The following is a 47596-nucleotide window of genomic DNA, read 5'->3' as shown; positions in this document are numbered from 1 at the left end:
ACAAAATAATTTACAGGCTCTTCTAGGATCATACTCATGCTTTATGTGTACTTAAAATTTATTTTAATTCTGTTTTTATAACGCCCCCATATGATGCAACTAAGTTCCCCCATATGATGCAACTAAGTTCATAGATGAACTAAAATATCACTATCCGAGCAACATTAATGCCACAATAGAATTCGAACCGATTCTCCCGCAATGGCTATTGTCGTTGCTTCCATTTCAATGCGGTAATCCTCCTGTTTTTTCAGCACACATCAACCAAAGTTAAAAGTAAAGTGTACGCCATTTGAGGTGGCTTCCTTTGTTTGCTTGGTATAGTCTTTCATGGTAACAATGAATTTGCTGGAGGCAACTCACACATCAACGGTATTGAATCATTCTGGTCTTATGTCAAAAAAGACTGAGAAAGTTTAATGGCATCGCTTTAGTATCATGTTTGAAGAGCGTGTAACCAAGTATTTTTAAAACGGTATTTACACAGAATTATTTACACTCTCGTTTCTTCATTTGAAAATTATGTTGCTGAAGAAGATACTAGGAATAGTTTTGTGCAACAAAGCTTATCTATTTATTTAACCCTACGTAAATCCGTTTTGCCCATCCTTCTAAGTCATCAATAGCAACTTGTTGTCCTTCATCAATACGTGGGTGATTGAATCTAGCCTGACGACTTGCTACTTCTTTAATGAAACTAATTGGCCAGTTAAGAGTATTTTGAACTATATATTTGCGAATTTTTTCATAATTTTTTTCCCAACAATTCATATCTTTTATTGTTAACAATTGTGTTGACAGACGATTTGCATTATCGGATGTATCAACTTCGAGTAAAATGAAATGCTGACCTTGATGCAGAAAATGTACTTCAGCAATACAGCGTGGATTATTATCGGACTTTAGATGTTTAGTAAACCCCTGTACTGTAGGCAAAATTTTTGAAGTCAATGAATATTGTATTCCATACTTTTCCTCAAGTTTATAAAGCATCTGCATAAAAGCGGAGAAACGGTCTAGATATAAATGGGCATCATCAGTTTGATCCTTCGCACCCTCAAAATCACCAGCTTTAACTGTACCGCCAATTCCTGGTTCATCGGCATTTACATCACCAATTAATTCATCAATATACTCTTTAGCATCATCCACGATAATAGCGTTTTTTGAGCCCGTTTTATCTGCGATTTTTCTAGTTTCAAATGGATCATCAAAATCAAATAAAGTAGCTGGACTATCTATAATAGTGGGTCTATTGCTAGGCGTTGCTTCATCCTCATCATTGAGTTTGGGTTCTGCATGATTCGGCTTTGATGGTATGGTACTGGTATTACTTGATTTTTTTGAGGCATTAGAAAATTTATCGTGATAAAAATAAACTGGCTTATCAATATGGGTAGATAGCCCAGAAAAGCCAATGATTTCATTAACCTTAAATGTATTGGTTAACTTATCATAGTAGCCATATGCTTCAATGTTCATGCCTGTTAAATTAGGCGGGATGAAACTAAAGTTCCATGTTCTTACTGTATTATTAATTCTTTCAAAAGCTTGACACTGTTGAGCGATGCTTTCATATGAAGCTCTTATGTTTTTATTTAGGAGTAAATATCCAAGAAATCGACGAAACCCAGGTTTATTGAAATGAGAAAGTGCAAGTGAACCCTCACATGAGGGAAGAACATTAATTAAGTAATGATCATTGTTGTTCTGAATAGGCTTTGTTGCACAAAGATTTAAAAGATAACACTCTGCTCATTTGAACAGAATTCAAGTGACAACTTGGGTATGAGGGCGACCTAGCTCTGTGAATTTATTCAAGACTGCTATGCGTACATGAATCTCATTCACCTGACTAGGCAAACTCCTTGCTGTTAATTTATCCCCTAATAATTTGATGCAATGCATCTTGGTTTCCACCAAACTTCGCCGATGATAGCCTGACCATTTTTTCCATAGTGTTCTGCCTAAACGTTTAACTGTTCGAAGTAATTCATTTCGCTCCTGAGAATGTGATTTTGTATCTTTTCAAGGTCTTGCATTTTTTCTAGGAGGAATCACTGCATGCGCTTGTCGATCTGCAATGACCTGACGGCATTGCTTGGTGTCATAAGCTCCATCGGTATAAACAGAGTCAATCTGCTCATCTTGTGGAATCTGATCAAGTAAATCACCAAGCACCTGTGAATCACTGACATTATTGGTTGTAAGCTGAACTGCTCGTATTTGTAGGGTTTTAGCATCTATACCAATATGAAGTTTACGCCATTGGCGACGATATTCAGGTCCATGTTTCTTGCGCTTCCATTCGCCCTCACCTAGAAACTTCATGCCTGTAGAGTCCATGAGTAGATGCAGCCCATCGCTACTTTTTTGGTAGTTGATTACAATATCAATATGCTTTTGTCTTCTACAAAGCGTGGTGTAATCTGGTGCGGTCCAATTTAATCCGCAAAGTTTAATCAGACTTTGCACAAAGCCAGTGACTATACGTAAAGATAGACGGAATAAGGATTTAATCATTAAACAGCATTGAATAGCCGTATCGGCGTAAGTTTGATTTCGACCTTGCTTGTTTTGTGGTTGTGCATACCACTGAGTGTTTGGATCAAACCAAATGGAAATGTTGCCCCGATTAATGAGAGCGCGATTATAGGAAGACCAGTTGGTTGTGCGGTAGATTTTGTGTGTAGGCTTCTTCATTTGAAAATTATATCGCTGAAAAAGCCTTTACAGATAGGTTTGTGCAACAAAGCCCTCTGGAAATAAAGTCACACTTTGAATGTGTATTATTTAATTAAAACCAGTATAAAATCTTTCAATCAACTGCCGTGTCTTGACCAGCAAGTTAGTGAAGACATTATCCCGTTCAAAAAGTTTTACTTTATAGTTTGGCAAGTCTTTCAATTCTTCTTTACGTGGAAAACGGTTCGTATATTCATAGTGTTCAAGAACTTCTTTCATCACTTCAGGCTTTAGATTTTCCTGTTCACAAAGCTGCTGGTAAGCCCGTTCTTTTTCGATATCCCAAAAATGTGCAAAGGCATCTTGAACGCTCTGTCCATTGATCATCTTCGGTATGTTTTCTTCAATGAATTTTTGAATGAGGTCTTGCTTATCGTGCAAACTAATATCGCTACTGATTAAATCGTAAATTTGCGCTTGGTACTTCTGACGCTTGTCCTCTGAGTCTGTATCCACGACTAGTTGTAGGAGGTTGATGATATAACCAACATTAATGCGATCACTATGCAGTAAATCCAGTTGAAAATCGACAACATCCAGTACCGATACTTTGTCTCTCTTGGTGGTCTTTCTAACGGCACGACATAGGTCAGCATACTTAGAGGCAAAATTCGCAAAGTGCTGTTTATCGAGTTGTGTTTGGTCTTGATCGTATTCAATAAAAGTTTGTAATTGCGCGTTATAGCGCATCACTTCACGGAAAGCTTTAATAAATTCGAGTTGCTGTTCTTCAGTGACAAGATCATCGACTGATTGGTAATTGGGCGTTAAGGCAAACAATTTGCTCACCGCTGCTTGGTAATCCTGTTCGATTTCCGCATAGCTGGGAACAAGTACAATCTTGGTCGTTTCTTTATTGGAAAATAGCGCCAGTGCTTCATCTGTTGCACGTTTTAGGTTGCGGAAACAGATGATATTGCCAAATGGTTTTTTATCGTTATAGACACGGTTGGTGCGTGAGAATGCTTGAATCAAGCCATGATATTTTAGGTTTTTATCGACATACAAGGTATTTAACGGCTTAGAGTCAAAGCCCGTGAGGAACATATTGACCACGATTAGAATATCAATCTGTCTGTTTTTTACGCGCTGTGCAATGTCGCGGTAGTACGCATAAAATTGATCACCAGAATTGTAGTTGGTTTTAAACTGTCGATTGTAATTCGCAATGTAGCAATCCAGCTTATCCCGACTGGATGAATTGACCTGACTTGGAATATCTGCGGCTTCTTCGTGAATCAAGCCAGTTAAGTCATCAGTCGGTACAGCCTCATTTGCCGCATAGGAAAAAATGGTTGCAATAGTCAACGGTTTAAATATCCGACCTTGTGCTTCATCTTCAATTTGCTTTTCAGCCTGCACCTTTTCAAAGAGGTCGTAATATTGGGTCAGTGTTTCGACCGAACTGACACAGAACATTGCGGTAAATTCACGATTACGGGTTTTGGTATCGTGAATATTGACAATGTAACGGGCAATCATTTCTAGGCGTTGTGGGTTGTCATACAGTTCTTTGGTATCGATGCCTTCTACATCTTCCTCATAACTTTCATTGGTCGCCATGCCTTTGGCGGTGTATTTGCCCCGATAATCAATTTGGAACTGCAATACGTTACGGTCGCGGATAGCATCGACAATCACGTATTTATGCAAACATTCATTAAACAGGTAATCTGTTGTCAGTTTTAAACCTGCTTTGCTTTGGCTGTTCTTTTCAAAAATAGGCGTACCGGTAAAACCAAACATTTGTGCATTGCTGAAGAATTTTTTGATGTTCTGATGGGTCTCACCAAATTGACTGCGATGACATTCATCAAAAATAAAGACCACTTTTTTATTTTTAAGATAATCAATCGATTCTAAATAACGTTCAGTGCTGATGGCCCGATTGAGCTTTTGGATGGTGGTCACAATCAGTTTGTCATGACGTTGATCGAGCTGTTTTACCAAGGTCGATGTGTTATCGGTGCTGTCCACGCTGTCGGCTTTAAAAGCATTAAATTCGCGTGAGGTTTGCGTATCGAGGTCGTTACGATCGACCACAAACAGAACTTTTTCCACATCAGGCATTTGCATGATGATCTGACTGGCTTTAAATGAAGTCAGGGTTTTGCCTGAACCTGTAGTGTGCCAGATATAGCCGTTCTGATTGGAGTTTTGCACATGCTCTACAATTTTCTGTACTGCATAAGTCTGATAGGGACGCAGCACCATCAGGCTTTTGGTGGTTTCTAGCAGCACCATGTACTGAGTCAGCATTTGGGTCAGATGCTGCTGATTGAAAAAAGCTTCGGCAAAGTCGACAATTTCATTGATGTGTTTGTTGCTGACATCGGCCCATGGAAAGGCAAACTCGATGCCTGTGGTGCCGTTGGAGTAATAGCGGGTATTGGCCCCATTACTAATCACAAACAGCTGGATAAAGCCAAATAGCCCTTGCCCAGCCCAATAGGCTTCACGAATATAGCGTTGCGTTTGATTGAAAGCTTCGGCAATTTCCATGCCGCGTTTTTTCAGCTCGATCTGTACCAAAGGCAGGCCATTGACTAATAGGGTTACATCAAAACGGCTGGTGCGGCCATTATAATCACGGTGGTCAATGGTGATCTGGTTGGTGACCTGATAGATGTTCTTGCTTGGATCATCCGACAGAAAAAAGATGTGCTTGCTGGTTCCATCATCAAATTTGACTGGGAACAGATCACGCAGATTCTTGGCTCGCTCAAACACTGTGCCTGTGTTTAAAAAACTGATGACCTGCTTCCATTCCGTTTCTGACAGGGATGCTAGTCCATTGGCTCGTTCAATCTGGGTTTTGAGGTTAGACAGTAGTTGGCTTTCGTCCTTGATGGTCACCGCAGCATATCCCAATTGCTTGAGCTGGCTCATCAGTTCATTTTCAAGTTGGTATTCGCTTTGTACTGTCATTTCCTTTCCCTCTAAAATCTTAAATTATTCACTTCAATGTTTGTTTAATTAAACTCAAGATATATTCTAAATTTTCTGTATCTGACACGATCACCTCACAATCGCCATTGCCCCAATGTCCAATATTGGTAACATCTTTCGCGAGCTGTTTCGGGTCATCCAGTTGATTAAAAGGCATATTCAGCCATATACGAATTTGCTTTGTCCCAATACTCATATAGACATAGTTACGCTTACCCTTACGGAAGGCTATGTACATTTTCTTGGGATGAACTTCTAAGTCGGTGGTTAAGCCCAGAATTGAGTCCCTGAATTGCTCATATAGCTCTTTGATGTCATCGGACTTATCCGCCAAGTGATAGGCTTCATCATATTGCTGGATTTCTTTAGCAATTTTTTGAATATCTTCAGAGTCAACCTTTTGCACTTGCTTGATTGAAGGGGCTGATTTGGCTTTCTGCAATGGATTGACTGAAACAATTCCACCTTGATAGCGTTTGATTTCCCACAGCTCAATGCCCAAATCTTTAAAATTAGTAGACTGCTTTTGAAAGTCGGTAAAGCTCGGTGAAACAAAGATGATTCGACTTTGTGACCAGTCGACATCCTGACGTTTAAGCTGTTTACTCTGGTTCTCGTTGTACTCAACGATGAAATCTGCCTTATAGTCGAGCATCAGATTCAGATAAGAAACGCCTTGGTCGATCACGCTATAATTGCGTTCACGCTTGTATTCGATAATTACAAACGCCTGACTTTCGGGATCGAAAGCTAAAGTATCGATACGATTATTTTTAATCGTAAACTCAGATTTAATAAATTCCAGACCTGTAAAACTGTAAAGATTGCTTTCAAACAGGCTTTGAATCTCTCTTTCCAAACGAAAAGGATCTTCGGTGAGTTCTAGTAATGTCTGTGCTTGGGTTTGATAAAGTTGCATTCGGTTCCCCTACACAAACATCTGCTGCAACAAGCCTTTTTTCCACTGTTTGGCCTGTTCAATTTGCTGTGCCACGACTTCAATTTTTTGGTCGATACTTGATAAGAAATTAGCGATTTTGGTTTGTTCAGCTAATTGTGGCTTATGAATTGATAATGAACGAATTTGTCCCAAAGCCAAAAACTTTTGCGTGTTTCCTGCATTAAGCAAAGCTACTTGTTTAGCAAAAAAACTACTATTTAGATAATGGATTAGATAAATATTTAAAAGTTCATCTTTCTCTTTTATGAGTGCTACATTTTTTATAGCAAAACCATCTGAGTTTAAAAGTACTGGATTACCTATTGTTCCAATCATCCCAAAAATAATATCACCAATATTTACTGCTGAACGTTTATTAATATTTAAATAATCATCTTCAGAAATTAAATTGATATCAGTTAAATCAAGCTTCCCATTCTTAAGATTTTTTGAAGTAATGAGTGGATAACCGTCTTTAACATACGACGGAGAATCATGTGTTCCATCCCGAACATCAGAAACCTTACTTAAAGCAACCTCCTCCCACTCCCCAAACTCACTGCCATCATCCGCTTTAAAACGAATTTGCTGACTAAACAACTTTTGCATCATGCCTTGTTTATATTGGCTCAGCAGCTCATGTTTTTGCGTGAGTTGGCTAATCTTTTCATCCACGGTAGAAAGAAAAGATGCGATTTTGGTTTGCTCAAGTAACGACGGAGTATAAAGCTCAGTAGAAAAGTAATCTTGATTTCTAATATGCACTTGGGTACTGCCAACCATGATAGATTGCATATGTAGTCTAAATTTAGAAGTATTTGAGAACTGGATTAAAAAATCTCTATTAAGATCATTTTTTATTCTGAATCCATAAACACCTTGAGCTAAAATATATTTCTTATTACTTTCATATTTAACGATATAACCAATACTTGGACCACTAGGCACAAGATCTCGTAGAGTTGTAATTAAATATTCACTATCTACAATATAATTTTGATTTGAATTAAAAAATTCAAGAGTGCAAAAAGTTGGAACAACTTTATCCAATTGAAGTAATCCACCAGAAGATATAGCTTTTTTAGGAATAACTTCGCAATCTGAATATTCTACAAAATCTGCTGGTGTTAGAGATGCACCACCTTTGTAATTTAATACAAAATTACCAATAGTATTTTTGTTCCAATCCCCATCAAACTCTTTAAACCTTAATTTTGGCGCAGCCATTACTTCACCTCCGCAAACGGTGAAGCAATACCTAGCTCTTTGCAGAAATCTGCAATAATGGCATCAGTATTTTGGCTGTCTTGTTCCAAAGCTTGAAGCTGTTTTGCAATCGCATCTAAATCAATCTCGGCTTCCGCTTCAAAGGTATCCACATAACGCGGAATATTCAGGTTGTAATCGTTATCTTTCACTTCTTGCAAGGTCGCGACATGCGCATATTTTTCAATATTTTCACGCTTTTCAAATGCCGCAACAATCTTATCCAAATGCTCAGGCAATAACTTGTTTTGGTTCTTCTGCTTTTCAAAATCATTGCTGGCATCAATAAACAGAATGTTGCTGCTATTCTCACGGTTTTTCTTCAACACCAAAATACAGGTCGGAATCGAGGTGCCATAGAAAATATTGGCGGGTAGACCAATAATCGTATCCACCACATTCAACTGCTCAATCAAGTACTGACGAATCACGCCCTCACTTGAACCACGGAACAATACGCCATGCGGTAACACCACCGCCATGGTGCCATTGTCATCCAGTTGATACAGCATGTGCTGTACAAAAGCCATATCGGCTTTAGAACTTGGCGCCAATTTGCCATAAGCAGCAAAGCGTTCATCTTGTAAAAATAACGGATCGGCTGACCATTTTGCAGAAAATGGCGGATTCGCCACCACCGCATCAAACTTTTTATCTAAATGCTGCGGACGGGTTAAAGTATTTTCCTGCTTGATGTCGAACTTTGCAAAATGCACATCATGCAAAATCATGTTCATGCGCGCCAAGTTGTAGGTGGTACGGTTCATTTCCTGACCGTAAATCATATCGACATCTTTAACTTCACGTTTTACCCGTAGCAACAACGAACCTGAACCGCAGGTCGGGTCATAGACTGAACGTAAACGGTCTTTGCCTTGCGTGACAATCTTCGCCAGTAGAGTCGATACCGTTTGCGGGGTATAGAATTCCCCCGCTTTTTTGCCCGCGCCTGAGGCAAACTCACCAATCAGGTATTCGTAAGCATCCCCCAGTACATCGGCTTCGGTATTGGAAATATCAAAATCAATGTCATCTAAATGACTCAGGACTTTCGCCACCAGTGCATTACGGTCACTGGCATTATTGCCAAGCTTGGTCGAGTTTAGATCTAAATCTTCAAACAGGTTGGCAAAGTCATCGGCAGAGTCGGTGCCTAACGTGCTTTGTTCAATTGATTTTAAGGTTGCAGTTAAATCATCCAAAATGAATTCGCCCTGACGACCACGCTCGGCTAAGGTATGGAATAGCTGTTTTGGAGTGAGCGCATAACCCACTTCGGCAATGGCATTCTTTTTAATTTCTTCGATGTATGGCACATGCTCAGGATTATTTTCATCTAACTCTAAAAAACTGAGGTCTTCGCCATCGAGCAATTCGTTGGCAAAGTTCACCGATTTTTCTGATAAATATTTAAAGAAAATAAAACCCAGAATGTAATCACGGAATTCATCGGCGCCCATGGTGCCGCGCAAAGTATTGGCAATATTCCAAAGTTGTTTTTGTAATTGTTGCAGTTGTACTTGGGTCATTGTTATGCATGTCCGATGAAATGAATAAAACATGACTAGTTTACCGAAAATTAAAGTTTTTTCAGCAAAATTGGAAATAGAAAGACAAAATTTGTCGCACTAAATGCATATCAATAATATTGATATACAAGGTTTTATTTGGATTTTAAAAGATTAACAGGTTCAAGTATCATAATTTAAATTAAGGCCCATATCAAAATTACAGATGCTTAGAAAAATATTTATAAGCAAAATAAATAAAAAGGCGGTTTGTTAAAGTTGGTCATATTCAGCATCAATATACGCATTAATTAATGTCCAATGGCTTTGTTGCACAAAGATTTAAAAGATAACACTCTGCTCATTTGAACAGAATTCAAGTGACAACTTGGGTATGAGGACGACCTAATTCGTTTTAGGAGTAGGTTTATTCATTTTGAAATTATAGGACTGAATAAACCTTATAGGCTAGGTTTGTGCAACAAAGCCAGTGTTGAGTGAATAGTAAATGTAATTATCTGGAAATATATAGTAAGCGCTAACTAATAATATGGATTCTATCTACTGTTTTATATTTTTAAAAGAGTATAACAATATTTATAAGTAAGCGCTTATATATAAGCAGTGCTATTTTGCGTTGTAAAGCGCTAGATTTAATTTTATTTTCAGCGTGAGTGTTTCTTTATAAAAATTTTTTTAACGTAATTAGCGCGCAAATTAGAAGCAGGAAAATAGTGTTTTTGACATAGGCAAAAATAAAGGGAGTTTGACACTCCCTTTTTACCGCTTTTTTCTATTACTTTTCACTTGGAAAGAGATCAGCTTTCATCTTGGCTAAAATTAGCGACTGCTCATTTGGAATTAGCTTATTTCCTTCTTTTGTTGCAATTTTCAATAGGGGGAACATTTGGAGCATCTGTCCCGCCTGCGCTCGCGCTGTACCTTCTGAGTAATGTGCATTCAACAGGTTGTTATATAGATTGCCACCTTTACCAGTTGTAATATAACCATCTGTAATAATCGTCTCAAATGCGATTCTCATGACCTTATTTAAGTTTCCACCGTTCTTGAAATAGGTGAACAAGATAATGACCTTCTCAGCTACTTTCTTTTGAACTGTCTCAACATTACCTCGTGTACCAATTACCGTCGGTTGGTTGTTCAGGATACGTAACAGGTTTTCTTGTTTTTCTTTAAGCTTGTCATTTGGTAAATCAATATCACTCGCTTCAAGAAGAATCATGTCTGCACTACCGCCTAGACGGTCTAAGAGAACTTCTGACTTCTTGGAGTTGTAGTGTGTCACACGTTGCTGTGTAGATTTAGGTTTCTCTTTTGCAGCTTTATTTTCTGTTGTCACTTTCTGAGGTGCGCTATTTTGCTTTTCTGGAACAATTGGCTGTTTTGTTTCTTCTGCTTCAAGATTTAAATCAAGTTCTTCCTCGTTAATCAGATCGTCAAACGCGCCATTATTTAAGTTGTCCAATAACTCAACATCATGCAACTCTTCATCGACTAGCTTTTCATCTTGAACAGCAGCAGATTCGGCTGTTGGCTCTAAAGCCATGTCGAGTTCTGATTCATCAATATCTAGCAGGATCAAACCAAATGGCAATATTTCCACGATTAATGAGAGCTCGGTTATATGAAGACCAATTGGTTGTGCGATAAATTTTAGGTGTCGACTTATTCATTTGAAAATTATATTGTGGAATAAGCCTTTAGAGATAGGTTTGTGCAACAAAGCCATTTCGAAGTGCTGAGCAACCGCTCGAATAGATTGGCCTTCTTCAAGCTTGGCTAATATTTTCTTTCTAAAATGTATTGTATTGGTATCGGTATTGTATTGGTTTTTTTGCGTGCTTACTATACGTTGTCTGGGGCAACGGAAGTGTTTCGACCCGACTCTGGAACGCGATCCGCAGCGACGACTAGGCAATTCCGCACGTTGGCCTGATCAGGTCGCCCCGCTGCACCTTGTCTGAGCAGTCGACCTGCATCAATGGGGCGGGAGATCGCTGTACATTGAATGTTGATATTCTTTCCTGATAAGCGCAGTATCTTACAAAGTCTTGCAAGGATTTCCTTGGCCGGAACCGCAAAGCGACGCGATTGGAGAGGGCGAAATGAAAGCGCACCTACAGGTGATTTTCACGCTCGATGAATTGGCAGCGTACTTGAAAGTCGGCAAGCGGAGTGAGCGAGAGTCTTCAATTTTTCTTCTGGAGGTGTGACATGGACATTGATTTCAAGAAATTGGCTCCCTGGAACTGGTTCAAAAAGGAGCAGGAAGAACAACAGAGCACTGCCTCGCTGCCGGTGCAGCGCAATGACCTGCAGGTGTCGGGTGGGCCCGTCAGTCCCATCCTGCAATTGCATCGCGAGATCGACCGCCTGTTCGACGACGCGTTTCGAGGCTTCGGTTTCCCGACGCTGGCCATGCCACGCTGGCCGTCGGACTGGCCGGGCATGCTGAAGCCGGCGCTGGACATCCAGGAGACCGACAAGCAGTACAAGATCGCCCTGGAAGTACCCGGCGTCGACGAAAAAGACATCCAGATCACGCTCGACAACGACGTGCTGCTGGTGCGCGGTGAAAAGCGTCAGGAGCAGGAAACGAAAGACGGCGGTTTCCACCGGGTGGAGCGCTCCTACGGTAGCTTTCAGCGCGCTCTGAACCTGCCGGCCGATGCCAACCAGGACACGATCAAGGCCGCTTTCAAGAACGGCGTGCTCACGATCACGATGGAAAAGCGCGAGGCCAGTACGCCCAAGCAGGGGCGCTCGATCCCGATCAACGGCTGACGCGGGGCAGCGCGTTTTTCTCAAAAACCAAAAAGAAATGAGGCACCGTGATCGGCGGTGCCTCTTCAGATCAATCTTTACAGGAGTATCAGCATGGACAGAAAACAATGCCAGGTCTGCGGCCAACCCGCCACCGTGCGGGTGGAAGCCAATCTCAACGGTCGTCACAGCACCATGCTGTTGTGTGACGACCATTACCGTCAACTGGTGCGCCAGCAAAAGCGCACCGTCTCGCCGCTGGAAGCCTTGTTCGGCTCGCGCAGCGGCCTATTCGAGGACTTCCTCGGCAGTGACTTCTTCCGCATCGGCGACGACGCGACGCCGATGGCCGCCGATACCGATGACGTGGTCGATGCCTCGTTCGGCGAGCCCGCCGCCGCAGGTTCGGGTGCGCCGCGCCGTCGCGGCAGTGGTTTGGCCAGCCGCATCAGCGAACAGTCGGAAGCCCTGCTGCAGGAGGCCGCCAAACACGCTGCCGAATTTGGCCGCGCCGAGGTGGATACCGAACATCTGCTGCTGGCGCTGGCCGACAGCGACGTGGTCAAGACCATCCTGGGTCAGTTCAAGATCAAGGTCGATGACCTCAAGCGGCAGATCGAGTCCGAGGCCAAGCGCGGGGACAAGCCGTTCGAGGGCGAGATCGGCGTGTCGCCGCGCGTGAAGGATGCGCTCAGCCGCGCTTTCGTGACCTCCAATGAACTCGGCCATTCCTATGTCGGTCCGGAGCACTTCCTGGTCGGTCTGGCCGAGGAAGGCGAAGGGCTGGCCGCCAACCTGCTGCGCCGTTACGGCCTGACGCCGCAGGCGCTGCGCCAACAGGTCAGCAAGGTGGTCGGCAAGGGCGCCGAGGATGGCCGCGCCGAGACGCCGACCAACACGCCGGAACTCGACAAGTACTCACGTGACCTGACCAAGATGGCGCATGACGGCAAGCTCGACCCGGTGATCGGCCGTGCGCAGGAGATCGAGACCACCATCGAGGTGCTGGCCCGGCGCAAGAAGAACAACCCGGTGCTGATCGGCGAGCCGGGCGTGGGCAAGACCGCCATCGTCGAGGGGCTGGCGCAGCGCATGGTGGCCGGTGAAGTGCCCGAGACCTTGCGCGACAAGCGCCTGGTGGAACTCAATATCAACGCCATGGTGGCCGGCGCCAAGTATCGCGGCGAGTTCGAGGAGCGCGTGCAAAAGGTGCTGAAGGAGATCTCCGAGCACCAGGGCGAGCTGATTCTGTTCATCGACGAGGTGCACACCATCGTCGGTGCCGGCCAGGGCGGTGGCGAAGGCGGGCTGGACGTGGCCAACGTCTTCAAGCCGATGATGGCGCGCGGCGAGCTGAACCTGATCGGCGCCACCACGCTCAACGAGTACCAGAAATACATCGAGAAGGATGCCGCGCTGGAGCGGCGCTTCCAGCCGGTGACGGTGCCCGAGCCGACAGTGGCACAGGCCATCATGATTCTGCGCGGCCTGCGCGACACCTTCGAGGCGCACCACAAGGTCAGCATCTCTGAGGACGCGATCATCGCGGCGGCTGAGTTGTCCGACCGCTACATCACCGCCCGCTTTTTGCCCGACAAGGCCATCGACCTGCTCGACCAGGCGGCCGCGCGCGTGAAGCTGTCGGCCACGGCCCGGCCGGTGGCCGTGCAGGAGCTGGAGTCCGAACTGCACCAGCTGCGGCGTGAACAGGATTACGTGGCCGCGCGCAAGCAGTACGACAAGGCCGCCGAGCTCGGCAAGCGCATCGAGGCCAAGGAGGCCGAGCTCAAGAAGCTGATCGAGGGCTGGGAGCGGGAGCGGGCCTCTGGCAGTGCCGAAGTCAAGGCAGAACACGTGGCCCAGATCGTTTCGCGCCTGACCGGCATCCCAGTCAACGAGTTGACGGTGGAAGAGCGCGAAAAGCTGCTGCACCTGGAACAACGGCTGCACGAGCGCCTAGTGGGACAAGACGAGGCGGTCCGTGCCGTGGCCGATGCCGTGCGGCTGTCTCGCGCGGGCTTACGCGAAGGTAGCAAACCGGTGGCTACCTTCCTGTTCCTGGGCCCGACCGGGGTGGGCAAGACCGAGCTCGCCAAGGCGCTGGCCGAGTCCATCTATGGCGATGAAGGTGCGCTGCTGCGCATCGACATGTCCGAGTACGGGGAACGCCATACCGTGGCACGTCTGGTGGGGGCGCCTCCAGGTTACATCGGTTACGACGAAGGCGGTCAGCTCACCGAGAAGGTGCGGCGCAAGCCCTACAGCGTGTTGCTGCTGGACGAAATCGAGAAGGCTCACCCCGACGTCTACAACATCCTACTGCAGGTGTTCGACGACGGGCGGCTCACCGACGGCAAGGGCCGGGTGGTGGATTTCACCAATACCATCATCATCGCCACCTCGAACTTGGGCTCGGACATCATCCAGCGTCGGCTGAAGGCCCGTGACGCCGCCGGCGAGGAATACGAGAAGACCAAGTTCGAGGTGATGGACGTGCTGCGCGGACACTTCCGCCCCGAGTTCCTCAACCGCATCGACGAGATCATCGTCTTCCATGCGCTGGGCAAGGAGGAGATCCGCCATATCGTCGGCCTGCAGCTCGATCGTGTGGCCCGCAACGCCGCCAGCCAGGGCGTGACGCTCACCTTCGATCAGACGCTGATCGACCATTTCGCGGAAGAAGGCTACAAGCCGGAGTTCGGTGCGCGTGAACTCAAGCGCCTGATCCGCAGCGAACTGGAAACGACGCTGGCGCGCGAGATGCTCGGCGGCGGCATTGGCAAGGGCGATCACGCCAGCGCCCGCTGGGACGACAAGGCCGAACGGGTGGTCTGCGAGCGCCAGGAGCCACCCGCGAAGCCGGCCGAGCCTGAGAAGCCCGATGCCGCGAAGCCGGCCGAGACGCCGCCGAGCGACGCGAGCAAGCCTGCGCGCAAGAAGAAGTCAGCGGGCGGCGAATCTTGAGCGATGGGGGCTGTCGTGTCCGACCCCAACGGGCTGACATGGGCAGCCACCCTCGTGCCGCTGGCGGTCACTATCCCCACAGCGGGGCACACGGTCATCTTCAAGCGTGACCCTCGATCGGCCACGCTGTGGGTGCTGCTGATCGCGCTGTTGCCGCTGGGCGGTTCGCTGCTGTATGGGCTGTTCTGCATCAACCGTTACCAGCGGCGGGCGCGGCGGCTGTTTCCGGGGGCAGATCCTGCTGTTCGGCAGGACCTCACGCCTACGATGCCCCAGACCGTATCGGCGCCGTTTGCCGGCCTGGCGCACCTGGTGGGACGTGCCACCGGCCAGTCGCTGACCAGCGGCAAGATCGACAACGCCAAAGCGGAACTCGCCCGAGCACTGAACACCCTGGTGGTGACCTCGGTCGCCTTTCCTCTGACCGTGCTACGGGCCGAAGCCGCGATCGCAAAAGCTGAAAAGCTGGCCGAGACCGACAAGCGCGATGCCAAGCAGAACGAGGAGCTCAGCACCTTGCTGTCGTCCGTGTGCACGGAGATCGAGATGGCGCAGATCCTGGGTTATGGCAAGAAGGCAGACTTCAAACCCATCTTCGATCAGGTGAAGTTCATTGAGCAAAAGTCGGCTGGTGGCAAAAGCGGCAAGGGATGGTTCGACGAGTTGAAGACGCGCATCCAAAAGCTGTTTTGAGGTGATGAAGGGGCTGACTGCTCTGTCGGTCAGTCTCGCGATGTTCGCATTCAGCCCCAATAGATTCGCCTATTTTCACTATCTCATACGAGGTATATCACCATGAATGAGCAAACACCGAATCCCAATGCGACGAACGAAGGAATAAACGAACAGGCCGCGGTAAGCAGCCTTCCTGTCAGTCCAGAGGCCAAGCCTGAAGTCGTCACGGAGGTACAGCCTGAGGTTCAGAAGGAAACGGACTCGCAGGCGGCAGACAAACGTAAACAAGTCCTCGATGAGGCCGTCTCGGCCTTGTCGCTGACCAAATCAGCGCTGGCCGCACTTGACGGCAAGGACACTGCACGCGCATTGGCAACGCTGGCCGAAGTGACGGGAAAGCTGGAGCTGATCGTCGCGCGCGAACCCACGCTCGCCCTGGCCGGCGTTGATGTGCGCACCATCGTGCACGACTTGTTCGCCAACACGGAAACCATTGAGGCGATGACCGACGAGGCGCTGGATGCCCTCAAACATGGCGAGGTGCAACGGGCTCGCCACGTGCTGGCTTTGCTGGCCAGTGAAATCGTGATCACAGTCACCAACATCCCTTTGGCGTCCTATCCCGCAGCCGTGAAGGCAGTCGTGCCGCTGATCGATCAGGGCAAGATCGAAGAAGCCAAAGCCGCGCTGCAGTCAGCGCTCAGCACGCTGGTCGAGGAGCGCAGCGTGCTTCCGCTGCCCGTCCTGCGTGCGAAGCTGCTCCTGAAGCGCGCAGAGCCCCTGGTAGAAGATGGTCAGCGCAGCGAAGCATCCAATGAGCGCCTGGAGACATTGTTGAACGAAGCCCGGCAGCAGTTGGAAATGGCAGAACTGCTGGGCTATGGTAAAAGGAAGGACTTTGAGCCCCTATACGCTGAACTCAAGAAAATCAAGGAAAAGACGGGAGGGGGAGGCTGCGGAAAAGGCTGGCTCGATGAAGTCAAGGCAAAACTGTCCAAGTTGTTCTGAAACCGCTGGAGAGGGGGCGCATAGCGCCCCCTCTCTTGTCCCATGAGTGTTTGATTTTTTATTTTGTATAGATCTTTAGGAGATATTGCATGAACACAGATACCATCGCCAATTCCAATGCGGATGACCCCACCAAAGCACTGTGTTCGCTGAGCCAAAATTGGTGGCTTTTTGTGCTGCGCGGTGTCTTGGCATTGATTTTTGCAGCCCTCGCGTTCTGGATGCCACAATCGGCTCTGTTGGCCATGACCATCATGTTCGGCGCATTTTCCTTGGTCAATGGCGCGTTCAACTTGTTTGCAGCGGTGCGCCATATCCAGAAAAAAGAGCGCTGGGGCTGGCTGCTGTTCAGCGGCATTGTCGGCATACTTACGGGCGTCGTCGTCCTGGTTGCTCCTTGGGTCGCCACGATAGTCTTGGCTTCTTTTTTATGGGCTAGCGTGGGCTTCTGGGCGATTTTCACCGGTGTGCTGGAGATATCCGCCGCCGTTCGGCTGCGTCGGGAAATCAAGGGTGAAATCTGGCTTGCCCTCAGTGGACTGCTCTCGATTATACTTGGCGCTATCGTCTTGTGGATATTTTTTACCCGTCCGGTCGAGTCATTCGTGGCCGCAGGCTGGCTGTTGGGTTTCCATGCGGCAGTCTATGGCGTCACGCTTTTGTTCTTTAGTTGGAGTCTTCGCAAAACGCGCCTGGGGTAAGAGCGTGCCAAACCAAAATCTATGGATATGAGCATCCTCGATTCATACCTCCATAGAAATGACATCGAAGGAGTCATACATGCAGATGCAATATAGCTATCGAGCTATCGACAAAGAGTTTCATGAACCTTGGCAGAGAGCTTTGGGAAATGTGATCGAGCACGCCCTCAAGCCATTGCTCGACAAACACACTAAAGATTCAGCGCAACTTCAAATCATCCTTGATCGCGACAAGATCAAGCGGCAATTTCTGGCCAGTGGCTATATGCACCTGCCCGGCAAAAAGATTGTCAGCGTTACTGCATCACATGACGAGCTGACGCCCCTCGCGCAGATGCTCGCAAAGTCGTTGTTCCGTCAGGCCAAGAAGCATTTTGACCGACTGCATGCTCAGGATCAAATCAAGCGCAAAGCACGACGCGAGCGCTTGCGCGAGCTCAAGGTGCGGATTGCCGCAAAACCCGCATCAGCCGCCCATAAGGCCGAGGTGACCCGAATGCCTCTACTGTCGAAACTTGAGGCTGTCGCAAGGCGTGAGCTGGCTTATCTGCGGGCCGTCGGCGATTTACCGCGCGATTATCCGACGCTACGCGACGTGGTGGATGAAGCGATTGTCCGAGCTGAGGTGGAATGGCAATCCGTGCCGGGGGAAAAAAAGGCTTACACCGGTCTTTTGAAGCATCTGTTCGCCGTCCTGGATAACGAAGTGGCAAGCAGCCGGCAATTTGGCGAATTCGTTTCTCTGGACGCGCCGGTCGAACCGGATGCCCAAGACGTGGCCGAGGCCATGGTGGAAGAGGAAATCTTCGAATTTTATCAGCCCGATGACACACTCAAGCTGGCCGATATCTTCGCTGGCAGTCAGCATCCCGATGTCGCAACGATCGCGGAACAGGAGGAGCTGATTGATCGGTCGAGCGAGTTCGCTTTTGCATTTGACCTGCTGAAGGACATGCCGCGTTTGTGGCGGCGCATTTTTCTGCTTATCCGTGTGGACGGGCTGAATGCCAGCAGCGTCTCTGAAATCCTGCTGATTCCTAATAAGGAAGATGCTGTCCGAAGGTGGCTCATGCAGGCCGAAGCATTCATCGCTGCTCATCTGGAAGAGGCCGGAGTAAGCAAAAACGGGAACGATTGGCTCCAAGGCGTTGATTGGTCGGCATTGTCTGTGACCCGAAGCGAGGCAGCCTCACTGTGGTCCAAGGAGGCGAACCATGAAGAATGATCTTCACCTCGTCTGCCCGCATTGCCAGTCCATCAACCGCGTACCGACTGCGAAGCTATCGGAACATCCCAACTGTGGCCGCTACCAGCAGCCCTTGTTCACGGGCGAGCCCATCGAGTTGACCACGGCGACGTTCTCGCGCCACGTGGAGCGCAGCGATCTGCCGCTGCTGGTCGATTTCTGGGCGCCATGGTGCGGGCCGTGCAAGATGATGGCGCCACAGTTCCAGCAAGCGGCGAACCAGCTCGAACCGAGGATCTGGCTGGCGAAGGTGAATACCGAGGCTGAGCCCCACCTGGCCGCGCAGTTCGGTATCCGCAGCATCCCGACGCTCGCCCTGTTCCAGAGTGGGCGGGAGATCGCCCGTCAGGCCGGCGCGATGGGCACGCAGGACATCGTGCGCTGGACGTCGACGCAAGTGGGACGCTGACCGATGCAGGGCTTGCTTGGTGCTACGTTAATCCTGCTGGCGGCTTGCAGCCTGGCGGCGATGGCGACGGCGGCGTTCAGAGTGCCCGCCTTGCTGGGGTATCTCTCTGTCGGCGTTGTACTGGGCCCCTCAGTCATCGGCGTGATCGCGCCGGGGGAGACGCTGAGCTTTCTGTCCGAGCTGGGCGTGGCGCTGCTGTTGTTCATGGTCGGACTGGAATTTTCCCTCGGACACTTCTGGCTCGCCCGCAGGACAGTGCTGATGGCGGGCGCTCTGCAGATGATCGCCGTGGCCCCGCCGCTGATCCTGCTATTGATGTGGCTGGGGCAGCCCGGCCAGAGCGCCGTGCTGCTCGGCACTGCGGCGGCCATGTCGTCCACGGCGCTGGTCAGCCGACAACTGGCCGACCAAGGCGAGCTCACCACCCGCCACGGCCGCAGTGCCATCGCCGTGCTGGTCTTTCAGGACCTGGCCAGCGTGCCCCTGTTGGCCTTGCTGGCGATCTGGGCGCGCGGCGAGTCGCCGAAGATCGAGCATGTGCTGCTCGAAGTATTCGGTGTGCTGCTGCTGTTCGCGGCAGCGGCCCTCGCCTCGCGCCGTCTGTTGCATGGTCTGCTGGGCTGGGTGGCGCGGCGGGGCCACGAGGAATCGTTCGTGCTCGTCTCCTTGTGCGTGGTGGTGGCTGCCGCCGCCGCTGCGCACGCGGTCGGCGTATCCGCCGCCCTGGGGGCCTTCCTCGCCGGGATGGTGCTGGGCGAGAGCGACTTCCGGCACCACATGGAAAGCCACCTCAGGCCGTTTCGCGATGTGCTGTCGGGCCTGTTCTTCGTGACCATCGGCTTGCAGCTGGATGTCGCGCAGATCGTGGCAGCACCGCTGGCGGTACTGGGCTGGCTGTTGGCCTTGGTGCCTCTCAAGATGGGGCTGAACTTTCTGGCTCTGCGCGCAACCCGCCTGTCGGCGCTCGACGCCTGGCGCACAGGCATCGTGCTGGGGCATGGCGGCGAGTTTGCGCTGCTGCTCCTGGGCATGGTCATGCAGCAGCACTTGGTTGCCGCCAACGTGGTGCAACCGATGCTGATCGCGTTGGTGCTGAGCATGGGGTTGGCGCCGCTCCTGATCCGACACCATGACCGTTGGGCGCGGGCATTCAGCCGCTCGGGCGCACTCGGTCAGCCACCGCAGGCCGAAGAAGGCGAAGTCGCCGAGCGGGCGCGGTCGTTGCGCGACCATGTGATCATCTGTGGGGCGGATGAAGTCGGGCTGCTGCTGAGTCGAACGCTGCGTCTGGCAGGCGTGCCGCATTTGCTGCTGGAATCGGACCGCCAAAGGGTCGAAGCGGGTCGTGCGATGGGGGCGCCGGTGTCGTATGGCGATGCCAGTCGGCTCGACACCCTGGCCGCCGCCGGATTGGCCCATGCCCGTCTGGTGGTGCTGACGCTTGTTCGTCCGCAGACGGCCGAGCGCATTGCGCGAGCGGTCCTCGAACGCCGCCCGACCTTGCCCTTGGTGGTGGCCACTGACCGCGTAACGGATGCCCAGCTTTTGCGTAATCTGCCCAATGTCAGGCTGTACCCGTTGTACCTGGCTTTGGGACTGGGGCTGGCCGAGCAGGTGCTGTTGATGCTGGGCATCAATGCCGACTACGTCAACCGCCGGATCGAGGAATTACGGCAGACACTCAGTGAGTCAGGTGGGGATAGACCATGAACGGGCCGGCCATTGGGTTGATGGTGTCGCTACTTGCCAATATTGGCATGGCGGTTGCGCGTGGGGTTTTGCTCGTACCAATCGCCAGAGGCGCGACGAGCTGAAGCTTCGCCAACAAGCGAAAATCGACGACAACGAACGGATCGCCATCGCCCTGGAAGGCGCAGAATTGGGGTTCTGGGAATGGGATATCGCCACCGACAGCTTCAGGCTTTCTGCCCGCAGTCTGGCGATGTTCGGCTTCACCTCCGACGACGAGAAGATTGGCGCCACCCATGCCGCATGGCAAGCGCGTATTCACCCGGAGGATTTACCGGTCGTTCTGGCAAAGGTGCGCGCTTATCAAGAAAACCCGTCGGAGCGATTGGAGTGCGAGTACCGCGTTCGTCATCGATCCGGCGTTTGGATTTGGGTTTTGGATCGCGGCCGATGGCTGGGTGACGCGGGCAGGCAACTGATAGTCGGCACTCTGCTCAACATCTCTTCTCGCAAGGAAATGGAGCAGCAGTTGCTGCGTATGGCGATCACCGACCCCTTGACCGAGCCTTGTTTTAATCTAATAATTGAAATGAACCAAATGCTTTATCGATTTGAACCATAGATTTAAAATGGAATCGGTTTTTTATGACTTATTTGGTTGTATTTTGATCTAGTTTTTCTATATTTTATGACTAAAATTATGACTAAAAGAAAATATAAAATAAGTCTTTAAAAATAAAGACTTATTAATCTAGTCATAATCTTGGTCACATCTTTCACCAAGGTTAAGTTTCATCCTAACCCTAAAAACAGAGAGAAACGTCGCGCGCTCTCCTATTCATAAAAAATCCATTTTATATCAGTATGTTGTGAGCACTTACACCCGAGACTGGATCGTTTTGCCTTTCATGGGAGAATGATTAAGGGCGCTAAAGTATCATCCTAATTTTCGCCCAGGCTCGAAAAATACGGTAAATGGTGAAAATAAAAATTCATCCTTTTCCGATGTTGCCCGTTCCAACACGTAAGCAGTCAGTCAGAAAAAACACATAGATCCAATCCCTAGCGAGCATTGAGCTCTCTCATCCGTGCCAACTGCTCCAACCCTTGGACGCCCTAAATGCTTACCCAAAAAAATCAACATCTTCTTTTAAAAACACAATCAAAAATGACTCCCTTATATCCATTTAACCTAAACAGCCTTCCCCCCACTGCACTAGCTAGGGCTCGTAGTTCGGCGCAAGGCTGAAGTCGCTTGACTGCTTCGCTGTGCAGATCCATGACCCACTTTCCATCAAACTCCCGGTTGTAGTTCCACAAGCATCTCGCGAGTCTTGCCGGCCCGCTCCACTAACAAGACCACAACATCTCCAACGTTCTTGTCGTCTAGCCGGGCCTGTAATGTGGTGACGTCGTCGACGGCGATACCGTCGATGCTGATAACGCGATCGCCGGGCACGATGCCGCCTGCGGTGACCTCGACGCCGACGAGCCCGGCCCTGTGCGCCACCGAGCCCGGCGTCACGCGCAATACGAATACGCCCTTACTACCGGTCAGCGCCTGCAGACGCGCGTTGAGCTGCTCATCCACCTCGATGCCCAGCGCCGGACGGATGTACTTGCCGGTCTTTATGAGTTGCGGCACCACGCGCATGACGGTATCCACCGGCACAGCGAAACCGATGCCAGCGGACGCGCCCGAAGGGCTGTAGATGGCGGTGTTGATGCCGATCAGCCGCCCAGCCGAATCGAGCAGCGGGCCGCCGGAGTTGCCGGGGTTGATAGCGGCGTCGGTCTGGATCAGGTGATCGATGGCAGGCCCGCCCCCTTCGCCGTCGAGGGTGCGGTCGAGCGCCGAGACGATGCCGGTGGTGAGCGTCCAGTCCAATCCGAAGGGATTGCCGATAGCGAACACTTTCTGCCCGACCTTGAGGTCGGCACTGGTGCCCACCGGCACAGCTGGCGGGCGCTTGAAGCCGACGCCGATCTTGAGCACGGCGATGTCGTGCTCGGGGCTGGCGCCCACCAGCGCAGCCTGATAATCGCGACCGTCGGCCAGTTTGACCGTGGCAGACGATGCCCCCTGGATGACGTGGAAGTTGGTCACCACGTGGCCGGCATCGTCCCAGATGAAGCCGGAGCCGGTGCCGCGCGGCACGGAAAAGACATTGCGCGACCAGACGTCACGCACCAGTTGCGCCGTGGTGATGTAAACCACCGACCCGCGCGATTTCTCGAACAGTTGGATGGTGGTCTGCTCGTCTGCCGCCAGATCACCACGCGGTGTCACCGTGCGCTCGGCCGCTTCGCGCGGACTGAACCAGGCTTCGATGGCAGGCAAGAACTGCCACAGCAGCATGAGTGCGGCGATGCAGCCAGTGATGACGAGCCAGCGCCGGATGAATCGGTCCGGCGCCGGGCGGCTGTTGAGATCGGGGTAGGTCATGCCATTCTCCTTGTTGAAATCAGCGCCAGACACCGCTGGCGCGCCAACGCGGTGGGCGTGGCGCCAAGGGGATGTCCGGCAGAAATGGGCTGGAATGAAGCGGTTGCGGTGCCATCGAATCAGCCAATTCCCGCAAGCGTTGGATGCGCTCTGTCGTCGCCGGATGCGTGCGCAACCAGGAGGGTTCCGGGTTGCCCCATCCGGGCAGCAGCCAGGCGCGACTCTCCCGCTCGATCTTGGCGAGCGCCAAAGCCAATCCCTGTGGGTCGCCGGTCAATTCGGCGGTGAGCCGGTCGGCGTCGAATTCGCGCACCCGCGACAAACCCAGTTGCGCCAGCAGCGCGAGCTGCGGCGAAACGGCCAGCAACAGCAGCGCCGGCCACTGGATAGCGACTGTGCCCCACAGTAAGGCCGGCAGGCTGAAGAGGAGCATGATTTGCCCCAACAAGGCCAGAAGATGGGTGAGCCGGCTGATGGAATCGGCCAGCCCCATGACACGCAAATCCTCGTTCGCAATATGCGCGATTTCGTGGCCGAGCACGCCGGTCAACTCGCGGAGCGTGAGGCTACGCAGCAGACCGTCGGTCAGCGCGATGGCCGCGTGATGCTTCGTACCGGTGGCGAAGGCGTTGACGACCCCGCTGGGCACGTAGTGCGGTACCGGCACGGCAGGCAACCCGGCCCGCGCCGCCAGTTCGCGCAACACAGCCCAAAGATCGGGCGCTTCATTCGGGTGCAGAGGGCGTGCGCCATACAGCCGCAGGGTCAGCCCGGAAGCCGCCGCCGGTTCGAGCAGCAGGGTGAACCCCGCGGCCGCCAGCGCCAGCCACAGAGCGCTGTCACCCAACAGCAGGCTGCCGGCGACGGCGGCAATCCCGAGCAGGGTCAGCACCAACAGCGCGGTTTGCAGGCGATTGAGCCAGCGATGCCGCGCGCCGGCAGCCTGCGCGTGGCGCCGATCACGATGGCTCATTTGGGCTTTCCCCAGCGGCCCGGTCATCGCGCTCGCGCAGCAGCCAGTAAGTCGCCCCGAGGGCCAGCATCGCGCCTGCGAGCGCCGCGATCTTGGCGGGGCTGGTCTCCGGGTCGAGGATCACGAACTTGCGCGCCAGGGCGATCAGCCCGATCAGGATCACCGTCTTGACTTGGATGATGCTATCGCGGCGCAAGGCCACCCGCACGATGGAATGCTTAAACTCCATGGCGATGAGCAGCGTCATGATCATGCCGAACACGGTCTGGAAGACCTTGTGATCGAGCGGATTGAACGCATCGATGACCAGCAGGCTGAAGACGATCGAGATCAGCTGCAGCAGCGAGACCACGATGATCACGGCAATGATTGCGGACAGCGCGAGCGCGATCACCTGTTCGAAGCGCTCGTAGAACGTCATCACTGCCCATTGGGCACGAAATGTTTTGATCGGGTCCGGTTGCTTTTCCTTCATCGCCATTCCTCTCAATTCTGAAATACTTGTGCGCCCACAACTTGGTTGCGCCCTTGTCTTTTTGCCTGGTAGAGCGCGCTGTCCGCCTGCTGCATCACCTGCTCGGAAGAGTTTAAGCAGACGTCAAGGGGGGCCACCCCCATGCTGGCGCTATAGCTGATCGACACCTCTCCACACACCACCGCTGTCGTCGCAACGTCTTGACGAAATCGCTCCGCCCATACTTGGGCGTCTTCAATCGATGCCGCTTCCAACAACACAGCGAATTCCTCCCCCCAATCCGGGCAGCCATGTCGGTTGCGCGAATGTGTTCCCTCAACCGTGCAGCAAAGTGCTTGAGCACCTCATCGCCGCACCCGTGTCCATATAGTAAGCACGCAAAAAAACCAATACAATACCGATATGAGTTATCCAATACATTTTAGAAAGAAAATATTAGCCAAGCTTGAAGAAGGCCAATCTATTCGAGCGGTTGCTCAGCACTTCGAAATTGATAAAAATACAATTGTCGAATGGAAAAAAGCGAATCGAAATAAAAAGAACTCGACCAAGAAAACCATCTAAAGTTGATGATGATGCCTTACGTGCAGATGTTGAGCAATATCCTGATGATTATCAATATGAACGCGCTGCTCGTTTTGGTTGTGGTATTTCTACAATTGGAGATGCGCTCAAGGATCTAAATATCACAGTTAAAAAAAGACCTTACTGCACCCGAAAGCAAAAACAGAACTCAGAGAGCAGTATTTAAAAGATTTAAACCGATTAAGGTATCAACACCCAATCATCTATCTTGATGAAAGTGGATTTAAATCTCATGAACATAGACCTCATGGTTATTCAAAACAGGGAAATCCTTGTTATGGAACATATAATTGGCAATGGCTTTGTTGCACAAACCTATCTCTAAAGGCTTATTCCACAATATAATTTTCAAATGAATAAGTCGACACCTAAAATTTATCGCACAACCAATTGGTCTTCATATAACCGAGCTCTCATTAATCGTGGAAATATTGCCATTTGGTTTGATCCTGCTACGCAATGGTATGCCCCATCAAAAGGCAAACAAGGACGAAATCAAACTTACTCCGACGCAGCTATCCAATGCTGCCTAATGATTAAATCTCTCTTCCGATTGTCTTTACGCATGGTCACTGGCTTTGTTCAAAGTCTCATCCATCTTTGTGGGTTAAATTGGATAGCGCCAGACTACACTACAATTTGTAGACGACAACAGCATATTGATATTGTGATTAGCTATCAAAAAAGTTGTGATGGACTGTATCTAATCGTTGACTCTACAGGTCTGAAATTCTTAGGTGAGGGTGAATGGAAGCGTAAAAAACATCAGTCTGAATATCATCGCCAATGGCGTAAATTACATATGGGTATAGATGCTAAAACCTTACAAATACGCGCTGTTCAGCTCACAACCAACAATGTGAGTGATTCACAGGTACTTGGTGATTTACTCGATCAGATTCCACAAGATGAGAGAGTTGACTCCGTCTATACCGATGGAGCTTATGATACCAAACAGTGCCGACAGGTCATTGCGGATCGGCAAGCACATGCAGTGATTCCACCAAGAAAAAATGCGAAGCCATGGAAAGATAAAAAGATGAGCTCGCTAGAACGCAATGAGTTGCTTCGAACAGTTAAACGTTTAGGAAGAACTATTTGGAAGAAATGGTCAGGCTATCATCGGCGAAGTTTGGTTGAAACCAAGATGCATTGCATCAAATTATTGGGGGATAAACTCAGTGCGAGAAATTTTCAAAGCCAAGTCAATGAGATTCATGCACGTATGGCAGTATTAAATAAATTTACGGACTTAGGCAGACCACATACCCGAGTTGTCACTTAAATTTGGCTCAATTAGGATCGCTTCTATCTTTCAAACCTTTATGCAACAAAGCCCTATTAAAGTGCAATTTTGGTACTATTCAGCCTTATGGTGGAATAAATATAAAAATAAACACTTTTAAGTGACAGTTCTTCCACCTTTGATAATTCATCTGTGTCGCTCAAGCAATCAATTTGAAAGTAGGAATAGCCTACAGCACCACTAAAGTGGAATTACTCAACATATACTCCACCATTAAAGTGACAAGCCTTCCACCATTCCGATATTCTTGACTATCAAACATCATGTTATCAATTAAATTTTATACAAATATTTTATCCACAGAATAAAAAACATCTAATGACAAGTCTTCCACCTTTATTTCAATAAAAACAAACTTATCAACATCACAAGCAGTTGAATTGTATTGTTTTAAATTAAAAAATACACATTAAAATAAATCACAATGACAAGTCTTCCACCATAGTGACAAACCTTCCACTTATCAGTGACAAACCTTCCACTTATTAGTGACAAACCTTCCACTTATCAGTGACAGGCCTTCCACTTATTAGTGACAAACCTTCCACTTTAAAAAATCTATCTAATTGTTTTTTAAACAAATAAAACTTGTTTAATTATAATTAACTAATTAATACTAATTAAAATTAGCTAGCTATATTTTTTAAAAAAGTTAAGAAATGTTTTTCCCACATCTTTTGAATTCAAAAGATAAAAATATGACAAAGGAACTGTAGCAAGTTGCTACAAATATCTTTATATTAAATGAAATCAAAGTAAATTCCTTAAGACAAATATGTCAACTAAAATCATTGCTGTAGCTAATCATAAAGGTGGTTGCGGGAAAACAACTACTGTAGTACATCTTGCTTCAGAGCTTGCTGAATTAGGAAATAAGGTCTTAGTAATTGATCTGGATCCACAAGCAAATGCAAGTTTACATATAGGATTAAGACACCCTAGCGAAGTTGAAACTACATCAGCTGAATTACTTATTGGTGATATAAGTCTATTATCGGAAGCATTAGAAGAAGAAACAAAATTTAAAAATGTTTCCTTAATATATGGCTCATTAACTCTTGGTAAAACTGAAGATCAATTGAAAGATGATGCACCAAGACCATCCGAGGAACTTTCAAATAAATTGGAAATTCTAGAAGGATTATATGACTACATTCTTATTGATTGCCCTCCTAGCTTAAAATTACTAACCAGCAATGCTTTAGCCGCTTCGACACATGTTATTGTTCCAATTGAATCTGGTTCACAATACGGTCTCTATGGTGTTACTGATTTAATTAATCATTTAAGTAAAATTAGAAGAGTTAACCCTGAATTAGAACTCTTAGGTGCTTTATTAATTAAACATGATGAGCGTCAGAATGTATGTAAATTAATAAAAGATGAAGCATTTAATCAAGTTGGAGAATTATTGCATACCACAATTCCAATGAGCACTAAGGTTAATCAAGCTGCAATTTTGCAACAACCTTTATTATCTGTTGATAAAAACTCAAAAGTTCGAAAAGCTTTTGAAACTTTAGCACAAGAAATTGTTCAGCGTGTCGGATAATATAATTCTGGAAATACTATGGTAAGTAATAAAGAGCTATTGGCTAAACGTCTTCAGCAAAATACTCAAAAGCATCAACATGCCCAAAAGGAGCATATTAACGATGTCAAAGAGCTAAGACGTAATGTACAAATTACAGATATTCAGGCTAGCCCTAACCAGCCTCGAAAACTCTTTAATCAACAAGATATTGAAGATTTAGCAGCATCAATTGAAGAAATTGGGCTATTACAACCAATTGCAGTTCGTAGAATAAATGATAAATATGAGTTGATTGCTGGTGAAAGACGATTGAAAGCCCACCAATTTCTCAATAAGAATACCATTGAAGTAATCATTATTGATGCATCGGATGAAGAAGCTGCTTTATTAACATTAGCTGAAAATTTAAAGCGAGAAGATCTGACAGATTATGAAATATATGTTGGATTAACTTCTTTGGATGAAAAATTAAAAAAAAATAAGCAGAAGTTAGCAAAGTCATTAGGTTTGAATCGTGAAGATATGTATAAATATTTATCTTATGAAAAATTACCTGGAGAGTTGATTGAAGATTTGGAGAAACAGCCGTCATTATTAGCACGGACCGCTGCTACAGCAGTGAAAAAGTTTCTATCAGATCATGATGAAAACCATGAAAAAGCTAAAGAAGCATTATTCGAAGCATGGTCAAAATTGCTTAAAAAAGAAGTTGAACAGACAAAACTGGCATCACTAGCTGAAAAAATCTTTAAGTCAAGAGAAACGAAAGAAGTAATTCAAACTTCAATTGTACATAAAATTGAATATGATGGGAAAGTTGCTGGTAATATCAAATTTGACCATAATACATTAAAGGTATCTTTAAAAATGGGCCAATTTGATGATCAAAATTTACAAGAATTAAAAGCTTTCCTAAAACGAATGTTAGAAAAATAAAGTAAAAAAATAGTGTAGCAAGTTGCTACACTATTTTTTGCAATTAGGAAAATTTATATAAGTAGTCATAATAATATTTTCATAAATTTGTCATGTAAATTGAATGTTTAAAGCGTATTTTTCGACCATCCTAAGATGAGTTGATGCAATGCTTTGGCATAGGCTTTGTTGCATAAAGCCTTTGAAGGTAAAGTTTTCCTAAGTTGCTAAAATTTAGGTTACAACTTGGGTATGAGGTCTGCCTAATTCTGTAAATTTATTTAATACGGCTACACGTGCATGGATCTCATTCACTTGGCTGTCAAAATTCCTTGAGTAGAGTTTATCGCCTAATAATTTGATGCAATGCATCTTGGTTTCGACCAAACTTCGCCGATGATAACCAGACCACTTTTTCCAAAGGGCTCTTCCTAGACGCTTAACTGTTTTTAGTAATTCATTTCTCTCTTGCGAATGAACTTTTGTATCTTTCCACGGTTTCGCATTTTTTCTTGGCGGAATCACCGCATATGCTTGACGATCTGAGATCACTCGTCTGCAGCATTTAGTGTCATAGGCTCCATCGGTATAGACAGAATCTACTCGCTCATCAAGTGGTATTTGACCAAGTAAATCACCGAGCACCTGTGAATCACTGATATTGTTCGTTGTGAGCTGAACTGCACGTATTTGCAGCGTTTCAGCATCTATACCAATGTGAAGCTTACGCCATTGTCGACGATATTCAGGCTGATGTTTCTTCCGTTTCCATTCACCTTCGCCCAAAAACTTTAAACCAGTTGAATCTACGAGTAGATGTAGACCATTGCTACTTTTTTGGTAGCTAATCGCAATATCAATATGTTTTTGTCTTCTGCAAAGCGTCGTATAGTCTGGCGCTGTCCAATCTAATCCGCAAAGTTTAATCAGGCTTTGTACAAAGCCAGTGACCATGCGTAGAGAAAGACGAAATATGGATTTAATCATTAAGCAGCATTGGATGGCTGTATCGGAATAAGTTTGATTTCGACCATGTTGGCTTTTTGGTTGAGCATACCATTGTGTTTTGGGATCAAACCAAATGGCAATATTCCCACGATTAATGAGAGCTCGGTTGTATGTGGGCCAATTGGTTGTACGGTAGATTTTAGGTGTAGGCTTATTCATCTCAAAATTATATTGTGGAATAAGCCTTTAGAGATAGGTTTGTGCAACAAAGCCTTTGGCATAAGAAAAAATTTAATAAAAAATTAATAAGTTTGGCATGGTGTAGTTTGGGCACAGTTATTTTGACGGGCTGTCAAAGTCCTGCTTTAGTTCAATCAACTTCTACTTCAGTACAACCATCAAAACAGCCTCAACGTGTGGTTTTTTTCTTGGGAGATGGAATGGGTATCACGACACTAACAGCTGTACGAATTTATGCTGTTGGTGAAGATTGCCAACTGCCAATAGATCAACTGCCAGAGTCAGCATTTGTTCGTACTTTCTCAGAAGTTGCACAGGTTACAGATAGCGCACCATCGATGGGTGCCTATATGACAGGTGTAAAAATGAAAAATGAAGTGATATCCATGCAGACTGGAACAATTGCAGTAGAACCAAATCAGACCGGAAATCATCAATGTGGAACCAATCCTCAGATCCAAAATAAGCAAGACACCCAAACTTTACTCGAATTGGCCAAAGCACGAGGTTGGGGTACAGGGGTAGTCACAACAACTCGCATTACGCATGCTACACCAGCATCGACTTATGCTCATATTTGTCATCGTGATGCTGAAAATGACATAGCATCCCAATTAGTACCAAGTTCGCAAGGTGATATCTATCAGCGTTATAACGTCAAATTAAAAGATGGGGTTGATGTGATTCTAGGCGGGGGTAAGCGTCAATTTCTGCCGAAAGATCAAGGGGGAGAACGGATAGACCAACGGAATTTGATCGCAGAAATGCAACAAGCAGGCTATCGAATGGTCTATGATCAAACTCAACTCTCCCAGATGAAGTTAGGAAAGATAACACTAAATATAAAAAAAATGGAATAAATAATTTACAAAGTTATTATTTTTAATCTGATGTTTGTTTTATATGGGGATGATAATAACTTCTGATTACTAGTTTTTACCTTAAATATAACGATTGAAAGATTCATTTAAAGGCTATGAATACATGAGTTTTACAGTTTGGCTAGGTCAGCATGAGTACTTTTCGCAAGATTTAAGATCGACCATGAACGTGATTAAGTTATAGGGGATTGATGAAATAGTTTTTATGAATTTCTGGCTTTCTGGGCTGATTTTATCAAATTCATGTCTATGCAAAATTGCGACATATTTCTCGTGCTGGTAGTTATCCAGAGTTTGGTCTGTATCTATCCATAGTGCAGACCTTTTTTTTGGTGATAGTTTTTTCTTAGCGATTTTCGATCTGGATGTAGTGATTTCACGCTTGCAGAACGTATCTTGGCGGTGATCCATCTAATATTCGTGATTATAAAGCGAGCTAATTCACAGGTTCTACAGATTATGTAGCGACTAACTATAAGTTGATGGTTGGCGCTTAGTTTATATTTACGCTTAGGTTTCAGTTAAAAAATCAATATTTTGTTGAATTCGTGATTGAATCATCTCTAGGGTAGATTCTCGAATTTGATGAGGATACAGGCGTTGCGCAATTTGACTAAATTGAAGTGCAATTTCATGCATGGCCAAGATGATCTCATCGACTTCTAGAGTAGTCAGATTCGCTTCTGAAGTACCGAGTTTATGTATGTCATTTCGAGAAATATTGAGCGCTTCTCCCATAATGTCCATTTGATGATAACCACCTGGACCTTCACAGAAGGTCACATCATAGGCTGGAGCCAATTTCCATTGACCATTTTTTGCCATGAGAAAAGAAAAATTCTTGGTATGGTCATCCCGATTATTGAAAAGTACATTAAACACAGCACGTTTAAAAGTATGCAGCCTTTCCGCACATCTTGCGTACACATCAAGGTTGCCCGAAGAAAATTGCGATAGTCTAGGCTACCTGGAACTTTATAGTCTGCTCCGGTATATGCAGCCAAACTCTGCATTGGAATCCGCATGCCATTTTGACGGTCGAATCGTTTAGAAGCAAAAGCCATTAAACCATTGGGCAAATTAAAAAAATGGGTGTCTGGAGTCTCGATTGCACAAAGTCGCAAACATTTTGCATAGACGGCTTCAATGGCGCAGACTTCAGGATACTCTTGCTGAGCAGGAAACTTAATCAGCCAGGCTTCATTTTGATCAGAAGCTTGCGTCGAAAACTCAAAATTGACAGGATTTCGGTAAACCAATGCTTTGGATCTGGCACCTTGGGGGGAGCCACCCATGACCAGCAAATGTTGTAAAAAATTCGCCACCTTCTCCTTTGAGGACTTCTTGGACTTCCTGTGCCAATTGCGGCAGGGGAATATTCTCTGAAGTTTGCATCTCTGCGACACAGGGTTCAAAGGAGAGAGCACCCATTGCATGGGTGCTAATATAAGTTAGACGTTCCAAAGGGCTGATTCGTGCCGGATGCAGTCCAATTTTTCGAAAATATCGATCCATTAATAACATGCCCCAACCATCCGGCAAAGCATCATAGACTGGACCAGGTAATCCCATTTGATAAGTAGGAAAACCCTGTCTCAGTGGTAGACCTTTTAAAGGGAGTAAATAAGAAGAGAGCTGAACACCTCGCTGTATTGCTTCTGGACTATATTCAAAAGCAATAGTGGGTCTACCTGTGGTGGCTGTTGAACTAATCAGCGTTCCCCATAACCATGATTCGCCCCAACCATTGTAATAAACATTAAGACTGTTGAGCATTATCCCTTCCTCTTAATACGCTGGTGCTTACTTTGACTTTCATAGCGTAGAATATCTTTTACACTGTTAAGCTGAGGTTGAAACAGCTCCTGAAGTTTGTTTAATCGACCCAAGACCATTGCAATACGGACTAAATTTTCAACAGATACATTTCGTGCCGCTTCAAGATTCGAAACCGTATTCACGCCGACACCAGCGCGTGCTGCAACCTCAGCTTGAGACATCTCCAAAAAGAGTCGTTGCTTACGTAAACGCTCACCTAAAAGCGTCACGACTTCTTCGGGTTTAGTGAAATATAAATCCATTAAATTGGGTCTTAAACTTTAATAATTTAATTAAACCACAAAATAATGGAATTAATTTATAGCTATAGTGTGGTTGAGGAGGGCTTTGTTGCACAGCACTTCGGAAGGTAGGTTTGGTCCTTGGGTATCGGTTACAGAAATTCATCAGGATGTACTTTGACTGATTGTTGATAAGGAAATCACAGTATTTTCATTTTTCCTTTTTGGTCACATTACTTAGAAAGGGTTCTTCGAAAAGTAGTTCATATTTTAAAAATCTTATAAATATTGAGGATTTTTTCTTAAATGCTTTCAACATAGCATGCGGCGATATGTAACTCGTACGGGCTTAATCTGCCTTTTAGTGTAAATTTTTTGGGCATGAGAGGGGCAGAGGTGTGGGGGCAAGCAATTTATATCGTGGATACTTCTAAATCATTTATGTAATAGAATGAGCTAAGCATGGATTTAGGGTAATAACACTAAATCTAAAAAAATTGGAAGAATAATTTATTAAATTATTGTTTTTATGTGGTTGTTAGTGAAGTTATGAATAATAATAACTTTTTTCTTGATGAGTTTTATCTAAAAAATTGATCGGATAATTTCTTTAAATGTCATGTATCCATAAATTTGACAGTTTGAAGATATCGGTATGTGCATTTTTCACAAGGTTAAAGATTGACCATAAATGTGATAAACGGTAGGGGATCATTGAAAAATGAATGGATTTAAACACTACATGTATGCAGGAAAAAATATCGCTGCGGTTCTGCTGACAGGCTGTATTGAGCATTGAATGCAAATGATGTAGTGATTGTCTACATGCTATAAGACCAGCATGATGAAGAATGAAATGTAGTTGCCAATATCTAACCTGGGTTGAAAAGTATAGCGTTGTTATTTGGAGAAGTGAGGTGAGCCATCCTTCTCTTATTCACTTAAAATGATACTTACTCAACTGATCTCCACTCATGGGCTGGTTCCAATTAGACGGATAATAACTTCCATCCCCTATTTTTACTTACCACATTTCTTGCATTTAATCCCTTCTTTGGAGATGTGATTCAGCATCACCGTTGCCAATTGAATCAAATCAATGGCATTGTTCGTTGGTTCAAGAAAAGCAGAAGAGGCTGCTTTATTGCAAAAGAGAACATTCGGATCAAATGGATTGGATTACACAAAAGCCATAAAATAGCCATAGATCAATTCACTTGCATGTAATCTGTAACATCCATTCAGGTCATCAGACATTGATTAATCACTAAACACCATAAATTTATGTATAGGCGAACTTTTTTGAGACATATGTTGATAAAAATGCGGCAAGTTACATTGCTTAAAGGTCTATCTAAGTTAACGATCTATTCAATTCTGGATAAGTAATCTGCATATTACGATCCTAAATTACCCGAAGAGTATTAAGATTTTTAAGAATCGTGTTTGTTGGTTTATTTGGGAAATTAATCAGTGGATTGAAGCAAAGATGATGGCTCATTAAGGATTGTGGGCTCTGACTACTTAAATTTTAGGTATTTTGAATAAAGGATATTTCAAAAATCTTAATTAATGGATTTAAATTACCATAAAAACCTTCAATATTGGCTTGAATCCATTGTTGTTGAGAGTCAATGCGAGACCAATCAATACCATAACCACAATGAGCAATCAGATGCTCAAAGAAAATCCGTTGTGTACGTCCATTACCTTCACGGAATGGGTGTATGACATTAAGCTCACAATACAAGTCGGCAAGTTGAGGAATCAGTTGTTGTGGTGCTAAGCCTTGAAAGTATTTTTTTTCTTGAAGCGGTTTGAGTAGTTTATTGGTTTCAATTTCAATACGGGAAAAATTACAAAAACGGGTGTCACCTTTGGAAATATCGATTTGTCTTAACTTTCCTGCCCAGTCGTATAAGTCGCCAAAGAGCTGCGCATGAATTGATTTTAAGTATTGTAAGTCGTAAGGTGGTTCAGCATATTCAATTAAGTTACTTGCCAATCCAGACAGTGCTAGTTCAGCTTGTTCTAAAATTTGTTCATCATGAATATTGAGTTTGTTCTTTAGGATATTTGTGCCAGGGTAACAATACAGGCTGTCACCCATTTCCCCATATTTATCCATACATGCACCTGACTAAGTTTCGGGTTGCGAATACTTCTTATATTTTTGCAAGATTTCAGCTTTACTTTGTTGAGTTGTTTGAGCTGTCGTTGTAATGCCTTCAAGCTTTAGGCTGGCTTGATAGTTTTGCGCACGTGTCGCTTGAATATATTTTTTTTTCTGTTCAGTGGTTCTGAGCATTTCGAAACTCCATTGATGCTACACGTGAAGTAAGTATAGCAGAGAATCTTTTTGATCAATGCTGCATACACAGCATTTCAAAATGTAATACAACGGTATTGTTTCATGTAATAACAGAAAACTAAAAAAAAGTGGAAGAATTTTTAAAATTTAGACCACCCATGATAAGTAAACCATATGTATTTGTTGATAATTGTAATTTTGAGAAAATTTAGTTGATAAATTAAATGAATTTTAATATACAAAGATATGCTCATTTTTTATATCGATAAAAATGTTAAAATTTGACTATTTAGTAAAAAATATAGAGATATTTATGGGGCAATTTATCATGCCCTTTTGCTTTGAGCGACAAAATGTTCAATTTAAGATAGTAAAAATTAACTCAGAACTACTGAAAATCAAAAAGATTAAACAGAGCCAGAAAGTAGTAGTACAAGCAAAGTTCAAAATAATCTATGTGAAAATTTGGCAAAAAATATTGCTATTAATGCAAACGGAGCCATGCTTACGTGTACATTCTAATTATGTTGCAATCTTACAGTTGATACATAATCTTGATGATTTTATCGAAAAATCACAGCAACACTTGTGCTTTGAGAGAAAAGCTCAGAAAGAGCTGGATGCTAAATTTTTTGCTAGATTTTTTAAGCTGACAAAGAGTTCAATAAAAGATCAACTTTTACCAAATTGTTCAGATCGTAATGAATTTAACCAATGCAATTTGATAAAAAATTAAGCGAAAGCGAATATGCCAAAGATTGAAACAGAAGAGCAATTCTTAGATTTAGCAGAAAAATTTAAACAAGATTATTGTCTATTACATGATGATGTTGTGAATACACAATTTGTCGATCTATCAGATGATTTACGTGAAAAAGCCCACGCTCTATATAAGGAAGCGCAACAGATATATGGCTATATATCTAGCTCTAGACAATTAGGTAAATATTATTTTCTAGCTTCTTTAAGTTATTTTGCATGTCCAGATACTAGTAATACACAAGAGCTGTCATCGCAACGTTATTTGATTCTACAAGCGAGTTTTTTAACATATCGGCAGTATCAAGAATTTGCAAAAATTGCTAAAGCTGAGAATAAGCAAAAACATGTTTGTGACCTCCTACGCTATGTCTCACGATATGTGCTGGATTCTAATAATGCTGAATTATTTCATGAATGTAGTAAGCTGCTAAATTGTTATGTCACGTACGAACGTAATTTGAAAAAAGAGGATCGTAATCAACTTTTTAATATTAAAAATTTCAAAAAAGTACAAGTCATAGAGTATTTATCGGCTCTATTAATAATTTTTAAAAGACTTGATGATCGTCGTGTTGTTCATCGTCAGCGTAAGTCAAAAAAAAGCAAAGTTTTGCAATGGCCAACTAAAATTGAACTCAAAAAATTTCGTGAAATAAAATCTGGTAAGTATGAAGATATCGGACATAACGCAAAGATCAGTTTTTATGATGCCTCTCTTCACAAAGATGAAGATGGTGAAATTGAGTTATTGGACATTGAAGTAGAATTATACTCAGAAGATGAAAAAACTAAAAATTTTAATCATTTAATTAGTGATTATACTGCATATTACACGCGGCATCGCCAACGCCGTCATGTGCCATTTATTACAAATCCTTATTATTTAGCACCAGATGTACTGAAGCAAATTGTTTATGTGTTGAGAACTGAGTTAAATGCGGACTGGGATAAGGCTGCAATCGCTGCCGCATGTTTATTGTCACTTTTGACTGGATTATCTCCCATAGCACTGATGGATTTTAACGAGCTCATACAAGATGGTGTTTTGATCCAGAATGGTTCAAGAAAACGACGGGAATATTTACTTAATTTAAATTTGAAAGTTACCGAGCAGAAAATTAAGAGTTTAAAGCCTGTGCGTTGGAATGAAGAGATGACTCACCAACTACATCTACCTGCGGCATGGTTTGACTACATAGAACAAGCATCGAATCCAAAGATCTCTTCAGGAGATATTAATTCCGAACTTAAGAAGTGGTTTGCTAATCAGTATGTGGGTACTATCACCGTTGAAAAACTTCAGGCCCAATTATATTTTCATATATATTATGAAACCTATAATGAATATCTTACTCATGTGATTGCGAGGCGGGATATCAAGCATGATGTGCCAGGTATTTATTACGGAGGACTTCCCAAAGCTCAGCTTGATAGCAGCTATTTAGCTTTTTTGGAATCAGCACTTACACCACATTCTAAGGAACTTACAGAAGACACGGCTGAACTCAAAATATTACAACAACAATTCAAAGTGCAATCTGCATCTAAAGGGAGGGTAGGGAGTCAACTGGCACTTGAACCCAGTTTTGTGAAAGAGCAATTTGCTTTTTTACATAGACATTGCCAAGAAAATATTCAAAAAGATCAACATATCATTAATCAATTGAATGCATACGCGTGTTGGATGTGGCATGTTAGCTTGCTAAGCATGGCCAGACGGCCTAATAAAAATCTGTTGGGGAATTTGGAAGATTATTGTTTTGAGCTTAAAATTCTATATGTAAACGATAAAAAGAATAGCAAGGTAAGAAAGGATGGACGATTTATCCCGCTATCCGATTTCTTCTTAAAAGCACTGCAAAATTACACTGTATTTTTAAAACAAATAATTGAACTGTATAGCCCACTTTTAAAACAAGTATTTGCAAAGAAAAAAATTGCGCTCAATGACTTATTCGGAAAGGTCATTGATAGTAAAGATATCTTGCCGATAACTGTCAAAGAGTGGCAGAGCAGGAAAGTTAAGTTAATCCCTTTATCTCGAAACTGGGTAAATTTATATATGGAAGGAATCTTTCCAAAGAATATGTATTCGAATTGGTTACGTCATTTTGATATGAATTTTTTGATGTATGCAGAAGAAAAAGAAGAAAAAAAAACTGCTTTAGCATTCCATTTAATTCAGGCTCTTTATGGTCATGACCAACGTGACCGAGAGGCTTTTCATCCGTATTCTTCACTTATTCCGAATGTCTATGTACAGCAAGTCCGCCAGCAATTGCAAGATAATGTCAAATCTTTATCGATTAAACACTTAGAGCGAAAATAGTTGTATGCAAAAAATCAAAGAACTAATAAAACCACAACTAGACGGTCTATTTGTTGATATTCAGAAATTGGTGAAAAAGTCGCAAGAAAGACAGCCTTCTTTACCTGAAGTATTGACGCAAGACATGCAGCAAAAACTTGATCAGCAGATCGCCGAAAAATGGCATGACATTAAAGATAGTGTTGATTGTTTGAGTCAAAAATTGAGCCGAGATGAACAATCTAAACTGATGCAATTTACTGAAGATGAATTTAATAAAAGAAGAAGGCAATTCAACCAGAATGTAGATAAAAAATCATACAGAATTAGGCTAAATCCACATACTAAACGGATCGTACTGCCTAGAAAAATTGAGAGTACGGAGTCACGGTTAAAACAAGGGCAGTTACATGCCCAGGTACTCAATGCTTTGAAAGCATATTGGAAAGATTCACTTGGATATTGGGATGACCCTAAATATTTGTGGGGGGATTTATGCTTAAGTTTTATATATATTTCAGGCTGTGCAGATGAACAGCATCTGGTTGCTATTCAGCAGCAATTGCAGGAGGCCGTTGAGCTTGGTACAGATCTGAATTGTTTTCGGTTATACCATTCGGACTACAAAAAAATCACTAATCCATTGTTACTACATTATCGTGTTGAAAACTCTCAATATGGCAACGATGTAGAACAGAGAAAGTTGTACCAATGGAAGCATGTTTTTTTTAACTCATATGCTCAGTTCATCTTGCAATATTTAAAAAAGTTGAAAGCTACTCATAAAGAATATCGTCTGCAACAATCAATTGAAGATTGTATTCTGGAAAGCTTGAGTCGCATGGGACGAAACAAAAGTTTGGGCGATCTGCAATATCAAATTAAACGCCGTGGATTTCGTGCATTTAATGATGTGCAAATGGTACTTGAATTTAATCCAAACCTTAGCCTAGATATATTTTTAAGTAATGTACTTCAGCAAGAGATTAATACTGTCGCCTTACGGCCATCCGAATTTAGATTGCTATGGAGTAATGAACGTAATCAAGTCATGGAACTAGAGAATAGCCCTATTCATTTTGAACAAGAGCAGTTACATCCTGAAGTTCCGACGGCTCAAAGCAAATTACAAACGATTCCGTATGAGTTGATGTTGTTTGATCAAAAGAAACGTAAAGGTCAAAAAGTTGAGCGCTTAGATAAAAAGAGGAATAAAGAAGAACGCACGCTACGTTTTTGGCAAGAAATCAGAAGGGTGTTAGAGGAGAAGATGCGTGATGCAAATACGGAAGAAAAGTCTTTAATTGAAGCCCAATTACGCTTAATTCACTGGTTAGTGCATTTAAAAAAAAGAGGGCTTCAATTATCAACTATTGAAAGCTACTTAGGATCATTTGCTAAAGAATTTATATTTGAAATTTGGCTTAATAAATTGGATTTAAAACAACAATCCATTGATGATTATGAAGATTTATATCGACAGTTGTTGAAATATAGCAGTGAACGAGATGCACAAGCAACTCAACGTGAAGCTGTTAAAGGAAAAACCTCTCGTAAGATGCACCAAACAGCAGAATACCGTTTTGGTCGCCTAAAAGATTTTCATCAATTTTGTATAGATAATTTTAATGCACCAGAGGTATTGGTGTTACAGAATTCAAGTTTTAAGCATTTACAAATTTGCAATGCACGCCTAGTAAGCCCTTTGTTATTTGGCAAGCTATTGGAAAAACTAGAACATTTAAGTCAAGAGCCAACGGCATCAGAGTGGGTCGATCATCTGAGTTGTTTAAAGCTGATGTATTTACTGAGTTATAGAACTGGACTCCGATTAAATGAAGTTCGTTGTCTTAAAATACAAGATATTATTTGCCCAGAGTTACTTTATAAAGAAAAAGAAAATACAGCTTTTAATAATATCACGCTTCATATTCAGAACAATTCATATCGCCGTCTGAAAACGCAAAGTGCAAATCGTCAAATACCATTGAAAATTGCCTTGTCAGAACATGAGTTTTTAGTAGTACAACATTACATACAACATCGTTATGAACAATATTTGTTTAATCAGCAGGATGATCTACTTTTTAGTGTTAATCATCGTGTATTAACGGATCAATGTATCAGCAAAATTACAGTAGAGTTGTTTAACCAAATATTAGGTATGCATCATGGCTTTAGTTTTCATACGTTGCGCCACAGTGCTGCTAACTATCTAGCAATAACTTTGCTGGGCTCAAAAGAAATGATTAAAACATATACAGATTGTCCTTGGGTAAAAGCAAAAAAGATGCGTGATTTATTGTTTGGTGTTAAAGCACGTGCTCATGAAGAGATTATTCAACATAAATGGCAGGTGCTTGCCTCTTGGATGGGGCATAGCAGTATTGAACAAACGGCTTCAAATTATCTTCATGTTTTGGATTTATTAGCAGTCGATCGAATTTACAATTCGCCGTGTATCATTTCAAAAAAAGTCCTAGAACAGTGTTTTGGTCCAGTGAATTCAAGTACAGAGTACATAAACTTAAATCGTTATACTCAGCAGCAGAAATGGTTTAACTCTTATCAGCAAACACAGCCAGTTATGATTGCTGGTCGACAAGAAAAGAAGTTTAGTATCGAGAAGAGTACTCTGACGCCTTTTCAACGTTTGATAAGTTTAAGAGATGGCCGTTCAAGCGAAGATATTCAAGCACAAGAATGGATGCAGCGATGTCAATTTATGAGCACTAAATGGATGGACCCCAAAAATTTTAATTTAAAAACGAAATATGTTAGTAATAAAAATTTAGATGGGGGTTGGTTTGATGAGCTTTACAACAAAGCTAAGAAACTGAAACGTTCTGATGAAATAATTCCTCTCTTTGATTTGCATAACCAACATGATAAGGGGAAAGATATACCTAAAGAGTTGAACGTGGTCAATGCACTTAAGGTATTATTATTATTTGGAAAATTACGTAAAAACTTTCTACATTTTCAATGCATAAAGAAAGATGATGAGCAACAAATTGCTAATTTTATTGCTGGTATAGAGCCAATTATTGGAGATCACCTAAATTTAGACAAACAGAATTATCCAGTCAATCTGGAAGTGCTTGAGAGAACAGTTAAATTTAGTTTTCAAAGAGTTGTTGGCCATAATAAAAAAAATGTTACTCTACTGGTTATATTTAATTTAATGTTAAAAATCATGCAAGAAGATGAACTTTGGTTAAAATAGCCTAAGCAGTTTAAAAAGGGGAATTTAAAAGTTTTAGCATCACAGTTTGATTACTGGATTTTAAACAATAGTGTGAAGATTAGCGCTTTGGTAAATCGATGAGCTAAAGTGTTGTAGTCCAAACTCGATCTGACAGTTACCCATTTTTGAGCTGTTGATTAATTTATCAAAAAAAATCAAGCCACCCACGGGTGGTTTTTTGTTGCGACATTTCACCAGTAACTAACTTTCTTAATGTGAATCATGCTAAGGCAGCGAATGAAGGGAAGCCGTTAGTTGTATTGATGGCACCACAAGAGAAAGATCGTTCGAAGGCTCAAAACCGTTTGTACTGGATTGGCTTAATCAATGGGCTAAAAGTCAAGGTAAAGATAAAGATTACGAGCATCTGTTCTTTAAGAAAAACTTCTTAGCAAAAATCTATGATTGCGATGACGTTGGCCAATACAAGAAAACATTCAAGGCTGTAAGAGAGTTGAAAGATTCTAATCATCCTCTCTACCAAGATGTAGCAAGTGGCCTATGTGAGCTAATGAGCACTACAGACGCAAGTACAGTTCAATTAACCGAATACTTAAACGACATTCATGCTTTCTGTAATAAAAACGGGTGTTATTTGGAAACGCCTGATGATCTTAAGTAGGTGCTTGAATAGTTGCTGATTTCATATTATTAATGTCTCTCACTTTATAAAATGAGAAACTAACAAATGGTAATGAATAATATTGAATATGATGCGGTGGTTGAAAGTGCGAAAATCAAAGCGAAAAGCGATATAACAGTAGCGGTTTTAAATAATGCAGCAAGTACGGGTTTAGTTGCAATTAATGATGCAAGTAAAGAAAAGCTTATTAGAGTTTATCAAAAAACTGCATGATCAGATTGATGAATAATATGAACCGCCCTTAAAGCGGTTTTTTATTGCTAGTAGAATATTTAAGGTACCTTTTCTAATAGGCACATACTATTAAAGTGTTTTTTATTTATTTTTTAGATTGAAAAGATTGCTATTTAAGTAATTTAAATATAAAAATCTTTATTGATTGAGCGTAGTTGTTATACAGGATATTTATAAGGATTTTAAAATGACAATTATCACATTGCTTGATGTTGAGACGAAGAAGAAGGTGATAGTTCGGTCCGTAATAGACCCAATAGCAAGAATAGACAAAAAAGGGAATATACAAATTATTCAAATTCATAAATGGCTAGATGATGAATCTGGAGATTTTGTTGATGAAGACTTATATGAGGCACTCAACAATGGAGAAGTTGGAATATACTTAACTTTGCAGTATATGATCATTGATATTGAAAATTAATTATTTTTTATTTTTAGTCAGTGTGATTTCTTACTCTCTAGAGCCTAATGGTTACTACACATAAGACCTTATTAAGTATTACCTATTGATGGGCACATATTCTTTATAAGTCTTGATAAGTAAAAAAATTATGTAGGCTAAAAATAAAACCATTCAAAAAAAGAAATCTTTATCTATTTAAATATGAATATTTGATATTTTTAATTCAGTCCCTATTGCTAGTGCTTAAATATTATGCCAATATGAAGTTGGAGATATTTCCGAATAGATATTTCCTATTTCAGGTCTAAGCGTTTTTTTTCGCTAAGCCCATTTCTGAATAAAAATAGGAAGTGGGCTTTTTTATTTTTAAATATTTCAGTATTATCAGTGTGTTGCTTTAAGTAACACTAAACCTTATTGATCAGCGCAAATATCAAAAAAGGGGGAGCTTGCCTACTAGGCAAGCTTTTTAAATTGATAATTTAAACACAATAATCCATTTTAAAGCTCAATAGAAAAATCAAACTTCCCTAGCTTTTATTCGTACTAATTTATTGAATATAATCGTTTTTATAATTTTTAAAATTTCCTTAAACTAAAAATGGAAAATTTCTTGTTGCAACATTGTTATAATAGGACTACCTTAAGAAAAATACTTTATAAAAATGAGGAGCTGCCGAAATGCCACAGTATCTCATGTTTGCGGAAAATATTTATAACAAAATTAAAGATGAGGAATTGTTTTCACATGACTGTATTGAAAATATGAACTTACTTATGACATGTATACGCAGAGAAATTGAGGGAACAGAATTTAAATTAAAATATAATTTTATTGATTTTGTTGAATTGTTTAGTAAACAATTAGATGAATGTAAAGTAAAAATAGATGTGAGTTTGATTCCTCCTCATAATTCAGAAGGTGAGTATATTTTATGGTTAGCTGGATTTATCGAAAAAATTACAGAAGGTGGACCTAAACCACCTCCGCCTATAAAGAAATTTATTCCAGAGTATATGAGCTTGAAATATGAATTAGATTTTTTACCTTTAAATGAGGAAAAAATTCAAACCGAAGGTAAAGAAATTACGGATTACTTTAATTCAAAGCTTTATAAGGCAACTTTTAAGAAATAATAGTTAGTTGTCTCTATTTTTAGCCACCGCCTTAGGGCGGTTTTTTTATGGGTAAGAATAATGGATTCTACAGAATACTTTTGGCTTACTCGGAAAAAAGAACCTAAAACTAAACTTAAAAGCCGGCCACTGCCAAAGCCTACACAAAAATATCTAGAGGCAGAAGAAGAATTTACTGAAACTTTAGATAATCTGGAAATTAAATATGAAAAGAAATTTCAGTTTAAGTCTACTAAGCACTGGCGGTTTGACTTTCATTTAATTGAGTATCGAATACTAGTTGAAATTGCGGGTGGTCCATGGTCTGGCGGTCGTAAGGGCAAACTTAAAAATAAAGCTTGTAGTCTTGATCGTTACGATGTGGCTGAAGAGATGGGCTACACCGTAGTTCGCATAGAGACAGCTTCAAGATGTCGCATTGATGAGTCTGGACCTTTGCAGTTACGGACTGAATACGCTAGTGAATGGCTAAAAAATTTAAAGAGGCAAATATTTAATGGATCAGATCAGACCATTTCCTCCAACTGATTTTATTGACCAAGCAGATGAAGAGGAAGCGATTCGCATAGTAGAAAAAGATTATTTTTTTAAGCTTAGTTCTTGGTTTGGTAGGGATTAATGGTTGCTCAAAGGTGGAAAAAGAGTCAAAAGAAGCTATCTTAAGCACCTTAAAAGATCCTGATTCAGCCCAATTCCAAAATATAAAAGGATATTGCGGAGAGGTAAATTCTAAGAATAGCTACGGTGGTTATTCAATTTGCAATAATTTGGGAAGCACACTGCACTCCAAATAAATTATCTTTAAAAGAGCGCAATGAGTGTGTAAAGGATGCATATAATCAGTCTCTTATAATGGATGCAAGGCTTAAAGGGGTTTCCAAGGAAAGCTTAAGGAATGAAATATTAACAGACAAAAATGCATCAAAAGCAGAAATTCAAGAAGGCTTAAGAGATATTGATCGTGCGTATAACAGTAATTTCAAAGATAAGGGTCTATAGGCACAGGATGTTGTTGCTAAATGTGTAAAGTTGATTGATTAGTGAATTGGTAAAAAGCACCCTAGGGTGCTTTTTTATTTAGACAAAACGCACTTCAACATGTTTACCAATTGCCGCAGCATATTTTTGCAATGTGGCAATAGATGGTGATGGTTTGCCTGTGATCAATGCTTTTTCTAGCCGTGAAACGGCAGAGGTACATTTGTTCCCACGCGTTCCGCGATTTGCGCTTGGGATAGACCTGCCTCTCGACGTGCAGTAAGTACCATATCGAGCAAGGGCATTTCTTCACGTTCAATTCGTTCGTATTCGGTACGCACTGCTGAACGAGATAATGCAAGTGCTTTCATTTCTTCATGTGTTCGCATTTTTCACCTCTTTCATGCGGTCAAGTGCTAGGTTTAGATCTTGCTTAGGTGTTTTTTGGGTTTTCTTAACAAAACTATGGAGCATTACAATGCGTTTACCGACTAGTGTGCAATACATAACACGAGCAATACCTTCTTGAGATTTTAAGCGCAACTCAAATAGTCCTTTACTCATTGGTAATGTGTGAGATTCTCCTAAGTTTGCGCCGGGGGTGAGTCTATTACTTTACCCAGTGCATTATTTAATATAGTTCTATAGACATCCAAGCGTTCTTTGTAATTTTCAATAAACTTAGTCAACTCTATGTCACCAGGGCTACTTAACTTACGAAAATGTTTTCACTTCCTATTATTTCACGAAAATAAAAGCTCATTGTGCAACGAATATAAATATAAGATGACTTTTAAATCAGCTTGTCTCTAATCTCGAATCCGCTAATATCCTCAAAAGCTATTTTTCTTGTCCATTTACTTCTTCAAATACACCTTTGGGGTTCAAAAGCATGTGTTTGATCGGTTGACCAGTGAGCTGATTAATATCCAAAAGATCATAAACCATTTGTTGTCCTAGCTGTTCACGCCGGACGGCTTCAACAATTTCCTGCATGTTTTGAAATTCTTCAAAACTCAGAACAACAGCTTCGGGCGTATTCTTCGTATAAACAAAAACAGGTTTATGACTTTCTTTGACACATTGAACAATTTTGCTCCAAGATTTGCGAACATCAGACGCAGAAACAATCGCACCGTTTATAAAAGTTAATCGACTCATATCTAAGACCTTATACTGGATGGCAAAAATTAAATCACTTTAGAATATTGTTCCGAATGTAAGAAAACGACCGTTATTTATTATGGGGCTATTATATTTCTAAAATTAGTAGATGATATTTGTATGTAACTATATAATCTAAAAAAATAAATTTTAAATCGTGCAAATTAAAAATAGGGAAAGCTATGCTTACTGGAGTCTATATAAATAATGTTGCTACTTATAGTGTACCAACACAATTAGATGGTTTAAAGCAGATAAATTTTATATTTGGGGCAAATGGGTCAGGAAAAACTACAATTGTAGAATTATAGATCAACCATTAGGCTACACACATTGTTTACTTCAATGGCTTGGTGAAGAACCAATAAAAACTCTAGTCTATAATAAAGATTTTATTGATCGTAATTTCAATCAAGAAAATACCGTTAAAGGAGTTTTTACTCTAGGTGACGATCAAGTTGAGGCAGAAGGTCAAATTGCTTTATTGCGTCCACAAATGAGGGTGAATGGAAGCGTAAAAAATATCAGCCTGAATATCGTCGCCAATGGCGTAAATTACATATTGGTATAGATGCTAAAACCTTACAAATACGCGCTGTTCAGCTCACGACCAACAATGTGAGTGATTCACAGGTACTTGGTGATTTACTCGATCAGATTCCACAAGATGAGAGAGTTGACTCCGTCTATACCGATGGAGCTTATGATACCAAACAGTGCCGACAGGTCATTGCGGATCGGCAAGCACATGCAGTGATTCCACCAAGAAAAAATGCGAAGCCATGGAAAGATAAAAAGATGGGCTCGCTAGAACGCAATGAGTTGCTTTGAACAGTTAAACGTTTAGGAAGAACTATTTGGAAGAAATGGCCAGGCTATCATCGGCGAAGTTTGGTTGAAACCAAGATGCATTGCATCAAATTATTGGGGGATAAACTCAGTGCGAGAAATTTTCAAAGCCAAGTCAATGAGATTCATGCACGTATGGCAGTATTAAATAAATTTACGGACTTAGGCAGACCACATACCCGAGTTGTCATTTAAATTTGAGTAGATATGAGAAGTCTTAACTTTTAAATCTTTGTGCAACAAAGCCTTAACAAACTAGAATTTATTCTTCTATTTGAAAGGATTCTTATGATCCTAGACAGTATCGTGG

35 protein-coding genes and 15 pseudogenes are annotated in these 47596 nt (G+C 43.4%); 28 read left to right on the top strand and 22 right to left on the bottom strand.

From position 1 onward, the window contains the following. Positions 1–570 precede the first annotated feature (570 nt). The 9 genes and pseudogenes from AC056_RS16500 to AC056_RS19710 all read right to left on the bottom strand — a co-directional run. Positions 571–1716 (bottom strand): annotated as a pseudogene (locus tag AC056_RS16500) (Tn7-like element transposition protein TnsE); the annotation flags it as partial. Between the two features lie 54 nt (positions 1717–1770). After that, positions 1771–2703, bottom strand: a pseudogene (locus AC056_RS16495) (IS5 family transposase). A 90-nt stretch (positions 2704–2793) separates the two neighbouring features. After that, on the bottom strand, positions 2794–5673 hold the full coding sequence (locus AC056_RS16490) for a type I restriction endonuclease subunit R (protein ID WP_057694468.1): 2880 nt from the start codon (positions 5671–5673) through the stop codon (positions 2794–2796). 28 nt (positions 5674–5701) lie between these two features. Next, positions 5702–6613: a DUF5655 domain-containing protein gene (locus tag AC056_RS16485; protein WP_001177806.1), complete on the bottom strand. Its 912-nt coding sequence runs from the start codon at positions 6611–6613 to the stop codon at positions 5702–5704. A gap of 9 nt (positions 6614–6622) precedes the next feature. Further along, positions 6623–7861 (bottom strand): restriction endonuclease subunit S, encoded by a 1239-nt coding sequence (locus tag AC056_RS16480; protein WP_000729930.1) that lies wholly within the window; start codon positions 7859–7861, stop codon positions 6623–6625. Further along, complete coding sequence (locus tag AC056_RS16475; RefSeq protein WP_017402507.1) at positions 7861–9429, bottom strand: type I restriction-modification system subunit M; 1569 nt, start codon at positions 9427–9429, stop codon at positions 7861–7863. Before AC056_RS16475 ends, AC056_RS16480 begins: the two co-directional genes overlap by 1 nt. A gap of 775 nt (positions 9430–10204) precedes the next feature. Then, entirely contained in the window at positions 10205–11032 is an 828-nt protein-coding gene (locus tag AC056_RS16470; RefSeq protein ID WP_228141958.1) for a hypothetical protein, read from the bottom strand. Beyond that, positions 11004–11102: pseudogene (locus tag AC056_RS19455) on the bottom strand (IS5/IS1182 family transposase); the annotation flags it as partial. The gene AC056_RS16470 and the pseudogene AC056_RS19455, both read right to left, overlap by 29 nt. Positions 11103–11155: 53 nt before the next feature. Then, positions 11156–11233: pseudogene (locus AC056_RS19710) on the bottom strand (transposase); the annotation flags it as partial. A gap of 301 nt (positions 11234–11534) precedes the next feature. On the opposite strand from AC056_RS19710, the pseudogene AC056_RS19445 reads away from it, so the two are divergent. From AC056_RS19445 to AC056_RS16415, 11 genes and pseudogenes are all read left to right on the top strand, one after another. Further along, a pseudogene (locus tag AC056_RS19445) lies at positions 11535–11606 on the top strand (DNA-binding protein); the annotation flags it as partial. Positions 11607–11643: 37 nt separating this feature from the next. Beyond that, positions 11644–12213, top strand: coding sequence for an Hsp20/alpha crystallin family protein (locus AC056_RS16455; protein WP_000350434.1), 570 nt, complete (start codon positions 11644–11646; stop codon positions 12211–12213). Positions 12214–12306: 93 nt separating this feature from the next. Continuing rightward, positions 12307–15156 (top strand): heat shock survival AAA family ATPase ClpK, encoded by a 2850-nt coding sequence (gene clpK / locus AC056_RS16450; RefSeq protein ID WP_004834873.1) that lies wholly within the window; start codon positions 12307–12309, stop codon positions 15154–15156. Between the two features lie 15 nt (positions 15157–15171). After that, positions 15172–15504, top strand: a pseudogene (locus AC056_RS19960) (PLDc N-terminal domain-containing protein); the annotation flags it as partial. Beyond that, positions 15496–15849: pseudogene (gene yfdX1, locus AC056_RS19955) on the top strand (heat resistance protein YfdX1); the annotation flags it as partial. The pseudogenes AC056_RS19960 and yfdX1, both read left to right, overlap by 9 nt. Before the next feature lie 102 nt (positions 15850–15951). Continuing rightward, positions 15952–16839, top strand: a complete 888-nt coding sequence (yfdX2, locus tag AC056_RS16440) for a heat resistance protein YfdX2 (RefSeq protein ID WP_002126446.1) — start codon at positions 15952–15954, stop codon at positions 16837–16839. Between the two features lie 89 nt (positions 16840–16928). Continuing rightward, the gene (gene hdeD-GI / locus AC056_RS16435) at positions 16929–17540 is read left to right on the top strand and encodes a heat resistance membrane protein HdeD-GI (protein WP_004834871.1); all 612 of its coding nucleotides are present in this window, start codon (positions 16929–16931) and stop codon (positions 17538–17540) included. Between the two features lie 79 nt (positions 17541–17619). Next, positions 17620–18765, top strand: a complete 1146-nt coding sequence (locus AC056_RS16430) for a hypothetical protein (protein ID WP_005130191.1) — start codon at positions 17620–17622, stop codon at positions 18763–18765. Further along, positions 18755–19195 carry a heat resistance system thioredoxin Trx-GI gene (trx-GI, locus tag AC056_RS16425; protein ID WP_004834869.1) on the top strand — a complete coding sequence of 147 codons (441 nt, stop codon included), beginning with the start codon at positions 18755–18757 and terminating at the stop codon, positions 19193–19195. Before AC056_RS16430 ends, trx-GI begins: the two co-directional genes overlap by 11 nt. 3 nt (positions 19196–19198) lie before the next feature. Then, positions 19199–20905 (top strand): cation:proton antiporter, encoded by a 1707-nt coding sequence (locus tag AC056_RS16420; protein ID WP_032006326.1) that lies wholly within the window; start codon positions 19199–19201, stop codon positions 20903–20905. After that, complete coding sequence (locus AC056_RS16415) at positions 20880–21506, top strand: PAS domain-containing protein (protein WP_228144368.1); 627 nt, start codon at positions 20880–20882, stop codon at positions 21504–21506. The genes AC056_RS16420 and AC056_RS16415 overlap by 26 nt, the downstream gene beginning before the upstream one ends. A 672-nt stretch (positions 21507–22178) precedes the next feature. Here the strand turns inward: AC056_RS16415 and AC056_RS16410 are convergent. The 4 genes and pseudogenes from AC056_RS16410 to AC056_RS19950 all read right to left on the bottom strand — a co-directional run bounded on the left by AC056_RS16410 (position 22179) and on the right by AC056_RS19950 (position 25121). Beyond that, entirely contained in the window at positions 22179–23330 is a 1152-nt protein-coding gene (locus AC056_RS16410; protein WP_000221973.1) for a S1C family serine protease, read from the bottom strand. A 19-nt stretch (positions 23331–23349) separates the two neighbouring features. Further along, complete coding sequence (locus AC056_RS16405) at positions 23350–24303, bottom strand: zinc metalloprotease HtpX (RefSeq protein ID WP_032007497.1); 954 nt, start codon at positions 24301–24303, stop codon at positions 23350–23352. Further along, a complete protein-coding gene (locus AC056_RS16400; RefSeq protein WP_017401780.1) occupies positions 24290–24778 on the bottom strand; it encodes a phosphate-starvation-inducible PsiE family protein in 489 nt (162 codons plus the stop codon). Before AC056_RS16400 ends, AC056_RS16405 begins: the two co-directional genes overlap by 14 nt. Before the next feature lie 11 nt (positions 24779–24789). Next, positions 24790–25121 (bottom strand): annotated as a pseudogene (locus AC056_RS19950) (GGDEF domain-containing protein). Between the two features lie 59 nt (positions 25122–25180). On the opposite strand from AC056_RS19950, the pseudogene AC056_RS16385 reads away from it, so the two are divergent. The 4 genes and pseudogenes from AC056_RS16385 to AC056_RS16365 all read left to right on the top strand — a co-directional run bounded on the left by AC056_RS16385 (position 25181) and on the right by AC056_RS16365 (position 29139). Next, positions 25181–25529: pseudogene (locus tag AC056_RS16385) on the top strand (IS630 transposase-related protein). A 186-nt stretch (positions 25530–25715) separates the two neighbouring features. Beyond that, on the top strand, positions 25716–26648 hold the full coding sequence (locus tag AC056_RS16375; RefSeq protein ID WP_077164253.1) for an IS5-like element ISAba13 family transposase: 933 nt from the start codon (positions 25716–25718) through the stop codon (positions 26646–26648). A gap of 796 nt (positions 26649–27444) precedes the next feature. Further along, the gene (locus AC056_RS16370; RefSeq protein WP_000104830.1) at positions 27445–28221 is read left to right on the top strand and encodes a ParA family protein; all 777 of its coding nucleotides are present in this window, start codon (positions 27445–27447) and stop codon (positions 28219–28221) included. A gap of 18 nt (positions 28222–28239) precedes the next feature. Further along, the gene (locus tag AC056_RS16365; protein WP_005130172.1) at positions 28240–29139 is read left to right on the top strand and encodes a ParB/RepB/Spo0J family partition protein; all 900 of its coding nucleotides are present in this window, start codon (positions 28240–28242) and stop codon (positions 29137–29139) included. Between the two features lie 213 nt (positions 29140–29352). Here AC056_RS16365 and AC056_RS16360 read toward each other — a convergent pair whose 3' ends face one another. Beyond that, a complete protein-coding gene (locus AC056_RS16360) occupies positions 29353–30285 on the bottom strand; it encodes an IS5 family transposase (RefSeq protein WP_001040033.1) in 933 nt (310 codons plus the stop codon). Between the two features lie 221 nt (positions 30286–30506). Here AC056_RS16360 and AC056_RS16355 point away from each other — a divergent pair. Continuing rightward, a pseudogene (locus AC056_RS16355) lies at positions 30507–31136 on the top strand (alkaline phosphatase); the annotation flags it as partial. A 561-nt stretch (positions 31137–31697) separates the two neighbouring features. On the opposite strand, the pseudogene AC056_RS19945 reads toward AC056_RS16355, so the two are convergent. From AC056_RS19945 to AC056_RS16320, 5 genes and pseudogenes are all read right to left on the bottom strand, one after another. Continuing rightward, a pseudogene (locus AC056_RS19945) lies at positions 31698–32963 on the bottom strand (type II toxin-antitoxin system HipA family toxin). Then, the gene (locus AC056_RS16340) at positions 32963–33268 is read right to left on the bottom strand and encodes a helix-turn-helix domain-containing protein (protein ID WP_005130167.1); all 306 of its coding nucleotides are present in this window, start codon (positions 33266–33268) and stop codon (positions 32963–32965) included. Before AC056_RS16340 ends, AC056_RS19945 begins: the two are co-directional and overlap by 1 nt. Before the next feature lie 916 nt (positions 33269–34184). Further along, positions 34185–34441, bottom strand: a pseudogene (locus tag AC056_RS20050) (hypothetical protein). Between the two features lie 337 nt (positions 34442–34778). Next, positions 34779–35375 carry a putative adenosine monophosphate-protein transferase Fic gene (locus tag AC056_RS16325; RefSeq protein WP_002125876.1) on the bottom strand — a complete coding sequence of 199 codons (597 nt, stop codon included), beginning with the start codon at positions 35373–35375 and terminating at the stop codon, positions 34779–34781. Between the two features lie 12 nt (positions 35376–35387). Further along, positions 35388–35555: a YhfG family protein gene (locus AC056_RS16320; RefSeq protein ID WP_002125865.1), complete on the bottom strand. Its 168-nt coding sequence runs from the start codon at positions 35553–35555 to the stop codon at positions 35388–35390. Positions 35556–35829: 274 nt separating this feature from the next. Here AC056_RS16320 and AC056_RS16315 point away from each other — a divergent pair, with 274 nt between their 5' ends. The 9 genes and pseudogenes from AC056_RS16315 to AC056_RS16270 all read left to right on the top strand — a co-directional run bounded on the left by AC056_RS16315 (position 35830) and on the right by AC056_RS16270 (position 45294). Further along, positions 35830–36294: a hypothetical protein gene (locus AC056_RS16315; protein ID WP_000911011.1), complete on the top strand. Its 465-nt coding sequence runs from the start codon at positions 35830–35832 to the stop codon at positions 36292–36294. Between the two features lie 12 nt (positions 36295–36306). Further along, positions 36307–38649 carry a hypothetical protein gene (locus AC056_RS16310; protein WP_002125863.1) on the top strand — a complete coding sequence of 781 codons (2343 nt, stop codon included), beginning with the start codon at positions 36307–36309 and terminating at the stop codon, positions 38647–38649. A gap of 4 nt (positions 38650–38653) precedes the next feature. After that, positions 38654–41854 (top strand): site-specific integrase, encoded by a 3201-nt coding sequence (locus AC056_RS16305; protein ID WP_002125867.1) that lies wholly within the window; start codon positions 38654–38656, stop codon positions 41852–41854. Positions 41855–42045: 191 nt separating this feature from the next. Then, positions 42046–42497, top strand: a pseudogene (locus tag AC056_RS16300) (hypothetical protein). A 72-nt stretch (positions 42498–42569) separates the two neighbouring features. Further along, entirely contained in the window at positions 42570–42731 is a 162-nt protein-coding gene (locus tag AC056_RS19605; protein WP_162137887.1) for a hypothetical protein, read from the top strand. A 208-nt stretch (positions 42732–42939) separates the two neighbouring features. Next, entirely contained in the window at positions 42940–43176 is a 237-nt protein-coding gene (locus AC056_RS16290; protein ID WP_000152657.1) for a hypothetical protein, read from the top strand. 663 nt (positions 43177–43839) lie between these two features. Next, positions 43840–44295: a hypothetical protein gene (locus AC056_RS16285; protein ID WP_001136773.1), complete on the top strand. Its 456-nt coding sequence runs from the start codon at positions 43840–43842 to the stop codon at positions 44293–44295. Between the two features lie 60 nt (positions 44296–44355). Then, positions 44356–44823, top strand: a complete 468-nt coding sequence (locus tag AC056_RS16280; protein WP_002123983.1) for a hypothetical protein — start codon at positions 44356–44358, stop codon at positions 44821–44823. Positions 44824–45039: 216 nt separating this feature from the next. Then, entirely contained in the window at positions 45040–45294 is a 255-nt protein-coding gene (locus AC056_RS16270) for a hypothetical protein (protein ID WP_000236586.1), read from the top strand. A gap of 176 nt (positions 45295–45470) precedes the next feature. Here the strand turns inward: AC056_RS16270 and AC056_RS16265 are convergent, their stop codons facing one another. The 3 genes and pseudogenes from AC056_RS16265 to AC056_RS16255 all read right to left on the bottom strand — a co-directional run bounded on the left by AC056_RS16265 (position 45471) and on the right by AC056_RS16255 (position 46434). Continuing rightward, positions 45471–45662 carry a hypothetical protein gene (locus tag AC056_RS16265; protein ID WP_002123976.1) on the bottom strand — a complete coding sequence of 64 codons (192 nt, stop codon included), beginning with the start codon at positions 45660–45662 and terminating at the stop codon, positions 45471–45473. Continuing rightward, positions 45649–45858: pseudogene (locus tag AC056_RS16260) on the bottom strand (type II toxin-antitoxin system RelE/ParE family toxin); the annotation flags it as partial. The gene AC056_RS16265 and the pseudogene AC056_RS16260, both read right to left, overlap by 14 nt. 255 nt (positions 45859–46113) lie before the next feature. Beyond that, on the bottom strand, positions 46114–46434 hold the full coding sequence (locus AC056_RS16255) for a type II toxin-antitoxin system Phd/YefM family antitoxin (RefSeq protein WP_002123990.1): 321 nt from the start codon (positions 46432–46434) through the stop codon (positions 46114–46116). 185 nt (positions 46435–46619) lie between these two features. Between AC056_RS16255 and AC056_RS19940 the strand changes: the two genes are divergently transcribed. From AC056_RS19940 to AC056_RS16245, 3 genes and pseudogenes are all read left to right on the top strand, one after another. After that, positions 46620–46748, top strand: coding sequence for an AAA family ATPase (locus AC056_RS19940; protein WP_002123981.1), 129 nt, complete (start codon positions 46620–46622; stop codon positions 46746–46748). Next, positions 46703–47008 carry an AAA family ATPase gene (locus tag AC056_RS19435; protein ID WP_308738294.1) on the top strand — a complete coding sequence of 102 codons (306 nt, stop codon included), beginning with the start codon at positions 46703–46705 and terminating at the stop codon, positions 47006–47008. The genes AC056_RS19940 and AC056_RS19435 overlap by 46 nt, the downstream gene beginning before the upstream one ends. Next, positions 46936–47481 (top strand): annotated as a pseudogene (locus AC056_RS16245) (IS5-like element ISAba13 family transposase); the annotation flags it as partial. The gene AC056_RS19435 and the pseudogene AC056_RS16245, both read left to right, overlap by 73 nt. Positions 47482–47596 lie beyond the last annotated feature (115 nt).

This window comes from Acinetobacter genomosp. 33YU (genome assembly GCF_001990725.1).
Taxonomy (GTDB): Bacteria; Pseudomonadota; Gammaproteobacteria; order Pseudomonadales; family Moraxellaceae; genus Acinetobacter; species Acinetobacter seifertii.
This window is presented reverse-complemented; position numbering and strand designations above follow the sequence as displayed.

Coding starts and splice junctions, on each gene's coding strand:
- AC056_RS16490 (WP_057694468.1), bottom strand. CDS start 5,673: ATGACAGTACAAAGCGAATACCAACTTGAAAATGAACTGATGAGCCAG.
- AC056_RS16485 (WP_001177806.1), bottom strand. CDS start 6,613: ATGCAACTTTATCAAACCCAAGCACAGACATTACTAGAACTCACCGAA.
- AC056_RS16480 (WP_000729930.1), bottom strand. CDS start 7,861: ATGGCTGCGCCAAAATTAAGGTTTAAAGAGTTTGATGGGGATTGGAAC.
- AC056_RS16475 (WP_017402507.1), bottom strand. CDS start 9,429: ATGACCCAAGTACAACTGCAACAATTACAAAAACAACTTTGGAATATT.
- AC056_RS16455 (WP_000350434.1), top strand. CDS start 11,644: ATGGACATTGATTTCAAGAAATTGGCTCCCTGGAACTGGTTCAAAAAG.
- clpK (WP_004834873.1), top strand. CDS start 12,307: ATGGACAGAAAACAATGCCAGGTCTGCGGCCAACCCGCCACCGTGCGG.
- yfdX2 (WP_002126446.1), top strand. CDS start 15,952: ATGAATGAGCAAACACCGAATCCCAATGCGACGAACGAAGGAATAAAC.
- hdeD-GI (WP_004834871.1), top strand. CDS start 16,929: ATGAACACAGATACCATCGCCAATTCCAATGCGGATGACCCCACCAAA.
- AC056_RS16430 (WP_005130191.1), top strand. CDS start 17,620: ATGCAGATGCAATATAGCTATCGAGCTATCGACAAAGAGTTTCATGAA.
- trx-GI (WP_004834869.1), top strand. CDS start 18,755: ATGAAGAATGATCTTCACCTCGTCTGCCCGCATTGCCAGTCCATCAAC.
- AC056_RS16420 (WP_032006326.1), top strand. CDS start 19,199: ATGCAGGGCTTGCTTGGTGCTACGTTAATCCTGCTGGCGGCTTGCAGC.
- AC056_RS16410 (WP_000221973.1), bottom strand. CDS start 23,330: ATGACCTACCCCGATCTCAACAGCCGCCCGGCGCCGGACCGATTCATC.
- AC056_RS16405 (WP_032007497.1), bottom strand. CDS start 24,303: ATGAGCCATCGTGATCGGCGCCACGCGCAGGCTGCCGGCGCGCGGCAT.
- AC056_RS16400 (WP_017401780.1), bottom strand. CDS start 24,778: ATGAAGGAAAAGCAACCGGACCCGATCAAAACATTTCGTGCCCAATGG.
- AC056_RS16375 (WP_077164253.1), top strand. CDS start 25,716: ATGAATAAGTCGACACCTAAAATTTATCGCACAACCAATTGGTCTTCA.
- AC056_RS16370 (WP_000104830.1), top strand. CDS start 27,445: ATGTCAACTAAAATCATTGCTGTAGCTAATCATAAAGGTGGTTGCGGG.
- AC056_RS16365 (WP_005130172.1), top strand. CDS start 28,240: ATGGTAAGTAATAAAGAGCTATTGGCTAAACGTCTTCAGCAAAATACT.
- AC056_RS16360 (WP_001040033.1), bottom strand. CDS start 30,285: ATGAATAAGCCTACACCTAAAATCTACCGTACAACCAATTGGCCCACA.
- AC056_RS16340 (WP_005130167.1), bottom strand. CDS start 33,268: ATGGATTTATATTTCACTAAACCCGAAGAAGTCGTGACGCTTTTAGGT.
- AC056_RS16325 (WP_002125876.1), bottom strand. CDS start 35,375: ATGGATAAATATGGGGAAATGGGTGACAGCCTGTATTGTTACCCTGGC.
- AC056_RS16320 (WP_002125865.1), bottom strand. CDS start 35,555: ATGCTCAGAACCACTGAACAGAAAAAAAAATATATTCAAGCGACACGT.
- AC056_RS16315 (WP_000911011.1), top strand. CDS start 35,830: ATGTTAAAATTTGACTATTTAGTAAAAAATATAGAGATATTTATGGGG.
- AC056_RS16310 (WP_002125863.1), top strand. CDS start 36,307: ATGCCAAAGATTGAAACAGAAGAGCAATTCTTAGATTTAGCAGAAAAA.
- AC056_RS16305 (WP_002125867.1), top strand. CDS start 38,654: ATGCAAAAAATCAAAGAACTAATAAAACCACAACTAGACGGTCTATTT.
- AC056_RS19605 (WP_162137887.1), top strand. CDS start 42,570: ATGAATAATATTGAATATGATGCGGTGGTTGAAAGTGCGAAAATCAAA.
- AC056_RS16290 (WP_000152657.1), top strand. CDS start 42,940: ATGACAATTATCACATTGCTTGATGTTGAGACGAAGAAGAAGGTGATA.
- AC056_RS16285 (WP_001136773.1), top strand. CDS start 43,840: ATGCCACAGTATCTCATGTTTGCGGAAAATATTTATAACAAAATTAAA.
- AC056_RS16280 (WP_002123983.1), top strand. CDS start 44,356: ATGGATTCTACAGAATACTTTTGGCTTACTCGGAAAAAAGAACCTAAA.
- AC056_RS16265 (WP_002123976.1), bottom strand. CDS start 45,662: ATGCGAACACATGAAGAAATGAAAGCACTTGCATTATCTCGTTCAGCA.
- AC056_RS16255 (WP_002123990.1), bottom strand. CDS start 46,434: ATGAGTCGATTAACTTTTATAAACGGTGCGATTGTTTCTGCGTCTGAT.
- AC056_RS19940 (WP_002123981.1), top strand. CDS start 46,620: ATGCTTACTGGAGTCTATATAAATAATGTTGCTACTTATAGTGTACCA.